This window comes from Brevibacillus centrosporus, from assembly GCF_003710815.1.
Lineage (GTDB): Bacteria > Bacillota > Bacilli > Brevibacillales > Brevibacillaceae > Brevibacillus > Brevibacillus centrosporus.
In genome coordinates, this window is record NZ_RHHP01000013.1 from 55870 (window position 1) to 112653 (window position 56784).

A 56784-nucleotide genomic window follows, 5' to 3' on the forward strand; every position below is an offset into this window, starting at 1 on the left:
TTTGGATCCGCCATTGATTTTCTTAGCTAAATCCTGATACAGCCCCCCCGAACGGACTGAAACCTCCAGCACCTCTTCTACCGCCACTCCTGCTATTACTGCAATGACTTGATCTGCGACTCTGATTTCACCGAGTTTTTCAACCACTGGACGCCCTCCTCCTTGCCCGATTTTTACTCTCTCCCACCCGTTTTATCTGACTTTTCTCTCATTATAAACAAATCATGCTTGGGCTTGGAAGGGGATTTGTTTTTTTCTCTCCGTTAATGTCGGAGAAGTGCATGTCACGTCGAGAAGTGTCAGTACATTGGTCGAAAGAGCTTCACTGATGGCGCTGCTCAAGTCACCGACCGTACGTACATGACGCCCGGAAACGCCACAGGCTTGTGCCCACATGACGAAGTCGGGATTGTGCAGCTTTGTACCAAATGAGCGATAGCCCGCTTGCTTCATTTTGACTTCTTCCAAGCCTAATGACGCGTTATTGACGACGATCAGGAGAAAATCCGTATGCTGCTCCACCGCTGTCATCAGCTCCGCGAGATGTATCTGCAAGCCACCGTCCCCTGTGATGCAGACGACCTGCTGCTTTGGATGAGTAAGCTTGGCGGCGATTGCTGCAGGCAAGCCAAAGCCCATCGTACGCCACTTGCCCGAAAACAAAGGAGTTTGTGCACGCGTACGAAACGCACGGTTAAACCAGAGCGTGTGCTCGCCGGTGTCTAAGGCGATGATCGCGTCATCTTTCACCAGCCTTCCCAAGGTGTGCAGCAAGGTTTCGGGTTTGATCTGCTCACTTCCTCCTTGATTGGTGATGCTTTGCGTCTCTTCCCAAAACCGGGCATGCCATTTTTCTACCTGTTCTTCCCAAGCATGTTCGACTGTACGCATTTCTAAACGTCTCTGCCATAATGGAAGGACATCATCGAGATTCGCGGTCACAGAAACAAGATGTGGATGCGCATGAATGGACTCCGAATGAGAATCCACTTGAATGATGGGAAGGTGCTTGGGAACAAACGATTGAGGAAACCAGCTCGCTCCCAAAATGACCAGCAGATCCGCCTTTGCAAGTGCTTGGAGAGCCGCTTCACTGCCACCTTCCCCGAGTCCCCCTAGCACCAGCGGATGAGAATCCTCTATACTTCCCTTCGCTCCCAGCGACAAGAGAATGCCGGCACCGAGGTTCTCTGCAAACCTGCGGCAGCTCTCTGCATCTGCCCGCCCTCCCGCACCTACCAGAACCAACGGCCTTTTTGCCTGTACCAGCTGCTGTGCAGCATGCTCCATCTCGATCCTATCCGGCCTGACAGCCTGAGAAACCCGCGGCAGTTCAGGAGTAATTTCTGCTGTGGTCATTTCCTCGAAAACATCCTTGCATATCGCTACATGCGCGACTCCTTTTTGCTGGGCAGCTGTAGCAAATGCTTTGTGCAGGACGGATCCAATGGCTTTTGGATGAGTGACGGTCGTCGTGTACTTGCACAAGGGTCGCATCAGGTCTTCTTGGGGAACATACTGCTTGTACGCTCCTCCCATTTTGTACGTTTCGACCTGTCCTGTGATGGCAACGACGGGCACATGATCGGCCCACGCATCTGCGAGACCATTTAAAAGGTTAACGGTTCCCGGGCCTGTTGTGGCGATACAGACAGCGGGACGCCCTGTGAGCTTCGCCTCTGCACTCGCCATCAAGGCTGCTGCCGCCTCGTGCTTGCAAGGTACATAGTGAATCGAATTTTGCTTGCTGAGCGAATCCAAGAAGGCAAAGAGTGCGTCTCCGGTAACACCATAGATTCGTGTAACACCCCAGGCCTGCAACTGCTCCGTAATGAATGAAGCGACTTTCCGCATACGTGCGCCCTCCTTTCTTTGTACAAAGCTAGTGTGTACTTCCTCCAGTATTTTACTAATGGCCCTTTTTCACTTCTTGGAGAACCTAATCTCTATCATCTGGTGTTCAGCACCCTTACGAAGGAGGATTTGCCATGAAACAGCCTTTTAAATGGCTGATGGCCGTAGCGGTACTTGCAATTCTCATCACGACTGCAGTAGTGGTGTACCCTCATCGTTCTGATGCATTCAGCCAACAGATCGTGAAAGTTGGTGCACAAGGCTCCGATGTCCGTGAGATGCAATACCGCCTGAAATTTTTAGGCTTCTACACAGGGAAAGTAGATGGCGTATTCGGATGGCGCTCCTACTGGGCTCTACGCAACTTCCAGTACGAGTTTGGGCTTCCTATCGATGGTGTTCTCGGTGCCAAAACTAAAGTGAAGCTTTATAACGCAACGAAGAACTACAAGCCTACTGCCTCTGATTTGGGCGTACCGCAAACCTCTCAAGGGACGCGAAGCAATACGGGCACACCCAGCAAACAGACGTATCACGCAGCAGGTATTTCCGAGAATGACCTGCGCTTGATGGCGAATGCCGTATACGGAGAGTCTCGTGGAGAACCGTACATCGGCCAAGTGGCCGTAGCAGCCGTCATCCTCAACCGCACGAAAAACCCTGCGTTCCCGAATACGCCGGCTGGAGTCATTTTTGAGCCACGTGCCTTTACCGCTGTTGCAGACGGACAAATCTGGCTAACGCCCAACGAAACCTCCAAGCGCGCTGTTAACGACGCTTTAAAAGGATGGGACCCTACTGGTGGCGCCATTTACTACTTCAACCCGGACACGGCGACTTCCGGATGGATTTGGAGCCGTCCGCAAATCAAGAAGATTGGCCGACACATTTTCTGCCGTTAAATTCCTATACGTTCAAAAAACAGGCACGTGAGCCGTCAGACTCCGTGCCTGTTTTTATCCTGTATCCTTTAGGTGCGTTGATTTTGCATGTGCTGCGCCATTTTGACGAATCTCTCTTCTGGTTCCGTAGTCCCACACACTCCGCATTGAATCATGTATGCGTCACCTTTATAAGGCTTGTGGAACATATCCAGCTGGTCAGCGCTCAACTCGGCTACTACCTCTCCGGATTGCGGGTCAAGGCGCATGTAGCGCGGAGTCTGCTCGATTACCGTAAATCGCATGCGATTCGATTTACACGTTGGACACAAGTAAGGCATGGTCATGCTTTGCCACCTCCCATTCCATATTCATCGTTTAGTTTCTTCCACAAGAGGAACTCTATACCTATAGGCATCTTCATGAAGAATATGGTAATTTTTAGAAGGAATTGAACGTACATAATCGAGGTGACCGTATGAATTTGCGTCTGTTTTTCAGCTTAGTGGGAGGAAGCTTCCTCCTGGCCGCGTTTGCTCACTATTTTACCGAAAGTGAGATGTTCCAGTTTATCACCGCTGCCATCTGCGTCGTATTTCTGGCTGCCTGGCTAGGAAAATCGACGGAGAGTGTGGCCCATTATGCGGGGGATCGAATCGGTGGATTTCTGAACGCTACCTTCGGAAATGCAGCCGAGCTGATCATTGCCTTCTTCCTTGTAAAAGAAGGACTTTTTGAAATGGTGAAGGCTTCCATCACCGGTGCCATCATCGGTAATATGCTGCTGGTACTGGGACTGAGCGTTCTGATGGGCGGGCTCAAATTCAAGGAGCAGAAGTTTAACAGCAAGCTTGCGGGGCACAATGCCTCCCTGATGACCCTGGCGATTGTCGCTTTGTTCATCCCTGCTGTCTTTATGCGTGAGCTGCCCTCTGTCAAGATCGAGACTTTGAGCATCGTCATCGCCGTTCTTTTGATCATCGCGTACATTCTCTGGCTGATTTTCTCGATGATCACGCATAGCGACTTTTTGTCGGATATCGAGGAGCACGATAGCGAAGCCGTGTGGTCCAAAGGCATTTCGATTCTGATGCTCGGTATATCCACGGTCTTCGTGGCGATCGTCTCCGAATGGCTGGTCCACGGTGTCCAGCACGTCTCGGAATCGTTGGGCTGGTCAGAGCTGTTCGTCGGTGCTTTTGTGATCGCCATCATCGGGAATGCAGCGGAACACAGCGCTGCCCTGCTGCTCGCCATGAAAGGCCGTATCGGAGCCGCCGTCGAGATTGCCATCGGCTCCAGCCTGCAAATCGCTCTGTTCGTCGCTCCGACCCTCGTGCTCGTCAGCCTCTTGATCGGAAAACCGATGGATATCGTGTTTACTGCCTATGAACTGGCCGCAATCGGCGTCGCAACCTTTATTACGATTTCGATCACCAAGGACGGGGCCACCAACTGGTTTGAGGGGGTTCTCTTGCTCACGGTCTACATCATCCTGGGCACGGCATTCTTCTTTGCATAAGAGCTTTCCTGGATGCGAAAAAAGGACTGCGCTGGCATTTCCGCCTCGCAGTCCTTTTCGTTTGCTTCCTTACATAAAGCCAACCATATACAAAAATACACACAAAATCGCCACTGGCGCCAAATATTTGAGTAACAACAGCCACAGGACAAACATTTTGCGTCCCGCACCACTCTTCACTTTCAGCTCTTCAAGCAAGGTCTCGCGCTTCATTTTCAAAGGAACAAACACGGCGATCAAAAGCGCCCCAAGCGGCATGAGGATATTGCTTACCAAAAAGTCGAAAGCATCGAAAATCGATTTGCCAAAAATGGTGTACTCGCTCCAGATTCCAAAGGAAAGGGCGGACGGAATCCCGACGATAAAAATCAGCAGGGCTATCACCCAGGAAAGACGCTTGCGCTGCTTCTCCTCTCCTTTCGCCAAAGACGCTACGATGATTTCCAGCATGGAAAACGCTGAGGTTAGCGTAGCAAACAGGAACAAGGCGAGGAAAATCCATAGGAACACACTGCCTAACGCAATTTTTTCAAACACGGAAGGCAGGACAATAAAGAGCAATCCGGGTCCCGCAGTCGGCTCCATCCCAAGGGAAAAAACGGCTGGGAAAATCGCTAGCCCTGCAAACAGGGATACCAGCAAGTTCAGTCCTACAATCGATCCGGCAGAGCGCACGAGGCTTTCATTTTTCGCCAGATAGGAGCTGTAGGTTACCATGACGGATACACCTACACTCAGCGCGAAAAACGATTGGCCCAAAGCGTACAAAATCGAATCTCCATTCAGCCTTGAGAAGTCGGGACTGAGAAAGAATAAAACCCCTTCCATCGCCCCATCCAATGTGAGCGAACGAATCATCAAAATGACAAAAAGGATGAAAAGGCCTGGCATCAAGTATTTGTTCGCAGACTCAATTCCGCTCTGTACCCCTCTGGCTACGACCCAAGCCGTGATGACCATGAACACCAGCTGCGCGAATACCGCACCCAGCGGATCCCCAATGATCGAGCTGAAAAGCTTGTCGTAGGCAGGACCATTGATTTGACCGGTGATGCCCTTTGCCAAATACGTAAGAATCCAGCCGCCCACTACGCTATAGAAGGAAAGCAGGAGAAAACACGTTATGACCCCAAGCCGTCCAACCCAATGCCACAGCGTACCGGGCGCGATCACTTTGTAGGCGCTGACCGCTTCCTTTTGTGTACTTCTTCCAATCACAAATTCGCCCAGCAAGAGCGGCATGCCGATCGCAAGGGTAAAGATCAGGAACAAGAGAAAAAAGGCTCCACCCCCGCTCGTCCCAACGATATAGGGAAACTTCCAAATCGCTCCGAGTCCGATCGCAGAACCGGCTGCGGCCAAAATAAACCCGAGCCGACTCGTCCACTGGTCTGTCTGCTTCATACAGCTTACACTCCTCCATCTGTCTTTCTTGGCTGTCAAAATCGAAAATTGTTGGCTTCGCCGTGATTTGGCAAAGCCTTCGCTGTGCTTGAGCTGGATAGGAATCTGGTAAATTCCTCTTTACACAAAAAAACCCGCCCCCAAAAAGGGACGAGTTCATTTCATTTCTCGCGGTACCACCCTACTTAGACATCAGCTGCTCTAGCTGACGGTCTCGCTCTTACATTGGTAACGGAATGACCCAAATGCTCCAGAGTGAATTCAACAGGACAACCTCAAAGCTGCTCCCAGTCTTAGACAGCTTCTCCCTGACAAGTTGTTAGTCTGCTTACTACTCTCTTTCTACACATTTACCTATTATTAAAAATCATATCTTTTAATTTAATGTACGCACAAAAAATATGCAACCTCTTTTTTCAGGAGGCTGCATAGTGGTCCCAAGCAAAATGAAAAGCGAGGAATATCGCCGTTCTCCTCGCCTTACCTTTGGTTATACAATTCATGCAGATGGGCCAATTTTCGTTCCAGGGAACCCATGATTTCGCGCCCAACCTCATCTTCAATAAGTCCAAGGCGAACCGCATATTCTACTTCGCGGGAAAGCCCGAACATTTGCGTATCCAAAACCTCTTCATACAGCGGGCACTGCGGCATGGTCAGGTTTTCCATCTGTACGTCGATCAGCTTGTAAATTTTGTCCGCGTCTGCTTGAAGCAACGCTAGCGCTTTTTGTTCCAGATCGGGAACCTTAATTTCTGTCAAAACCTATCCCTCCGTTTGCCTCCATCCTTATCATCCATAGTACGCGATTCTGGGCCATTTGAAAAGGGGAGAAGGTACATCAACTGCAAGTATCTAAAAGATACCAAGTTTCCATTCCTTTGATAGAAGCTCAAGCAGCTTGACTCCCGCTACTGAGTTTCCTTTTTCATCCAAGGCTGGGCCAAATACCCCTATGCCCATCTTATTTGGAACTGTGGCTAAAATGCCACCTGCCACGCCACTTTTTGCCGGAATGCCGACGTCGATAGCAAACTCTCCAGAGGCGTTGTACATGCCGCATGTAACCATGAACGTCTTGCAAATCCGCGCTACTTCTGCGGGAAACACTCTCTCTTTGGTCATGATATCCATGCCATCCGCTGCGAGTACCATGCCCAGTCTCGCTACTTCCTTGGCTGTGACCTCAATCGAGCAATGGCGAAAATAAAGATCCAGCGTCTCCTCCACGTCACCGGTCAGCACTCCGCTGTCTTTTAAAAACCAGGCGAGTGCGCGATTTCGGTCTGCCGTTTTCTTTTCAGAGCAATAGACGGCTTCATTTATGCCAATTTGTGGATTCCCGGTCATCTTGCGCAAAAGCTCCAGCACGCTTTGTAACCGCTCTTCCACATCTTTTCCTCGAATCATCCCCGCCACCGCGATCGCCCCTGCATTAATCATCGGGTTTAACGGCCTATGTGGCTTGATTGTCTCTAATTTGATGATCGAGTTGAACGGATCCCCTGTCGGTTCTTTCCCCACCCGCTCAAACACATATGACTGACCATTTTGGCAGAGCGCCACAATCAGGGAAAAGATCTTTGATATGCTTTGAAGCGTAAACGGCTTATCTGCTTCCCCAGCAGAGAGAATGGTCCCATCTGGCAGGCAGACGCTAACGCCAATCTGGCAAGGATCCTCTTTTGCCAGCTCAGGTATATAGGAGGCCACCTTCCCTTTGTCCGTATAGGCGTAGGCTTCTTGGCGCATTTGCTCCAGCTGCTTTGTTGCATGCTCGATGTTCATCCGCTATCCCCTCTTGACAAATTTCTTTTCGCTAATATACCAAATTGTAAAGAGGAATTTTATCCCTGTCAAACTCCCCGCATTCCTACTTCCACGGAGGCTGACCAAAGGGAAGGGCACAGATAAAAATAGAGCCGCACCAAAAGGCACGACTCTAATCGCTTCCTAACGCGGATATACACCCGGCCCGACTGGCAGGTCGAGAAAATACCAGATTGCCATCTGAATGATCCAGATCACGAGGAAGACGAGCGCGTACGGCGTCATCGTGGCGAAAATCGTTCCCATACCCGCATTCTTGTTGTACTTTTGATAGAATGCCAAAATGAGCGGGAGGTATGGATTTACTGGTGAGATCGTATTCGTCGCAGAATCGGCGATCCGATAAGCGACCTGAATAAAAGCAGGGCTGTAGTCCAGCAGCATCAGCATCGGCATAAATACCGGGGCGAGAATCGCCCACAGGGCCGAACCACTCGTAATGAACAAGCTGCATATCCCGGTGAACAGAGTGAAGCCAATCACGATGGGAAGGCCGGTCAATCCGATGCTTTTCATAAACTCAGCACCGTTCACAGCCATCAGGATGCCGATATTGCTCCAGTTGAAAAAGGCGATGAACTGTGCTGCCGTAAAAGCCAACACGATAAAGCCGGACATGTCCTTGATCGCCTCGGACATGTAATGCGGCATGTCTTTTGAGGTTTTGATCAGTCCCATTACCTTCCCGTAAACAAACGAAATAGTCACGAAGAACAAGAGAATGATCGGAATGATGCCTTTCAGAAAAGGCGAGGTCAGAAAGTCGCCTGTTTTCGGGTCGCGAAGCAGTGCTCCTTCTGGGACGACCAGTACAGCGAGAACAGCAATAAATAGCAAGGCGACGAGCCCGGTCACGCGCAGCGCCTTGTTTTCCTGAGGTGTCAGCTCATCAAACTGCACGCTGGTATCACCCTTGAAAGTGCCTAGGCGCGGCTCGATCACCTTGTCCGTAATCCATCCACCGATAAAAGCGAGAATGAAAACCGAGGATGACATGAAAAACCAGTTGTCAACAGGTGTGACATGGGCATTCGCATCAATGGTTTGAGCGACGGAGGTACTGATTCCGGACAAGAGAGCATCCGTACCTGCGATAAACAAGTTTGCTGTAAAACCGGACGATACTCCCGCCATCCCGGCGGCAAACCCGGCAATCGGATGGCGACCCATGGCGAGGAAGACGAGCCCGCCAAGCGGAGGAATGATCACCATAGCTGCATCAGATGCGAGGTTTCCCAAAACTCCTACAAAGACAACCGCGTAACTGACGATCGCAGTGGGTACGTGTGACATCATCTTGCGAAGGACCGTTGTCAAGAGCCCTACTTTTTCCGCCAGACCGATCCCGAGCGTCATCGCCAAGACGAGGCCGAGCGCGGGAAACTCGACGAAGTTTTTGAGCATGCTGGTCAAAATCCAGTGTATGCCCTCGACACTGAGCAGGTTTTTGACCGCGACCGCTTCTCCCTTTCCGGGATGAATGACAGATAGATTCATCGCCGAGAGAATCGCCGAGACGACCATCAATACTCCGCAAAGAATGATGAAGAGCATGAACGGATGGGGAAGCTTGTTCCCAACCGTTTCGATCCATTTTAAGATTCCTTTTTGATTTTGCAGCTCCGTATTCAGTCCTGCTGCGCCATTTGCCATATTCCTCCGCCTCCATTTCACATGTCCTTACGATCCTGGTGTCCCTGCCAAAGTCTTGCAGATGTATCGAACAAACAGCCTTACCCCGTCCTGCAGCGCGTCTTCATCGATCGTAAAACGCGGATGGTGATGCGGATAGACGATGCCCTTCTCTTCATTTCCGGCACCCACGAGGATGAAACAGCTTGGCACCACGTCTGAAAAGGCTGAGAAATCCTCTCCACCCATCATCGGAGGATGCTGCAGAAGCACATCTTCTCCCCACTCCTCCACGATCAGTTCCTCAACCGATCGGGTAACCTCTTCATCATTGATGACGGAGCCGTATCCGTAGCGATAGTCAAAGCTGTAAGTTGCTTCATGCGCGAGTGTGATCCCTTTGATGATCCGCTCCATCCCGTTGACAGCCAGCTCTCTCACCTCTGGGGCAAAGCTGCGTACAGAACCGCTCAGCGTCGCCCGATCCGGGATGACATTGTAGGCTCCTGTGCCACCGTGAAAATTCGTTACGGAGATGACCAGATTCTCCAGTGGGTCCGCGTTTCTGGAAACGATCTGCTGCAAATTCGCAATGACCTGCGCTCCGATGGCCACCGGGTCAACAGAGGAATTCGGTGTGGAGGCATGTCCGCCCTTACCTTGGATGGTGATGTCAAAACGGTCCGAATTGGCCGTGACCGCTCCGTAGGTAAGTCCGATTTTGCCGACAGAAAGATGGGACATCAGATGAATTCCCAGCATCAGGTCGACGCCCTCTGTCACGTTGGCCTGCACCATTTCCCTCGCCCCACCTGGATGCATTTCTTCCGCATGCTGAAAAAGAAAGCGTACTTCTCCTGCGAGATGAGCCCTCAGCTGGGAAAGCACCTTGGCAGCTCCCAAGAGCATCGCCGTATGTCCGTCATGGCCGCAAGCATGCATCACCCCTGGCACTGAAGAGGCAAACTCGAAATCATTTTCTTCCGTGATCGCCAGTGCATCCATGTCGGCACGTAATCCGATGACCTTGCCTGGTCTAGCCCCGATCAGCCTCGCCATGACACTCGTCTTAGTCGGTCGTGTGAGCTCCAGATTTCCAAAGGATTGCAGCTGCTCATAGACGAAGTTGGCCGTCTTTTCCTCTTGAAAGGACAATTCTGGGTTCCTGTGCAAGTAACGACGCCAAATTATCACTTCTTGACGCACGGATTCTAGCAATGAAGAGACAGAACTCGGATTCATCGGGGGAAATCTCCTCTCACAATGGGATATAACGAATGACAAAATCGGACGGATTTTTACACTCCTCTCATATAAGTAATCTATTATTTTATTACAATTATATAAACTCTGAATTGAGTGTCAATAAATTTTGGAATAATTTCTGAAATTTTCGCTATATTGCATTCGTTTGCCGACCTCTGTGAACTTGCAGTAAAATGTAAGATGAGATTGATAGATTACGGAGGAATGCTTCATGTCAGATGTTATCGTGTTTAAAGGGGCAGTTTCCTACCCTATTACATTAGACCCTACTGTCTGGGTGTTTGATGATCGCAAGTTTGACCTGCGTGAGTACGTAGGAGAGCAAGAAGGTGCTGATCACAGGCAGGCGAAATATTTGCAAGGAACTGGTTCCCAATGGGACAAGGAGCTCGCGGAAGGGGCACAGCCCCCATCCGAACGCAAGAAAACTCTCGCGGAGGAACGGAAAGTCCTCGAGGGCGATTACGGCATTCTTCTGGCGCCCTTCATCAACAATGCTGAGCCCTCAGCTGAAGCCACGCGCGTTCGCCTGCACCGCGAAGGTCTCGAGCCGTATGAGCTGACTCTCGCTGATGCGAAACGTGCCATCCTGCAGTTCGCAAAAGACGGCAAGCCGATACGCGAAAACGGTCCTGTCTATTTCTATTTGCCGGAGACTCTGCTCGCCAAGGAAGCACCGATCGATCGCATTTATGCCATGGAATTCATTGTTTGAAAATCCCCATGATGCACAGACACAGAAAAAGCCATCCTCCTAATAGGGGATGGCTTTGCCAATCTTATACTAGCCCGCTTTTTACGCACTTACTTGCGCAATCCGAATTTCTCGATGATCCAATTCAGAACGGAGCAACTCAATAAATGCTGAATCTAGTTGAAGGTCGACAGCTCGATGATATACTTCTATCAACATTTGGTCACTCAAGTATTTCACCTTTGCTCACCTCCACCTTGTTTATGAGCCCATTGTATCAAATGCTTTCAAATCGAACAACCGTTCCGATATCCACACGCCATGTGGAAAAGTTGTGGAAAAGGTGTGAGTAAGATGTGCGCAACTTTCCAAATCCTTGAAGTACCCATGTGGATTTTCTTTCCAACTTTATCCACAACCAGTCGAAAATTGTCGAAAAATTATTCTCGAAATCGAGGCATGTTTTTCTTTTTCCATGACAAAAGACTATCCTCCAAAGAGAATAGCCTTTTGTCAAAGGAATCTTATGCGTTTGCTGTTTCCGTTACATGCAGGACTTGCTTGATTTGCGCGATTGCCCAATCCAAATCTTCCTTGGAAATGACAAGCGGTGGCGCAAAACGGATGGTCGTTTCATGCGTTTCCTTGCAAAGCAAGCCCAATTCTTTCAGCTTCTCGCAGTAAGGGCGAGCAGCTGTTTTCAGTTCCAGTCCGATGAACAACCCGCGTCCACGGATGTCTGCAATCAATGGGTTGTTGATTTCCATGAGCTTCGCCAGGAAGTACTCCCCCATTTCCAAAGAGCGCTGTACGAGGCCTTCATCCTGCAGTACGTCCATTGCCGCTACAGCAACTGCACAACCGAGTGGGTTCCCACCAAAGGTAGAGCCATGGGAGCCTGGTTCAAAAACAGACAGGATTTCTTTGTCAGCCGCTACTGCCGAGATTGGGAACACGCCACCGCCAAGTGCTTTCCCCATGATGTACATATCTGGCTTTACGCCGTCCCAATCGCTCGCAAACAGCTTTCCGGTACGACCGAAGCCTGTTTGGATTTCGTCGCTGACCAAGAGAACGTTGTTTTCTTTACAAATGTCATACGCTTGCTTCAGGAAGCCTTCTGGTGGAATGATAATGCCCGCTTCCCCTTGGATTGGTTCGAGCATGAAAGCAGCTGTGTTTGGCGTGATTGCCTGTTTCAGTGCCTCGATGTCGCCGTAAGGAATGATTTTGAAGCCTGGTGTGAATGGTCCAAATCCGCGTTTGTACTCATCCGCCGAAGAGAAAGAAGTAATGGTAACCGTACGGCCGTGGAAGTTGCCTTCACAAACGATGATCTCCGCTTGGTTTTCAGGTACTTTCTTCACATCGTATGCCCAGCGGCGAACAGCCTTGAGTGCGGTTTCCACAGCTTCAGCACCTGTATTCATCGGCAGGATCATGTCCTTGCCAGTTACCTTCGACAATCTTTCGTAGAATTCACCCAGCTGGTCATTGTAAAATGCACGGGAAGTCAGGGTTACTTTGTCTGCCTGATCCTTCAGAGCTTGAATGATCCGTGGATGACGGTGTCCTTGGTTCAGAGCGGAATAAGCGCTCAGCATATCCATGTACTTGTTGCCTTCTGGATCCTCTACCCATACGCCCTCTGCTTTGGAAATCACGATTGGCAGTGGATGATAGTTGTGTGCACCGTATTTTTCTGTTTGGTCAATGACTTTTTTGGTTTGTTCCATGTTGACGACCTCCTTATTTTCACATACCACCAATACTTGCAAAAATGATGCCAACAGAATTTTCCGTGTAAGCTGCAAAAAATCGAACCCTAAATGCAAAATTCCTTTGCATATTGTTTTAACTTTTTCGGCACCTGCATAATCATTTTGCACTCTTCTCTTCCTGTGATATGATACTTTCACGAGGAAAGGCTGGTGAACAATTGTGTCGTCTCCCCTGCAACATTCTTCACTCGACACTTTTTTACGCATTTACGAACAAATATTGGACAGAATGAATGAAGGTGTCCATGTCATTGACGCGAATGGGACCACGATCGTCTACAATCAGAAGATGACAGAGCTTGAATCCATGACGATTCAGGATGTGCTGCACAAGCCATTGTCTGAGGTCTTTGCTTTTCCGGACGGTCAGGAAAGCACGCTGCTCACCTGCCTTCATACAGGAAAAAGCATTCGAAATACACGCCAGACGTATTTCAATGACAAACAAAAAGAGATCACAACGATCAATAATACGTATCCCATCATGGAAAACGGAAAAATCGTGGGTGCGATGGAAATAGCGGACGACATCACCAAAATGGAACGGCTGATTCGTGAAAATTTGCTCGAGAAAAACGGGTCTCGCTATACCTTTGATCAAATCATCGGGAGCAGCGGGGCGATCCTCGATGTCATCGAAAGCGCCAAACGGGTCGCCCGTACCTCTTCCTCCGTTTTGGTCGTTGGCGAAACGGGAGCTGGCAAAGAGCTGTTTGTACAAAGTATTCACAACGCTAGTTTGCGCGCTTCCGGGCCCCTTATTTCTCAAAACTGTGCGGCTCTTCCTGACAGCTTGATCGAGGGCCTTTTGTTTGGAACGGCACGCGGTGCTTTTACCGGAGCCATCGAGCGCCCAGGGCTGTTTGAGCAAGCTGAAAAAGGAACACTTTTTCTCGATGAAATCAACTCGCTTAGTATGCCTCTGCAGGCAAAATTGTTACGTGCCCTGCAGGAGAAGTCCATTCGCAGGATTGGAGACACCAAAGACCGCTCCATCGATGTGCGCATCATCGCAGCCATCAATGAGGATCCCGTGGAGGCCATTGCGCATTCACATCTGCGAAAAGACTTGTACTATAGACTTGGCGTCGTCACCTTGTTCATTCCTCCGCTTCGGGATCGAAAAGAAGATATCCCCCTGTTAGCCAATCATTTCGTGGAGAAGTACAACCAGCTGTTTCAGATGGAAGTGCGTGGTCTGAGCGACGAGGTTATTAAATTTTTCAACGAGCATGATTGGCCCGGGAATGTGCGTGAGCTGCAGCATTTAATAGAAGGTGCCATGAATTTGATGATCGATGAGACGATCATTGGGTATGAGCACCTGCCCCTGCACTTTCTGCGACGCACACCTGCTGCTGCCATCATTGCCGAGCATGAAAAACAGCCGTTTCTCCCTTTTCCAGAAGAAGGAAAGCCGCTAAAGGAAACGATGCTGGAATTTGAAACTTCCTATATTCACCACGTCGTCGATAAGTACAACGGCAATATTTCACGGGCTGCCAAAGAATTGCAAATCAGCCGACAGAGCCTTCAGTACCGCCTGCGCAAACTGGGAATCAGAGGTTAAAACAGCATAGCGATTGTAAATACGCCAAAAATATTGGCGTATTTTTTAATTATTTTGCACAAAACTGCAAATTATTATTGCACTCCTTCGTTATAAGGTTGACGAAACCATGAATTTTCTGCTTATTTTATTTGGTATCATTCTTGCAGAACATATCAGAATCCTGAAAACGCATTCATCTAGCCTATATTTTGCACGAAGGAGTCGACTACATGACCACACACAACGATCAACAGCACGAACTCAAACGCAGTATGAACAGCCGGCATCTATTCATGATTTCCTTGGGCGGTGTCATTGGTACTGGCCTGTTCCTCGGTTCAGGATATACGCTTAGCCAAGCTGGACCGGTTGGGACGATTCTCTCCTTCTTGGTCGGTGGTTTTATTATGTACTTGACCATGCTCTGCCTCGGTGAGCTTACCGTTGCCATGCCGGTTTCCGGATCCTTTCAGACGTATATGACCCGCTTTGTGAGTCCCTCTCTCGGCTTTGGCGTCGGCTGGCTTTACTGGTTAGGCTGGGCTGTCACAGTTGCTTTGGAGCTTTTGTCATCCGGTCTTCTGATGCAGCGCTGGTTTCCAGACTCCCCTGTCTGGATGTGGTGCGCCCTCTTTGGCGGTGTGTTGTTCCTGCTTAACGCTTTATCTGCCCGTGCTTTTGGCGAAACAGAGTTTTGGTTTTCCAGCATTAAAGTAAGCGCCATCATTCTGTTCATCATTTTGGGTGGCGCGGCGATGTTCGGCCTGATTGACTTGAAAAATGGTCAGCCTGCACCGATGTTTTCCAACTTTGCCACAAGCTCTTTGCTCCCGCACGGAATTACAGGCTTGTTGATGACGATGATTACCGTGAACTTCTCGTTTCAAGGAACGGAGCTGATCGGGATCGCCGCCGGTGAAAGCAAAGAACCGGAAAAAACGATTCCGAAGTCCATTCGCAACACGGTATGGCGCACGCTGGTTTTCTTTGTCCTTGCGATCTTTATCTTGGCAGGAATGATTCCTCACGAGCAAGCAGGAGTCGTGGAGAGCCCCTTTGTCGTCGTCTTTGACAGCATCGGGATTCCGTATGCAGCGGATATTATGAACTTCGTCGTCCTGACTGCCCTCTTGTCCGTTGCCAACTCCGGCTTGTACGCAGCGACTCGCATGCTTTTCGCTTTGTCAAAAGAAGGGATGGCGTCCGAAAAGCTTGCAGCGGTCAACAAAAAAGGCATCCCGATGAACGCCCTGCTCATTACATTCGTCATCGCGCTTCTGTCTCTCTTGTCCGGATTTTTTGCAGAGGACACGGTATTCATGGTTCTGTTGTCCATTGCCGGGCTCGGTGCCCAGGTAGGCTGGATCTCGATCTCTGCTTCTCAGCTCGCTTTCCGACGTCATTACCTGAAAAACGGCGGCCAGCTCGAGGATCTGAAATTCCGCACTCCCCTGTATCCGATCGTTCCGCTCCTGTCGCTGATTCTAAACCTGACCGTACTCGTCAGCTTAGCGTTTGATCCTGAGCAGCGAATCGCTCTTTATTGCGGTGTTCCTTTCATGATCGTCGCGATTATCGTGTACCAGCTGCACTTCAAAAAGAAGCTCGAGCCTTTGCAAAAGAACGCAGCATAGGTTTTCCCGTGGAAAAAGAAAAGCTTGCAGCCCTCTCAATCGGGCATGCAAGCTTTTCGTTCTTTATGACACGTATGTTTGTTTTTAAACTACAAGGAAATGCGTACGATTTCGGTAACGACTACCATTGCAAAGACAGCAAATCCTAGGGAACTCGTGACCAGCAGCATGCGTTTCAGCTTCTTCATATCTTCCATGAAACATTCCCTCACTTTCTAGCTCCAATCATCTCTATCGTTATATACGTACCACGAATGGAAAATGTTTCAAAAAGAGCCCAAATTTTTTTGTGACAGATGTGAATACTGCCTGCCTTCTTATGACCGAGCGATTTTCGCGTAATCTTTGCCAATTTTTCCTGTGCTATGTTCCATTTGATACAGCATCCACGCCACCAGAACCCCAACCAAAAGACAGATTGTCCACGGCAGCCACGTCGCTTCTAGCTGGATAGACTGGTCATAGACCCACCCTCCGGCAATCTGCCCTACAGAGCCGCCGACAGCGATCGAATACCCGTTAAAGCCGTAATAAGCTCCCACCAGGTCTCGCGGGGCAAAACGCGGAACGACATCCACCAGATTGGGTACCGCGATCATGGTTCCGAGCGCATAGAGGAACACATCGAGCAGTAGCATCCACAACGAGCTCGCAAACGTCAGCATGAACAGTCCAGTCCCCATGATCAGCGTGCCAACGCCGATCAGCGTCAATCGCTGAGAAAAACCCTCCATCCACTGACTGACCTTCATCTGCAGCAGGATGACAGATACCGAAACTGCCGATAAGACAATCCCTACGTCCCCTTTGTTGTGCGTTACATTTTCCACCAACAACGGAATCGTCAAGAAAATTTGATTACTTAAATAGTAGTACCCCATCAGAATGGCCGTGAAACGGACAAACTGCCGATCCTTCAAAACGTGAACCATGCTCTCCCACATACTGTGACGCGTACTTGTAGCAGCAATTGGAGGCAAGAGGAAAAAGGACACCAAAGCACAAATTCCAAAGACAGCTCCTGCAAAGAGAGACAAATACGTGAAATCGACAGCAGACAGGGCAGTGCCGATGATTTGTGACCCTACGACGCCAATATTGGTCAAAACATTGCGAAAAGCAAATACTTCTTTACGGATGGCTTCCGGTGTCAGTACGGCAAAAGCAGCAGACCCTGCCGGATCGAACAAGGCTCCCCCCAAGCCGGACAAGATCGCGGCCACAAAAAACTGCCATGTCTCCGTACAAAACGCGAACATGGCAAACCCGATTGCACGCACGGCCATCCCAAGGACCATGGTTCCTTTATATCCAAATGCATCAGCAGCGACTCCGCCAATAAAAGCCAATCCTTGCTGGGCAAATTGTCGGACACTCAAGACCAATCCGGCCATTGCCAACGCCCAACCGATACTGCCAGTCAAATACAGTGTAAGATACGGGATTAATGCATAAAAACCTAGGTTCATCATGAAAGAGGTGGACAACAGCAGCTTTACGCCAAACGGTGTTTCCCTCCAGATTTCCCGCTTCATCGAAATACCCCTCGTTCTTCCCTTTAGAATGCTTGAAATAGGGATATTCTCAGCTTAAAGAACAGGGTATAATTTGAGAAACGAACAATTTTGTATATGGTAATCAAATATTTAGATAAGAGGGTTTTACTTTATGGACTTTGAACAATTACGCGCATTTTACACGCTAGCACAGACAAAAAACTTTACAAAAGCTGCAGAAATGCTCCATCTTGTTCAGTCTACCGTGACCATGCGCATCAAGCAACTGGAAGAAAAAGTAGGAAAACCCCTCTTTATTCGGGATAAACGAAGTGTGGAAATCACACAGGCCGGACTGACGCTGCTGCCGTATGCTGAACGAATCTTGAAGCTTTCCCATGAGGCACTCAATGAGGTCGCCTCCCTGCAGCCTTATGAGGACTATTTATCGATCGGCAGTCTGAACGCAATCTGGACCTCGACTCTAGAGCCGATCCTCAAAGAATATCACTACCGGTACCCGCAAATTGCCATCAGTACAAAAACGGGACACTCCTCGGATGTCATTCAGTATTTACTCGACAACGTGATTCAGATCGGGATTGTATACGTGCCGCCATCTCTGCCGAACTTTGAGGTAATCCCCACCTGGGAGGATGAAGTCGTCCTCGTCAGCCGCCCCGGCTGTACCTACATCACGGCGCCGAAAATCGATTCCCGCGAGCTGCGCCGACTACCGCTCATCCACATGAGCTGGGGCCCACCTTTTAACGAATGGATTCGTCAGACACTCCCTAGGAATTACGTACCGAAGCTGACGGTGGACAAAGCGGAATTGGCCATTGATCTGATCAAGGAAGGCCTGGGAGTGAGTCTGATGACGCGTTCGGCCGTAAAGGCAGATTTGGCAGCTGGCGAGCTGATTGAAATTGAAATCAGCGGCAACAAACCGCCGAAGCGCTCCGCTTACATCGTCCTACCGCGCGAAAAAAAGAACAAACCCAGCGTAGAGAAATGGCTGGGTTTAATGAAAGAATTGGGATATTCCACGTAGCCCTACCTCGTCGGTACAACAGGCTGTACGGTGTCGCGTTTTCTCTCCAGATGCCGCTCATAGCCGTAGCGAACAAAGCAATAGCCACACATGGCCAGACAAAAGCCCGTCACGACGTCACTTAGAAAATGCACGCCCAAATATACCCGGCTAACGGACAACAGGACAACCAGCGCAAGCATCAGCGGCTGTACGAAAACAGCCCAGCCCTTTTTCTCTTGCCAGCGACTGATGAAGAAAGCGAGCATGCAGTAAAAGGCGGGAGCAATCATGGCATGCCCACTCGGAAACGAAAAAGACTCAGGCAGTGGAATTAAGTGAAAGTCTGTCGGGCGCGGTCTGGCAAAAATGGCCTTCATGATTTCGTTCAGAAGCTCGCCGCCCCCGAGCACCAGCAGTAGGACTATGGCTTCCGCCTTCCACCTTTTTACAAAGAGGAATACGATAAAAGTGACCCCTAAAGGAGCGAGTACTACTGCACTTCCCAAATAAGTGAAAACGTGAAAAAAAGAAGTCCATTCCTCTGTGCGCACAAAGGCTGCTGCAGCAAAGCCTGAATCGTCCATTCCCCTTACTCTTCCTGTCAGGAACAGACCAATCATCGCTGCGGAAATGGCTGCAAAAACGACCGCAATGGCGATTAGCCCTGCCCCTCTCTTCGACTGGATCAATCCGATTCCCCCTCCCTTTTTTTCATTAAGAAACGCAACGCCTCTTCAAATTTCTGGTCGTCTTCACGAGTGCGAGCCGCAGGTCCCCTTGTCCGGCCACCTCCGCGGCGAAAACGGGCTTTTTCATTTCGTTCCTCCAAGTGAAACGCGATGCGTTCCGGATCAAAGATCGTTCCGTGCGGTGTCAGCGATGCAGCCTTCTTTCCCAGAATCAAGGCTGCCAGCCCTATGTCCTGTGTGACGACAATATCTCCTGCTCGTGTATCATTTGCCAGCTTCATGTCCACCGCTTGTGGTCCCGCATCAACGGTGATATGGTTTTCTCCACGCAGCTGGTGGTTGAAGCTCGCGTATGTAAAACAGTTCCAGCCAAACTCCCTGCACAGGCCCTGCGCGATCGCCAAGGCTTGGCGTGGACAGGCATCTGCATCAATCAGCACGCGCAACTCATGCATGGACATCCACCCTTTCGTGAGCTTTTTTCTCCCCGTTCCGAGCCAAATTTGGTATGATGGTCTTGGAGAGGAGTGAACGAATCTTTGCGCAATCATTTTATCCTAGACGAACGACTTGGTATTCGACTCCCCGCTTTGGATATGGAGTGGGAGTCGTACTCGACAGAAGAGCGAGCCGACATTTTGTTGGAGTGGGAGGAAATCCGCGCTACGATTCCCGACCAAATTATCCGGATCGAAACGGTCATCATCGAAAAGACAAAACAGATGTCCGAAGAAGAAAACTTCATTCGATCATGCGAGCTGAACAGCGAAATTCACGAATTAGCCAGTGTCATTAATGATCTTAATATATGGTTCCGTGTCCAGCAAGATCATGACACCAAAGTCCATCAATAATGTCGTGAAAGCACCTAACAGCAAAGCCCCGGGAGATCATCCCAGGGCTTTTTCATGCTTGTTTTTTGGGAAATGCTGTGCAATATGTACACAGCTCTTTTGCTTACACCTGTTGCTTTCGCCTTTTCGAACGCGAAAGCTCGAGTGCTTTGAGGCCAGTAACGTGGGGTGCCGCCATGGAAGTCCCGTTCAACGTTTTGAATTGATTTCCCGGCCACGTCGATAAGATGTCTACACCAGGTGCCTTCGTGTTTGCTCCTTTGCCACGCGAGCTAAAATCGGCCAGCTTTCCGTTTTGATCAATTGCACTTACGCCGACGACTCCTTTGTACCTCGCCGGATACTCCACTTCACCCCCGTTGTTGCCTGCCGAAGCCACCATGATGATGCCCTGCTTGTTTGCCCGCTCGACTGCCCTGGCCAAGGCTTCACTGTATTGCGGCATGCCAAAGCTCATATTGATGATGTCCATTTTGTTTTCAATGGACCAGTTGATCGCCCGCAGGATCGTCCCCAACGATGATTTTCCGTCCTCGCCAAAAGCGCGCACATCATACAGATGTGCTTCTGGCGATACACCGACGATACCACGCTGATTCATTTCCGCCACGATAATGCCTGCCACGTGCGTTCCATGACCGTTTTGCCTTCCCGTCACGAAGTTGATTCCGCCCTTGATCTGATCCTTCAATTCAAAATGATCCCGGGAGATTCCCGTATCGATGACGGCAATTTTGACCCCCGTTCCTTTTCCTCTCCGCCATAGCCGCTCTGCTCCGACATAGCGGACGCCCCACGGAATTTCCTCCTCGGAATGGACGCTTACGATCACATCTTCCTCGACTGTGGCGGGATAGCGGCTAAAATGCGCTTTGTGCCTCTGGTAGATCTGCTCTGTCACGCACAGGCAGGACAAATCATCAAAGCAGCGCCAAACCTGCCTTTCCTTCTGCTCGGTGACGTGTGCCTGTAGGTCTTCCAAAATATCACGGAATGGCGTCTTCCGGTGAAAGCTGATAATTTTCACACTTCTAGCCTCCTGTCATGCATGCCCTGACAACATCCTATGATCGCTTGTGGTGGGTGGGTTTGGGCATACACACAGGCTTGCTAAAATAGGCGATTGGTCTAGTCCATCTGTCCAAGCAGACTATCCGCTTTTCCCATATAACTGCATAGGACGAAATTGTTCTATCCTGGAGAGGAGCGATGACGCGATGGCCAAAAAGAAAATCAAAGTCAGCAAGCTCAAAGGAAAACCAAACGATATCCTGAAAAAGATCAACAAAAAGAGCAAGAAAAAATGGAAGATGAGCGACATCAAAGCACTCGCGAAAGATTACTCGAAAAAAGACTTGAAGGACGACGAAAAGCTGAAAAAGTTGATCAAGAAAGTCAGCAAAGCCGTAGGAATCCAGCTGAGTGACAAACAGATTTCCAGCGTAAAAAAACAGGTACACGACGCCTTGGGATAAACGAGCGAGCTTGGCTGCGCCGAAAGCAGGCGTAGCCTTGTGTAGGGGTGGACGAGCTAATCGATCCGAATTGGGCTATCGCCAGCAAAAATCTACCAGGAAAGCTGCTCGTTCCCTTGGTATTACCCACTCGATGCTTGTCCGTCGCCTAGCCAAATATCACATTCAAAAAGAGGCCGATGTCGAGTAGGACTTTCCCGAAAAAGCAAAAGGGAGAGCCTCTCAGCTCTCCCTCTTGCTATCCAAGAATCAGATCACGCGAACTTAATCGCAGGCACACGCAACGATCGTCAGCAGTACGAATAACACCAATACCAAAGCAAAGTCGTCGAAGCCAAATCCGTTGAATCCGCTCATTCGCTTTCCCTCCTTCATCGGCAACTAATCATAGGGTATGTGCGAGAGGCTAGCGTTGATTGGACCATGGCCCATTTTTGACTATATTTCTCAAAAACGTTTTTCGAACCTCGATTTCTCTAGCTTGCTTGGCGTTTGACAGGCTCTGGCAAATTGTACTGCTTCTTCATGACCATTTCCCAAAACGGAATGGTGCGCTGGATCATCGGGCCTGTGAGCAATGCGATCAGTACGGTTCCGATTGATACCGGACCACCCAGTGCGGCACCTGCGATGAGTACAGTGACTTCAATAATCAGTCTGACTTTTTGAATGCTCCACCCCATCCGCTCGTTCATGGCAAGCATGAAGCTATCCCGTGGACCCGCTCCCAGCCGTGGAGAGATATACATCCCTATCCCGATCGCCATTACGATGACGCCCAGCAAAAACATCAGCAGCCTCGTGACAAAAGCCTGAGGCTCGGGAACGATATCCATCCACAAGATCCAGTCCAGAAAACTCCCGAAGCAAATCATATTTAAAAACATGGCAAAGTTCGGTCTGATTTTAGCCACTACATACGAGGATAAAATGACGATGACTCCCACAATTTGCGACCAAATGCCGATGGTAAGCCCGAACGTCCTCTGCAGCCCAATGTGAAAGGTATCCCAGGGGGCAACACCCATATTTGCCTTAATCGTCAAGACACATCCAAAGGCCCCGATAAACAGACCCAAAATAAACATGACATAGCGCATGGTAATCGGCCTGCTGATCCGTAAACCCGCCACTGCCACTCACCTATCCTCTCCTGCTTTTGCCAATTCGGCTCTCTCTATCGTTTGTCTTACGGCTTCCAGCTGGCCACTACTTCATAGAACACGCCGTCTTTTCGGTAGTACGCCTCCGCCTTTGGAGATTCGATGTACGTTTTCGCTTCGGGCAGCCGCTCCCCTGCCAGGACAACCTGACGCTGTTTGCCCGCTTCATCCCGGTACTCCACGACGAGACTAACTTGTTCGTTTTCACAATGCTGAATCAACTCTTCGGGTGTCGCAAAGACGATCCGTTTCATGCTCTCCCTCTTTTCGTACGCAATTGATCACTCATTATAACAAGGATCTGTCGATTCTCCCATCGTTTTTCGCACCCGTTTGACCGGTACATCCATGAAGTCCGCAGCCAATACAGTACTCGGATGGATGGCTTGTGCTTCTGCCAAGAGATCCTCCATGGTGAAATCGCCCTCCTCATCCTCATAGCGCGGACTGAAGTGGGTCAGACAAAGCTGGTTCACAGAAGCTTGCCTCGCGAGCTCAGCAGCTTCCTGCGCCGTCGAATGGCCGCTGCGTACTGCCAGCTCCTTGTCCCGCTGTGCATACGTCGCCTCGTGCACCAGCAAATCCGCGCCTTCTGCCAGCTCCCGTACCGCTGTACAAGGCTCGGTATCACCGCTAAACACAATCTTTCGCCCTGGCTGCGGCTCTCCTACAAAATCCTTTCCAGCCAAAATGGTGCCATCCGCAAGCGTCACTTCCTCTCCTCGCTTCAGAGCACCATACAACGGCCCAAATGGCACACCTGCCTCTTTGGCTCGCTCGACCTGGAACGCGCCCGGTTTGTCCTTTTCTTGGATGGCATACGCAAATGAAGGAACGCGATGCTTGGCCAAACGGCACGTGACGATGACCTCCTCATCCTCGTAAACCACGCCATCCCTCACAATCTTGAGCTCCAGCGGGTATTGCAGATGAACCGGACTTGTGTCCATCACCGCACGAAAATAACGATCCAGTCCCGGCGGACCGTATAGCTCCAAAGGGGCGGCTTCGCCATTTCGCAGCGACCGGCTCGCCAACAGCCCGATCAAACCGTACAAATGATCTCCGTGCAAATGCGTAATAAAAATTTTATCCAGCTGACTGATTTTCATAGGGGATCGGAGGAGCTGATGCTGGGTCCCTTCTCCGCAGTCGAATAGCCACCACTTGCCCGCTTGCAAAAAACGAAGCCCAATACCACTGACATTGCGGCGTGTGGTAGGTGCGCCCGAACCTGTTCCCAAAAATGTTACGATCACGTCCTGTGCATCTCCTTTTTGGCTCTACTTCCACTCCTGCCTCTTGGGCGTGCCTGTCAGTCTCTATGGGCATTCACCCTTTTTTCCATGGGCGCATACGCTACATCAAACAACAGCCTAGCAAGGAGGGACTCCTGATAATGAAACGACTCATCTCTATGGGTCTTGCCGCCGGCCTGGCCGTCATGGCTCTATTGGCCGGATGCTCGAGTGCCCCGGAAAAAATACGGATTGGCGAAGTGACGCGTTCGCTCTTTTACGCGCCTCAGTACGTCGCCATCGAAAAAGGATTTTTCAAAGAGGAAGGACTCGACGTCGAGCTGTCTACGATTCCTGGCGGGGACAAAGTCATGTCTGCACTTCTCTCTGGCGGAATCGAAGTCGCACTCGTGGGATCTGAAACCAGCATCTACGTAGCCCAGCAGGGCGCTGCAGATCCGGTTGTGAATTTCGCCCAGCTCACACAGACAGACGGCACTTTCCTCGTCGCTCGCAACAAAGTGGACAATTTCTCCTTTGACCAGTTGAAAGGGAAAGTCTTCCTGGGTCAACGCAAAGGCGGCATGCCGCAAATGGTTGGCGAGTACGTGCTCAAGCAGCACAATATCAATCCACAGAGCGACCTTGAGCTCATCCAAAACATTGAATTCAAAAATATAGCTGCCTCTTTCGCTTCCGGGACTGGCGAGTATGTACAGCTGTTTGAGCCAGAAGCCTCCCGCTTTGAACAAGAAGGGATCGGTCACGTCGTCGCTTCGTTCGGAAAAGAAAGCGGGACGGTTCCGTACACAGTCTTCATGACGAAGCAAAGCTATATCGACAGCAATTCCGCTACTATCCAAAAGTTTACCAATGCCGTCTACAAAGGGCAACAATGGGTTGCCAGCCACACACCTCAGGAAACGGCTGCCGTGATCGCCAAATACTTTGACACCATCCAGCCCGATATTCTGGAGAGCGCCGTCAAACGTTACCTGGAGCAGGGCTCCTACGCCACAGACCCCATCCTGGATGAAGCAGAGTGGAACCAGCTCCAGGACATCATGGACAAAGCAGGAGAACTAAAGCAGCGCGCGGATTACACCAAACTGGTCAACACCACCTTTGCCAAAGCTGCTAAAGAAGGGAAGTAGGCGAGGATGAACCAGACTCCTTCAACGCCGGCCAAAATAGAACTCGGCCACGTGACCCATCTCTACCTATCCGCTACCCGGGCATTCATGGCGGTCAGGGATATCAACCTGCGCGTGGAGGAAGGCGAGTTCATCTGCTTGGTTGGCCCGAGCGGCTGTGGAAAGACGACATTGCTTTCCATCATGGCCGGACTGGAGCGGCCTACGGCAGGAAAGGTCCTGATCGACGGAAATCCGGTTTCAGGCACCTCCCGGCAGGTCGGCTACATGCTCCAGCAGGATTACCTTTTCAACTGGCGCAGCATCGAAGACAATGTCTTTCTCGGACTGGATATTCAAGGGCTGCGGACCAAAGAAAACGAAGCATACGCCCTCCATTTGCTCGAGGAGATGGAGCTGATCGACGTACGTAAATCGTCTCCGATGCAGCTGTCTGGCGGGATGAGACAGCGGGTTGCTCTCGTGCGTACGCTGGCCTGTCAGCCAGACGTCCTGCTCCTGGATGAACCCTTCTCTGCCCTGGATTATCAAACCAAGCTCAAGCTCGAGGACCTGATATTCACAACTCTTCGCAGGCACAAAAAGACCGCCGTACTCGTCACACACGACCTCTCCGAATCTATCGCGATGGGTGACCGGGTTTATGTCCTCTCCCGCAATCCAGGCCGGATCAACAGCGAGGTCCATATACCCGCGCACATCCGCAATGCAATCCCGTTTGACGCACGAAATCAGGACGGATTCCAGGATCTGTTCCACCATGTCTGGAAAGAGATGGAGGTGGTTTCTGATGCAGCAAAAGGACATTGAATCCGCCCATCGAAAGTTCTTAAAGCAAGAAGCCCGCTCACGATCCTGGGTGCTTTCCACACAGCTTCTGCTGTTCATCGCTTTCATCGGATTATGGGAGCTGCTCGCACGGACGAATACGATCAACTCGCTCATTTTCAGCTACCCATCCAAAGTCGTGACAGAATTCTGGTCGAGACTCATGGATGGCAGCCTTCTCCCCCACGTAGGCATGACGGTCTGGGAGACGATCGTAGGCTTTCTGCTCGGCACTCTGCTCGGGACCTTGATCGCCGCCGTTATTTGGTGGTCGCCTTTCCTCTCCCGCGTACTGGAGCCGTACCTCGTCATCGCCAATAGCATGCCAAAGGTTGCGCTGGGCCCGGTTTTTATTGTCAGCTTCGGGCCGGGACTGTTCTCTGTGATTGCCATGGGCTGCGCAATCTCCGTGATCATTACCACCATCAACATCTACACCAGCTTCAAAGAAGTGAATCCGAATTATGTGAAAGTCGTGCAAACCTTGGGTGGGAGCAAGCGGCAAATTTTCTCGATGGTTATCCTCCCCTCCACCATCCCTACGATCCTCGCTACACTGAAGGTAAACGTCGGCCTCTCTTGGGTAGGGGTCATCGTGGGAGAATTCCTCGTCTCTCAGCAGGGGCTGGGATACCTGATCATTTACGGCTTCCAAGTCTTTAATTTCACCCTGGTCATGATGAGCCTCGCCATCATTGCAGTCGTCGCAACCTTGATGTACCAAGGCGTCGCGTACCTGGAAAGGCGGCTCACCAGCCAGTTTAAATAGATGGCAACACCAAACAGCGGCGCTGGTTCTTCCGGGATGAGAGCCAGCCCGCTTTTTTCTTATTCCAGTACGATTGGCAAACGTTTCTCCTGCATCTAACACACCTGCATCCCGAAAACAAAAAACGCCCGGACACATGGCGCGGGCGTTCTGATTGCTTTTTGCTATTTCCAGATTTTCCACCAGCTTTTTTTGGTGCCGGCATCAGCAGGTTGGCTTTGTGCCACTTTTGCTGCCGCCGCTGCTTCCACTTCCTGGGCGCCAGGTACGCGCAAGAGGAAATGATCGACCATTGGCTTGTAGTTGTCTGCCAGCTTCTCCTGCATGTTGCGGAGAATGGCGATAGCCTTTTCCTTCTGGTCCGTTGCAATGAGCGCATTGGCATAGTTGAATCCAGCATACGGGAACGGGAAATCCGGAGTCCAAAACTTTTCGCAAATCTGGATCAGCTGATAGACGTAGCCAGCTTGTCCGAGCTCACCGGTCACAGTCATTACGACTTCAAATCGATCCTTGGCACCTTCAATGGCCAGCGTATACCAATGCATGGCTTTCAAAAGGTTCTCTTCGGTCAATGCCAATCTCGCCAGGTGCAACTGTGGACGCCAGGCGCCTTCTTTGCCAGATAGCGTCTCGAGCTGCTGTCTCAGCTCTTCTTTTCGGCCCGATTGCAGGAAGCTTTCCACATACATATTCAAGCCGTTTTCCTGATTCGGGTCTTTATGCAGACCTGTATTCAGCGTTTCAAACGCTTTGGCTTCATCGCCTTCATAGGCATAGATTTTTGCCAGGTTCGTACAAGCTGTGCCGGACGAAGGAAAGCGCTCGAGGCAATCACTCAAGATCGCTTTTGCCCGATCAAACTCCCTCGCCTGCATATGGACGACTGCACGAAAAATGAGCGCAGACTCAATCGGACCGTACAATTCCAAAAGTCGGTTGGCCGCAACGGCTGCCTGCTCATGAAATTGCTCCTTCACCAATTCCATCGCAAAATCGCGAAGCTTTTCTTTATTGTCCCAGTACATGTCCAAGTTATGGGGGATCACTTTTTTCTGGTAGTCCTCTCGGGACATATCGATGGTTTGACCAAACTCATTGGTAAACGACACAAATTCAGACATGTAACGGCCTCGCTTTCATTTCCTCTGCAATTGTTTCAAGAAGCTGTCGCTCCCTGGTTTTAAATCCAAGCCTTCATATTTACTTTACGAATAAAATCCTCTACTGATTCCTTTACAGGTTCGTCATTTGCCTCTTCTTCATCCTGCAAGCCCACCAGTTGACGGAAAAGGGCCTCGTTGCGCGTAGCCAGAGCAAAGTCGAGCAGCGCTTCTCGTGAGATCCTCTCTGCCTCTTCTTCAAGCAGCTTCGCCTCGAGGGCGATGTCCTCTTCAACAACGGGGTACTGCTTATCTATTTTTGGTATGCGAACCACCCAAGCAAACGCACTGTCAGGATTCCGGTCGCGTGCGATCAAGTAACCGTATTCGCCCAATGGCAAGCCTTGCTCAAAGGAGTCGGCAACAATGACGACGCGTTGTCCTAGCTTGAACATGAGCGTCAACTCCCTAAAAAGATTAATTCTAATCATACTAAATTGTATGTGTTCTTGGGAAGAGCAAACCGGCAGGATGGGCATTTGCATAAAAAGTTTGTTGCCGTGCCAAAAATACGGTAAACTTCTATTAGCAAACATTTTCCTGTAAAAAGTACGCTTAACGAGGTGCCGAAGCATGTCACAAATGTCTACAGGGTTTTCCCTGTTTATCGTCGGCTGGTCCGTTCTTCTCGTGGGTTTAATGGGGATCGGCGGCTATTTCATGTTCCGCAAATTTTTAAAATCAATGCCGAAAAAAGACGGCAAATCCGATCTGGACTGGCAAGACTATTACATCGATCAGACTCGCTCTCTCTGGACAGAGGATGGACTCACCCTGCTCAACGAACTAGTCGATCCTGTCCCTCAGTTATTCCGTGACGTGGCTAGACGCACGATCGCGGGAAAAATCGGCCAGCTCGCTTTGGAGGAAAAAGCTTCTTCTATCAACATCGACCTGATTGTCAAAGGTTATATCCTAGCAACGCCAAAACGAGACCATAAATTTCTGATCTTGCACTTGAAGGACAAGCAGATCGACTACAAGCGCTATGAACATTACCTGAACGTCGAGAGCTGATCGTTTTTGAAACCACTCACCCACTCATCCGTATTACATGGTAGATTCATCGCCAAGGAGAAGATGCGGATGACAGTCATTCTTACAATATTGGGTATCGGGCTGGTGCTTTTCATTATCGCTGCCGTTATTGTCGTAGTTCTACTGAAAAAAGGGGCAAGCTTCCTCTGGAACATGGGTGGGAGACACTACCGGCACTACAGCAGCAGTGATTACAAGCGCCGCGGCCCATTTTGGTCACATGGACATAAATCATATGGGCATCATCATTACCGCAGAAAGCATAGCAGTCACAGTGGATTTTTCAGCAGCTGATCTAAGAAGGCTGTCCTTTGAAGAGTGAAATCTCTTTGAGGGGCAGCTTTTTTCATGCTCCACATAAAATTGGGCTACCTCATGCCAAAATATTAAGTTATTGCCTATTCATCGAGATGGGTAAACACATAGAAATACAGAGTATCCCGCGTGGAAGAAGCGTCATCCAAAATAAACATCCAATAATTCTTAAACGAGCTTTGGATAAAATACAATAGGAGGTATGTATGGCTGACCAATTTGTCGTGAGGTCTTTAGAAGAGATACGTTTCTGGTCGCGAATCATGAAAGAGCATTCTCTCTTTCTGAAATTAGGATTTAATTGCGACGATACACAATTGATAAACGAGGCTGATCGGTTTTACAGGGTCTTTGAGGATATTGAAAACCGCTCCCATTCCTACTCCGCTGATTCTGATCCACAAACGATCTACGAATTTAACAATATCGTTCATCAGGCAGTATGCCATATTTGGGCCTTTAAACGAAAGGTACTCGGCCTCATCCTTCACTGCAAAATACTGGGCAATAATTTTCCGTTGCTTGTCGATCATGTAAGCAGGGAAGCGAACTATTTCATGAAACGTCTGGAGCAGCTCAATACAGGAACGCTTGACGCTTTGCCAGACGCCGTTATTAATGAAAACGTGTTCTTCCTGCGAATCATGGCCGATCATGCTAAGTTTATTAACCATCTCCTTGACCCCTCGGAAAGAAAGCTGGTAGAGCAGGCACGAGATTTCAGTCATGACTTTGACCAGCTGCTGTTCCAAGCCATAGATCTCGACTCAATGCGACCTCAATCCCAAACTCAGCCACTCCTCGACCAGTTTGTTGATCAAAACCGCGTTTCTGTTCGCCAGCTACGCGATTTCAAGAAGACTGCCCACGAATTAATCGAGGCATGCAGAATCAAAAGCATCATCCCTCCTCTATTGGCTGACCACGTGTTCCGTGAAGCATCCCATTTCTTAGAGATACTAGATTCGTTCGATCATGCTTTAACAAAGGCTCGTTAGCAAAGATCGGACGCACATGCTAACCCACAAGTAAGCACTCCCGCACATTTTCAATCGAAATCGAGCCTGCACGGGATCATAAAAACGAGTTCGACGGGGAAACGAATAAAAGCCGATGCTCCTTATTTTAGGAGATCGGCTTTTTCGCTGCATTCTCTGCCTTTCCTGAAACCCCGCCCGACACGAGAAACGCCATCGCTTCCGAGCTTTCTACATCGAGCGGCTGAACCTGCTCGCTCGGAAACAGCAAAAGATTCCCCGCAAAATTGTACGACTGCGGCAGATAGACGGCTACATGGTCTTCCAAGCCGTATGCTTCCATGCTTTCCTTTGTGATAAAACCGATTGCTTTCGCACTGCCCTCCTTGGAGAGCGTGACCAAGACCGGCTTGTCAAAGCTTTTCTTCTCGCCCACGAATGCCCCGATCAGATCCTTGATGGATGTGTAGATCAATTTGATGAAAGGGACTTTCTCAAATACTTTGGATACGAGTGACAACACCCCTCGTGTCAGCACGTTAGATGCGAGAAAACCGATGACAGTAATACCTACGATGGTCAGAACAAACCCCACACCAGGGATTCCCAGGCCAAGCCAGCTATCTACCGTGACAAAAATCGTATACAAAATATAGATCGTGACGGCTAGCGGAATGACGTACAGCAAGCCCTCCAGGAAATATCGAATAAAACGTCTCATGACTTGGCTCCTTCCCCACAAACTAACCAGAATATTGTACCCTATCTAGTTGCTCTTCTGCTATGATGAAGGGAAAAAAGTGAAAGTAGGGAGATTCATGCAAGCACTCGTCTCACCGCAATGGCTGCACGAGCATCTTCACGACGACCAGATCGTCATCGTAGACTGCCGTTTCAATCTGAGCCTCGCAGAAGCAGGTTCTGAAAGCTTTGAGCAGGATCATATTCCAGGCGCTCTCTACTTCCATCTAAACCGCGATCTTTCCGGCCCGAAAGCGGAGCATGGCGGTCGCCATCCCCTGCCTGAACCTGAAACATTTGCTGCGTTCCTCTCTCAAAACGGCATTGATGAACAGACAACGGTAATCGCCTACGACGATCAGGAAATGGCGATGGCGGGTCGCCTCTGGTGGCTCCTGCGTTATTTGGGGCACGATAAAACCGCTGTTCTCAACGGTGGCTATGCCGCTTGGAAAAACGCAGGCTATGCGGTTACGGCAGAGGTTCGCACACCGACTCCGCGCACCTTCACGCCACATGTACGCTCCGAAATGCTCGTCGATATCAGTGGCGTTCGCGAAAGAAATCCGGAAACCATCCTGCTCGACTCCCGCGCCGGTGAACGCTATCGAGGCGAAGTGGAGCCACTCGACCCGAAAGCAGGCCATATCCCGGGCGCTCGTCATTTCTTCTACAAGGACAACCTTGGTTCGGATATGACCATGCTGCCGATTGACAAACTGCAGGAGCGAGTCGCTCCCTTTGCCGATCAGGAAGTCATCGTCTACTGCGGATCCGGTGTGACCGCATGCACGAACCTGCTCGCCCTGCATGCTGCTGGTCGCACAGATGTGAAGCTTTACGCAGGCAGCTGGAGCGATTGGAGCTCCTACGATTTGCCTGTTGCAGTCGGCCCTACTCCAGCTGACGAGATCAAAGAGTGATTCGTGCCTTTCGCCTCCTGCTGCACTTTGGCTACCAGGAGGCTATGTCCTGTCTGTTTCCAGTATTTATCTTCGCGTCACTCGCCTTGTCCATGTTCGTGACGATACCCGGTCTGGGCAGATACGATCTTTTGCTTATCCTTTGCCTGCTGTTTCAGGTCGTCATGGTGAAAAGCGGTCTGGAAACCAAAGACGAGCTAAAAGTGATTACCGTTTTTCACCTGATCGGCTTGGCATTGGAAATATTCAAAGTGCATATGGGCTCGTGGGGTTACCCTGAAGAGGCTTACAGCAAAATATTCGGCGTTCCGCTGTACAGCGGTTTTATGTATGCGAGTGTCGCGAGCTATTTATGCCAGGCTTGGCGTCGTCTGGACGTATCCCTGACAGCATGGCCTGCTCCTTGGTTAGCTGTTCTACTCGGAGCCGCGATTTATCTCAATTTCTTTGTCCATCACTTCTGGGTGGATATTCGCTGGTACCTGATGGCTGCGATCTTCGTCGTCTTTTGGCGCTCGCGAGTCCATTTTCGCGTCGCGGAGGAGCGGCTGTGGATGCCTCTTCCCCTCGCTTATTTTCTGATCGGGTTCTTCATCTGGATCGCCGAAAATATCGCTACGTTTTTTGGCGCCTGGTACTACCCGAACCAGCGAAATGGTTGGGAAATCGTCCACCTCAGCAAGATCAGCTCGTGGTTTTTGCTGGTCATTGTCAGCTTCATTATCGTGGCCCAGCTCAAGCATGTGAAAAGCCGGATTACGCAAGGCAACCCCAAATCGAAGCAGCGTTAGCCATCGAACTGCATGGCAAAGGCATTCCCCGTCTGACCTGGGAATGCCTTTTCTTTTTATGCAGTGCTATCGGGTGACTCCACTGAGAATGAGCCGGTGAATCCCTCCAGCCAAGCATACCCCTGCCGTCACGAAAAAGGCGATGAAATACGAGTGGTGCCAGTTGCCAATCAAACCAGCAATAATGGGACTCAGCACCGCTCCCATGGAGAGGATCGCCGAATAGATGCTAAATACACTGCCGTACAGCTCTCGCGGAGAATGTACGGTAAGCATCGTCGCAAATGCCGGGAACAGCATTCCAAAGCAGGCTCCCAGCAAAAACATCATGATCTGGAGTGGGATGGCTACCCCGATCGCCATCGTGTACAGCAGCAGACTCAATACGGCTAGTCCTGCAAACGCACGTTGCTCAATGGATACCTTGTACAACCAGAATTGTACGAGGATGGCCAGTGCCCCCAGCCCTTTCAGGCTGAAGAGAACTCCAGTGACAGCAGGTGAAAGTCCTTGCTTCTGGATCAATAGCGGAACCTCATAAATAATCGTCCCTTGCGCGTAGATGATCGCAAAGCCACCTAGAAATGCGGGATACAGTAACCGATTTTCCAGGACATGCGTTAAAGTCCCTTTCCCACCCGGCTTCTTTTTAGCGGCAGCGGCGGAACTGCTTGGCTCAATTAGACTGCCGGGTACCCTGGCTGGCAAAACCAATCCGGCAAATACACCTGCGATCAGCATGATATAGCCCAAGATGATGAAGGATTGACTATAGCCAAATTGGACAGCCAAAAAACTGCCCACCGCAGGCGATACAATCCCTGCCGACGTAAGCACCAGTCCTTTGTTGCCCATGATTTTTCCTTGCTCGACAGCAGTCTTGCCTGTCTCACCAAGCAATGCCGAGCAGGCCGGGGAAACGAAGGCCATCAAAAAGCCGAGCATGAGACGAAAGGCAAAAAATCCTCCTGTGTGCTGTACGACCCCTTGACCAATCAGCATGACCCCTGCTAGCATCAATCCCCCAGAGATGAACCACTTTTTCGGGTATCGATCCAAAAAGGGTCCAGCCAGCAGATTTCCGGTCAGATTGCTGATGGCATATCCCCCCAGAACAAAGCCAATCATGGCTGCTGAGACTCCCAGGATGTTTAAGTACGGCGCCAATAGCGGCGTCTGTGCGTGCATGTCAAATGAAACGAGGAACAACACGACAAACAGGAGAACCCTCAAGGCATTCTCCTCCTCTCCTTGGGTGTTACAGACCTTTGTCCCAGTATATGAGGGGAGTCGTCCAAATAGGATAACGGGGTTGATATTTTAACATGTGACCAAAAAAAGAAATGATGGAACGATAAAGGAATTTCTGCCAGGTATGTCAAAGACATCAACTTCTGCATTTCTGAAAGGATGTGATCTGCTTGATCGTACTGGAAACCGAACGCCTCCATCTTCGCTACCAGACACTGGACGATGCCCCCTTTATACTCGAGCTGGTAAACGACCCAGCCTGGCTGCAGTTTATCGGCGATCGTGGTGTTCGGACACTCGATGATGCGCGCTCCTACATTGCCAATGGCGCTATCAAATCATATGAAAGAGACGGATTTGGCTTTTATCTTGTGGAACGCAAAGAAGACCACACTCTGCTAGGCATGTGTGGCCTGGTCAAAAGAGAGGGGCTGGAGGATGTCGATATCGGCTTCGCTTTCCTTCCTGACTATCGCTCCAAAGGCTATGCGTACGAAGCAGCATCCGCCGTCATGCAATACGCGAAGGAAACTCTCGGTCTAACCAGAGTGGTCGCTATTACGACGCAAGACAACCACTCGTCTGGCCGTTTGCTGGAAAAGCTCGGCCTGCGGTTTGAACGTCTGATCCAAATGCCGAATGATACTGAACTGTTAAGGCTGTTCGTCTACGACGCTTCTCCTGCCAGCACCACTGTCTAGAAAGTATCATGCTAGGTGATTTGTGCTGTTAGTGAAGCGGATGAGCCTGCCTCGTTCTGTATTATTCGAGCAAGTGAATGTCGGGCAGCTTTTTGCATAGGCTCCTCCCTGGTTTCGTGAAAAAAAGGGTCTCACCTGTACTGGGAGCCCCTTTTCGCTTTATTTGATAGTCTTGCCTTGCCCTTATGACAGAACGGATTTCAAGCCCAGCGAGCTCTCGTGGAACTTGATCGACGAATGCTTATCCATCGCTACCCGCAGCTGGTATTCGCTTTCGAACAGCATGACCGGACGACCGTAGCGATCTGTTACAATCTTGTTTTTGAGTGCGTCAATCGCAGCCTTGTCGCCTTCCAGCCAACGAGCGATCTGGTAAGGCATGCGAGTCAGCATGATGTCGACTCCATACTCAGCTTTGAGACGGTACTCCAATACCTCGAACTGGAGAACCCCGACCACGCCCAGGATCAGCTCTTCCATCGGATGCGTACGGAACAGCTGGACTGTCCCCTCTTCCGTCAGCTGCATGATTCCTTTTTGGAACTGCTTGTGCTTCATCGCATCTTTTACCATGACTTTGGAGAAAAACTCTGGCGAGAAGTGCGGCATTTCTTCATATTCGAATGACTGCCCCACGCAGAGCGTATCGCCGATCTGGAAAATGCCCGGGTCAAACAAACCGATCACATCGCCCGCGAATGACTCATCGACAATCTCGCGGTCCTGCGCCATGAACTGCACAGGCTGCGCCAGCTTGATATCTTTGCCCAGACGCACGTGCTTCACAGACATGCCGCGTTCGAATTTGCCGGAGCAAATGCGCAGGAATGCAATGCGGTCGCGGTGAGCCGGGTTCATGTTTGCCTGGATTTTAAAGATGAAGCCCGAGAACGCATTCGAATACGGATCGATCAATCCGGCGTTGCTTTTCTTAGGCGACGGCGGCGGTGCCATTTGCAGGAAGTTGTCCAGGAAAGTCTGTACCCCGAAGTTGTTGATCGCACTTCCGAAAAAGACAGGAGTCAGCTCTCCTTTTGCAATCAGCTCTTCGTCGTAATCGTCCCCAGCCACATCCAGCAAGGAAACCTCATCTTGCAGCTGCTGCCACAGCTCCTGCCCGACACGATCTCCGATGAGCGGATCTTCGGCGCCTTCTACAGGGAAAAAAGAGATCTCCTCGTGCTGCGAGCCCGTTTGGTACAGCTCTACGCGGGATTTCATCCGGTCGTATACCCCGCTAAAGTAGCTGCCCATTCCGATCGGCCAGTTCATCGGATACGAACGAATCCCCAGCACACGCTCGATTTCTTCCAGCAGCTCGAAAGGATCTTTCCCGTGACGGTCCAGCTTGTTGACAAAGGTAAAGATCGGGATCCCGCGCATGCGACAGACCTTGAACAGCTTGATCGTCTGGGCCTCGACCCCTTTGGCGACGTCGATAATCATCACGGCCGCGTCTGCAGCCGTCAAAGTCCGATACGTATCTTCACTGAAGTCCTGGTGACCAGGTGTATCCAAAATGTTGATATGATGCCCTTTGTATTCAAAGTCCATCGCGGAGGACGTCACGGAAATTCCGCGCTTTTTCTCGATCTCCATCCAGTCGGAGGTCGCATGCTTGGAGTTTTTCCGTCCTTTGACCATCCCCGCTTCACGGATGGCTCCGCCGTAATAGAGCAGTTTTTCCGTCATCGTTGTTTTACCCGCATCCGGGTGGGAGATGATGGCAAAGGTGCGTCTTTTCGCTATTTCCTTCTCCCATTGGGGATTGATTTGACTCATCTTCATTCTCCTGTCATGACAAGTAAGTAGCCTCATTCTTTTCCTTACGATTATACCGACATTTTCGTGCTGCATCCACCTAGTATTTTTCCGCAAAACCATTATAATGTGTAGTAGTAAAAATTTTTTGACTGCATTCAAGAAAGTACATACGAAAACGATATCAGGAGGGACCTCATGTCGACCAATCTGGAAGCACGTTCAACCGCTTTTCGAGCGTATGTGAAAAAGCTGTCGAGCTACAATCAGGCTATCGCCGTCCTTCATTGGGACAAGGCTACCCAAGCTCCCCGCAAAGGAATGGAAGCGCGTTCCGAGGTCATTGGTACATTGGCTGGCGAACAGTTCAAGCTAGCGACCTCAAAAGAAATGGAAGAGTTTCTGGAGACGCTGAGTGAGCCCGCAGCTCTGGAAGCTCTTGACGAAGTAACCCGTCATACGGTTCTCGAATGCAAAAAGGAATATGACCGCAACAAGCAAATTCCCGCAGCCAGATACCAAGAGTACGTCATTCTGACTTCACAGGCAGAGACCATCTGGGAAGAAGCACGGGAAAAAGATGATTTCTCCCTGTTCCAGCCTTACCTCGAAAAAATCGTCGACTTCCAGCTTGCGTTCATCGACTACTGGGGGCACGACGGAAAAAACAAGTATAACACACTTCTCGATCTCTACGAACCCGGCATGACCGTCGATCAGCTAGACCCGATCTTCACTACCTTGCGTGAGAAAACGGTGAAGCTGGTGGCCGCGATTGCGGAGTCACCGAATAAGCCTGACACCTCTTCCTTGAAAAGACACTTTCCAGTAGCAGAACAGGAAGCCTTCAGCCGCTTCGTTTTGGAACGCATTGGCTACGACTTCCAAGCAGGTCGCATGGACCGCAGCGCCCATCCTTTCTGTACTTCATTCAACCCAGGAGATGTGCGCATCACGACCCGCTATGATGCCAATGAATTCAATACAGCTCTGTTTGGCTCCATCCATGAAGCAGGGCATGCCATGTACGAGCAAAATATCAATCCGAGTCTGTTGTTTACCCCATTGTGCGATGGTACTTCCATGGGTATTCACGAATCTCAATCCCGCTTCTGGGAAAACATGATCGGCCGCAGCCTGCCTTTCTGGAACGGCTTGTACAGCGATCTGCAAAAAGCATTCCCTGCCCAATTCGACGGGGTCAGTGTAGACGGGTTCTATCGCGCGATCAACGAAGTCACTCCGTCTTTCATCCGTATCGAAGCGGATGAGTTGACGTACAATCTCCATATCATGATTCGTTATGAGATCGAGAAAGGCTTGATCAACGGTACGCTGAAAGTCGCTGATCTGCCTACAATATGGAACGAAAGAATGCAAGAATACCTGGGGGTTACTCCTCCGACAAATGCACTCGGCGTGCTGCAAGACATCCACTGGTCTGGTGGGAGCTTCGGCTATTTCCCTACGTACTCCTTGGGGAACGTCTATGCTGCTCAGTTTGCCCACGTGATGGAGCAGCAAATCAGCGGCTATCACGACTTGATTGCCAAAGGAGATTTTGCTCCCATTCGCGAGTGGCTGAAAACAAACATTCACCAGTACGGAAAAATGAAGAGCCCTCAAGAGCTTGTTCAAGCCATTACCGGTGAAGGTACCAATGCCACCTACCTGATGGATTATCTGGAGAAGAAGTTCTCTGCCATCTATCAGCTATAAGGAATCCTCGTTGATTAGAAAACTTGGCTCCGCCAAAGCTTTGTGACGGAGCCTTAGTTGCACTTATACTGGCTAAGAATCTTATAAATTCTTACTGTACATGAAAAAAGCGTTCCTCTTTGGAGGAGCGCTTCTTGTTTGTAGAAGCAGGAGGTCGTCCCGCTATTTCTCGCAGCTCAGCTGGGAGCTTTTTCAAAGGCAAGCTTGATTCCAAATGCGACGAGAACAAATCCGGAGATCCCCTGTATGGCCCGCTGTGTGGACGGTTTCTTCATCCAGTTGCGAATGTAGTTGATGAACGACACGTACAGGATGAACCACAGAATCGTAAGCATGGTGTACGTCGCGCCCATCAGCAAGAATTGCAGAAACGGCTTGGTCCCCGCCGATAAAAATTGCGGAAGAAACGTCAGAAAAAAAACCGCAACCTTTGGGTTCAGCAGATTCGTCAGCAGCCCCTGACGAAACGGAGATTTATGCTTGTATTTGCCCTGCTGCTCCTCCTGCTCCGTTCCTTTGTTCTTTTTCAACGCCCAGATGGAGGTTAGGCCGAGGTAAATCAAATACACGGCACCGACGTATTTAAAAACAGAAAACAGGACTGCCGATTTGACCAGGATCGCCGAAAGCCCAAACACCGCCGCCAAAGTATGGAAGACCAAGCCAGTCGTGATGCCGAAGACCGTTTGAAACCCACCCTTTTTTCCGTGCGCAATCGTGTTTTGCGTGGCGAGTCCAGTATCGGGACCAGGAAGAATAATCAGTAATATAGACATGACGACGAACAACCAAAAGTTTCCCATCTTCCATTCCTTCCCCTCTTCATGAAAATGATGTGAATCACTTTAACACAAATGGAAAATGGTTAAAATACTTGATTTGTGATTTCCACGCACTAGACTCAGGGCTAAATGGACGAGGATGCAGGGAGTGTCTATAAACGATCCTTGCTACATCCTCGCGTCATTCTATAAAAAAGGCAGTTCAATCCCGGCTGCCTTCATGCATAGTTCTCCGTTTTTACAACTTGTTATATTCCTCTTCTGAAACTGGCTCCAACCATTCCGGTACCTCCAATAAATAGCACGACAATTTCATTAAGAAAACCTCTACCGAGGCTTGTTCATGGAGGAGCGACCGCGTTTTAGCGGAAAGTTTTACCGAAGTGATGCCAGAAGCTGACGCTGAGGCACTTCGTCATGCGTTCCAGAATTCATAAGCATGCTTATAAATTCTTATACGTTAAAATAAATGGAAACCATTGCTTTCGCTCCAATCAACTGTCATGCTTAAGTAAAATAAGAGACAACGTGTTCTCGACAAAGAATGTGCAGGTGATTGAAATGCTTACCGTAAAAACTTCCTCCCTCAGTAATGGCGATCTCAATCGGGGGGTATTTGCCACAAAAGATATTCGCAAAGGCGAACTGATTCACGAAGCACCCGTTCTCCCCTATCCCAATGCGGAGCATGAGCATATTGAGAAAACCATGATTGCCGACTACGCTTTTGAATATGGGGCTAACCACACTTGTATCCTTCTGGGCTACGGCATGCTGTTCAATCATTCCTATGAGCCGAATGCTGTATACGAAATCAATTTTGACAACCACACCTTTGATTTCTACGCCTATACGGACATCAAGGCGGGAGAAGAAGTGCTGATCAACTACAACGGTGATGTCGATAACAAAGATCCCCTCTGGTTCTACGAAGAGGAGTAATCGTTTGCCGTATCCCTAAATTTTCGTACTAAATTTATGCTGGCCGTTCGTTGAGACGGCCTTTTTTCATTGGACCTTTAACGGATTTGCTCCAAACGATCTCCCCTTCCCTTTTCGCATAGATCAGGTAGTATGCTACGATGAAGGGGACAGGAGGGATCGTGTGTTGGTTGACTTTACGGAAAAATGGCTGCCTACTTATATTCGGCGTGATCTGGCTGTTTTGTTTTGCGGGATCAACCCGGGACGCGTCTCGGCAACAGCCGGATATCATTATGCCAACCCCGCCAATCTGTTCTGGCGAGGCTTGTATGAGGGAGGATTGACTTCTAAACGATTTGCTCCCGAAGAGACCGCCTGTCTGCTCGACTTAAACTATGGCATTACTGACCTGGTCTCACGTCCGACTCGCTCTTCTACCGATCTTCGCGAGGATGACTATGCGACGGGAGCGGAGCAGTTCGTGCAAATGATTCAGACCTATCGTCCCCGCGTTATTTGCTTTAACGGTATCACTGCTTTCCGCCACGCCACCGGACAGAAAAAAACGAAGATTGCGCTCGGACTCCAATCCAAGCTCGAATTCGGCACAGACGATTGGCCTGGCAGCTATGTGTTTGTCATTCCCTCGACAAGCGGTGCGAACGCCTCCTTTTCCCGGGAAGAACGGCTGGCCATGTTCAGTGAGCTGAGCCAGTTTCTGCGGGAAAAAGGATGGCATCCCCTCTCTTGAGTATCACATTTCCTTTGTTCGCAGTACGATAAAGGATAGTCGCTTACTCGCTTTTCGTAGGAGGGTAGAGATGGAAGCACTAATCCGACTTATTGAAGAGGAGTACGGCCTCGGTATTCTCAGCTACGAGATTATGCGAAACTCTAATAAATCATTGGTGATTATCTTGCGGACACGCAAGGGCAAATTCCTAGGCAAAAGCCTGTTCACTACTGAAGAGCGGCAAAACTTCATCCTGGATGCAGAAGAGCATCTGCGAAAAAAAGGGATTCACATACCCAAATTGCAAAAAACGAAGTCCAATCAACGCTTTATTTATTGGAACGGGTATCCCTTTCTCATCCAGCATTGGGCATCCGGTCCCATGCTCGCTCTCAATCTTCCGGCACGCATCAGGCGAACCGGATCCACCCTCGGGCGAATTCACGCCGCATCTGTCGGCTTTTCCTCTGCATACAGTCACCTGTACAACGCCGCAAGCACGTGGGACGAGGAATATCGAAATGATTTTACTGCCCTGCAGCGCTGGAATCAGCAATATGAGTCAAGCAAAGAACCGAAGCATCAGATCATCTTTTTGCATCTTCCGTTCTTTCTGATCGCCGGTAAAATCGCCATGGAGAGCCTGGAAAAATCATCGTACTATCAGAATTGGAGGGCGCTCCCTACCTCCCGACATTTCTTGTGTCACGGCGATTTCAACAACGGAAACTTGCTCTCGGAAAAGCAGAAAATTACCGTCATTGATTGGGAGGACGTTCGCTTTGATTTTCCTTCCAAAGATATCAGCCGTGTGCTCTCCTTATTAATGCGAAAGAACAAAAAGTGGAATCCCAAAGCCTTCCACTACCTTCTCGACGGGTATCTCCGCGAGAATCCACTGTCCCGGCGACAGCGGCATCTTCTGTATACCGACCTTGCCTATCCCCATATTACCGAACGGTTTTTACGCCAGCAGCAATACCTCGAGATGTCGGAGCGGGATATCGAAAAATTCCTGAAACAGGAAATCAGGAAAACGGCTTATATGCTCGAAGAAATGAAAGCCCTTGAGTAAAGAGCGGCAATTTGCCTGTCTCTTCACACAAGGGCCTCTGTTCTGTCGATTGTATAGGCTAGTGGGTTGCTGTCTTCACGAGCGCACTTTGCTGTCGTACGTACTGCACCAGCTCAGCTACCATCGAGGAGTAATGGAATGGCGTGATCAGGTAAATGCCTTTGAAATACTGAATGGCGGTATCGAGCAGCTCCTTCGCCATTTTGATCCCCTCTTGCCTTGCCGCTTCCCCTTGCTCCACCGCTCTCATCCGTTCCAGTGCTTCAGGAGAAAGCTTGATACCAGGCACTTCATTGTGCAGGAACTCCGCATTTCGCAAGCTGGTCAACGGCATGATCCCGATGAAGACCGGTATGCCGATATGCTTGGTGGCCTCATACACTTGCTTGATCGATTCCGCATCGTATACGGGCTGGGTCATGATATAGTCCGCTCCGGCCTCTACCTTCTTTTCCAGACGAGCAATCGCCGCATCCATCTGTCTTACGTTTGGATTAAAAGCCGCACCTACGATGAACTGCGCTTTTTGCTTCAAAGGACGACCTGCAAAAGAGACACCCTCGTTCAACTGCTTCACCATGCGGATCAAATCAAAAGAGGTCACGTCAAACACAGAGGTAGCACCTGGCAAATCGCCGAAACGGGACGGGTCGCCGGTAATGACAAGGATTTGATCGATACCGAGGGCGTGCAAGCCCATCAGATGGGATTGCTGTCCGATCAAGTTGCGGTCGCGGCAGGCGATATGCAGCAGCGGATCGATACCGTGTCTGCTTTTCATCAAAGCGCCCAGCGCCATGTTGCTCATCCGTACGGTAGCCAGCGAGTTGTCGGCCAAAGTAATGGCATCAGCCCCTGCGCGGTGAAGCTCGCAGCAGCCATCCAGGAAGGACTCCGCATCCAGATCGCGCGGCGGGTCGAATTCTACGATAACCGTTGTCTCTGTTTTGACTCTTTCTACGATACTCGGCTTCGACTGATCGCGGATGCTCTGTACCGTCACCTGTGGACGATCACCAGGCACGATCGCCGGATTGATTCTCTCCTGTGGCTCAAGCGACTCCAGTGCATCTGCCATCGCTTTGACGTGCTCAGGTGTCGTTCCGCAGCATCCGCCGATCAAACGGATGCCCTGCTCCCGCAAACGCAAGGCACTCTGGCCGAAATAGTCAGGCGTCGACTTGTAGGCGTACTCCCCGTCTGTAAGACCGAGACGGCCCGCATTCGGGAAAGCAGACAAGAGTGCACCATGCGGAACCTGCGTATTTTCAAACGATCGCAAAATTTCCGCTGGACCGAGGCGGCAGTTGAGACCCACGATGTCCGCTCCTGCCTGCTTCAGCTGCCCAAACGCATCTGTCAGCGAGTATCCATCCCGCGTGCGTCCTACCTCGAGCGTAGCCAGCTGGGCGATCAGGGGAGCATCCGTCAGGGGACGAATGACCTCCAGCGCCATAAGCAGCTCCTCCAGGTCGAGAAACGTCTCCAAAATAATTCCGTCCACACCCGCGTGAAGCAGGGCAATGGCTTGCTCCTCATACTGGTCCCGGTATTCATCCAGCACTTTTTTACGCACGCGACCTGCCAGAATGGAGCCAATGCTCCCTGCGACATACGCATCGTCTCTTGCGGATTCCCGGGCAATTTTTACGGCTAAGCGATTGATCCTCGCCACGCGATGCTCCAGACCATAGCGGGACAAGGAATCCCGATTGGCTGAATACGTATTGGTCTCCAAAAGTCTGGCTCCAGCCGCATAATACGAATCATGAACCTCTTGGACAAGCTTCGGATTCGACAGCGACAGCTCTTCGAAGCTCACTCCGAGCGGGACGCCCAGCCTGTGCAGCTGGGTCGCCATCGCTCCATCTCCTACCAGCAGGTGATCCTGCAAATACTCCCGTAAATCTTTCTTGCCTGTGGTCAACTCAATCACTTCTCTCCTTTTGATTCCGTTTATACTTCAAACACCGACGGTCCGGCGTTAAAATAGCGAGCCTCTGGGTGTGCGAATACCATCGCAGATACGGACGCTTCCGGCTCCATCATAAAGCCTTCTGTCAGTTGAATGCCGATATTTTCCGGCTGCAGCAAGCGGAACAGCTGCGCCTGATCCTCCAATTTCGGGCAAGCAGGATAGCCAAACGATACGCGGATCCCTTGGTAGCGGGCACCGAATCGCTCCAGCATGGTCATCTCTGCCGGGTCAGGAATCCCCCAACCATCACGCATGATGTGGTGAATCCGCTCAGCGAACGCCTCTGCCAGCTCCAGCGCGAGTGCCTGCAGAACATGGGAGCGCAAATAGTCTCCGCGTTCCTTTAGCTCGGTAGAACGCTCGCGAATGCCTCCACCCGCTGTTACTGTCAGGAAGCCGACGTAATCCATTTCTCCACTCTCCACAGGTCGAAGGAAATCCGAGAGGCACAGATGCGGTTCTTCCGGCTGACGCGGGAACTCAAATCGCTCCAGCACCTTGCTGTGATCATTCGGATCGTAGACCAAAATCTCATTTCCCTGGGATTGCGCCGGGAAGAATTGGTACACCCCGTGTGCGGAAATCGTGCCCTGCTGTTTGGCGTCATTCAGCAAATCCTCCACCAGTCCGTACAGCTCCAGCGTTTTCTCATCTCCGGATTCAATCAGCTTATCTACGTTTCCACGTACCCCAAGATGCTTGCCGAGCAGCATCCGCAGATTCAAGTACGGCTGCAAATGCGTGATCGGATATTGGCGCAAAATGTGGCGCTCGCAATCTGGGGGAACATGGACAGGGACGGTTTTACTCACGGCCGAGCGTGCGGGGAGAGCTGTTTTTTTCTCCTCGACGACAGGTTGCGCGGTGGCGACTGCTTCTAGCAGATTTTGCTGCTCCTCCACCAAGCGTTCACGCTCTTCCGGATTTTGCAGTCGGTTCACGAGGTCCAGACCATCCATTGCATCTTTTGCATAGAGCACGATCCCGCGGTATTCTGGCGCGATCCGGTTGGATGTGAACTTCCGAGTCAGCGCGGCGCCGCCTACCATCATCGGTACGTCAATTCCTGCATCGCGCAAATCCTGCGCCGTAATGACCATCTGCTGTGCGGATTTCACCAAGAGACCGGACAGACCGATCGCATCCGGCTTCTGTTCCCGGCACGCTGCGATTAACTGCTCAGGTGGAACTTTGATCCCGAGGTTCACCACATCGTAGCCGTTATTCGCCAAAATGATTTCCACCAGGTTTTTGCCGATGTCATGCACATCGCCTTTTACCGTCGCCAGCAGGATCTTGCCCTTCGCTGCCGCATCGGATTTCTCCATATATGGTTCGAGATACGATACCGATGCCTTCATAACCTCGGCACTCTGCAGCACCTCTGCCACGATCAGCTGGTTGCCGTTGAAAAGCCGACCGACCTCTTCCATTCCCGTCATCAACGGTCCGTTGATAATTTCCAGCGGTGCATATTTTTCCAAAGCAAGCTTCAAGTCTTCCGTCAGACCATCCTTGGAACCCTCGACAACATAGCGTGCCAAGCGTTCTTCCAGCGTCAGCTTGGAGACCTCTACACTCACTTCTTTCTTCTTTTGACGATAAAACTCAGTAAAGGCGGCCAGCGTTTCGTCATTCGTTTCGAACAACAGCGCTTCGGCCAGCTTCCGCTCATTTTCCGGTATCGAAGCATAGCGCTCCAGCTTTTCCGTGTTGACGATCGCGTAGTCCAGACCGGCTACTGTCGTGTGATACAGGAACACGGCATTCAGCACTTCCCGACCTGCTGCCGGCAAGCCAAAGGATACGTTGCTGACTCCCAGAATGGTTTTGCACTCCGGCATTGCTTGTTTGATCAAACGAATCCCTTCCACCGTTTCCTTGGCAGAACCGATGTACTGCTCATCGCCTGTTCCAACAGGGAATACCAATGGGTCAAAAATGATATCCTGCGGCTTTACTCCGTATTGATTTACCAATATATCGTAGGAACGCTTGGCAACCTCGAGCTTTTTCTCACGAGTTACAGCCATCCCGGCTTCTTCAATCGTCCCGACAACGACTGCTGCACCGTATTTGTGAATGAGCGGTGCGACTTCCTCAAAACGCTCCAGCCCATCCTCGAGGTTAATCGAGTTGAGAATGGCCTTCCCTTGGGAGTAACGAAGACCCAGCTCCATCACTTTTGCATCGGTGGAGTCGATCATCAGCGGCGCCTTCACCTTTTTCACGATGAATTGCAGGAATTTTTCCATATCCTCGTATTCATCTCGGTCCGGGTCAGCCAAGCAGATGTCGATTACGTGGGCTCCACGCTTTACCTGTGCTCTGGCAATGTCGGATGCTTCCTCGTACTGACCTGCCGCGATCAAGTCACGGAATTTTTTCGAGCCGATGACGTTGGTACGCTCTCCTACGAGCAACGGACGATTGTCGTCTTCCACGTAAACCACTTCGATACCAGAGACGGCACTGACCGGCTCCTTCACTTGCCCACGCGGCTTGCAATCCTTTAGCGCCTCTGCCATTGCCCGGATATGCTCTGGCGTCGTACCGCAACAGCCCCCCGCTACGTTCAGCCAACCTTGCTCGGCGAACGCGCGCATTTTGGCTGCTAAGCCTTGGGGAGTTTCGTGATAATGACCGTTTTCATCCGGAAGCCCAGCGTTCGGGTAACAGCTGACGCCGCATTCCGCCAAACCGGACAGCGTACGCAGATGGTCACGCATGAATTCTGGGCCTGTCGCGCAGTTCAAACCGACCGAAACCGGCTTTAAGTGCTCCAGGGAAAAATAGAAAGCTTCAATGTTTTGACCGGCGAGGGTGGTTCCCATCGGCTCGATCGTCCCGGAGAGCATGATCGGCAGCTCGGTTTGCAGTTCTTCAAACGCTTTGCGGATCCCGATGCCCCCCGCTTTCACGTTCAGCGTGTCTTGGGAGGTCTCTAAAAGAAGCACATCGGCTCCCCCGAGAATCATCCCTTTAGCTTGGCGATAGTAGGACTCCACCAGTTCTTCAAAGGTGACGCCGCCTGTCAGAGACAGCGTTTTGGTTGTCGGCCCCATGGAACCTGCCACGTAGCGAGGCCATTCCGGAGTCGAATAGGCATCCACCGCTTCCTTCGCCAGCCGGGTTGCCGCTATATTGATTTCGAGGTCTTTATCGGCTACGTCGTACTCAGCCAATACCACAGAAGTCGCACCAAAGGTATTGGTCTCGACGATGTCTGCGCCTGCCTCCAAATACTTTTCATGGATGGAACGAATCACATCCGGTCTTGTCAAATTCAACAGCTCGTTACAGCCATCGTACTCCTCACCGCCAAAATCCTCGGCTGTCAGGTTTGCCTGTTGCAGCATGGTTCCCATTGCGCCATCTAAAATCAGAATTTTTCGGGAAAGCTGCTCGCGAAAAGTTGGTTTCATCAGCTTGCTCCTTTTCGGCCTCTTCTCAGCCGTTTCATACACTGCTCTGTTGTAGTTGCAAGTCTTCCTGTCTCACTTTGTTGTGCGTATACCGGATAAATCCTTATCCATGCTTATCTGCACAAAAAAATCCCCTTCTTAAGTAGAAGAGGATTTGTCCGCGAAATACAGAAGCGCCTGAGTCATCCTCTCATCTTTCAAAGCCGTAGCTTTGCTGGAATTGGCACCGGATTGCTACCGGTTGCCGAGGCTTCATCAGGCCAGTCCCTCTGCCTCTCTGGATAAGAGTCGTACATGGTTATGGAGTTGAAATGTCAAACTTCATGAATGTTTGCAAGTATCTTATCACCCCCCTGTCTCTTCGTCAATTAAGAATTTGTCTAATATTTACTCTTGTCTCAAAAGATTGTGCCCATTTTTCGTTGATCTAGACATCCGCCCACGCCAATCTGTGTGTTCGTGTATAGACTAGAGCATAACGGAAAGGAGGGGAAACAAACATGAGTACATCTTTCTGCGGCGGATTCTTTGGTGACAACTTCGCATTGGTGCTCGTACTGTTTATCCTGCTGGTAATTGTTGGGTGCTCCGAAGACTGCTAGTCATAGCGTATGAAAAGGGCCTAGATCCTCTAGGCTCTTTTTGCGTTTGCCTGGCTCGAAAAAACCTCCGTTCATTGTCACTCTAAAGCGCTTTTGCTATACTGAATACAAAAATGAATTGTATCGCGGCTTGGCAATACAAAGGAGCGAAACGCTGTGGACACACTAGATGCCCGTGAAAAAGACGAATTTTTATCGTCTCTCGAAAAAATCAAGGAACTGGAGCAAAGTGAATTCGAGACTTACTCCATCGTGAAAAATCGGGAGACGGGTGACCATTATCTGCATTACTTCCTTTCCCATCTCAATTTATCCGCGGGCGGACGTCGAGATGATTACGACTATTTTCTGCCCCTCGATTCGGATGAAGTACTCGGACTGATGTTTGGCGAGCAGCCTTACCATTTTCCCGATCATTGGCGCAATCCATACCTGCGCAGCGGAAACGACAATCGGCTGATCCCCTTCGATCCATCCGAGAACTACGATCTGGAAGAAGATGCTGCAGCCGAGCTGGCTATGCTGGCACAGCTCGAGCAATTCAAAGAGCAATGGATGAATGCAGAAAACATGAGTGCCGAGGAAAAGGAAAAGCTGACGAGAGAATACTTCGCACAGCTGGACAAGATTTTAAATAAACCGGAAGAGTGAGTTGCGCGAGTGCAGCCTCACCAGTTATAATGCTAGAGATATCGTTGAATCGTTGAAGAGGAAAGTACCTCATGTAAATGACGCTAGCGAGTCGGGGATGGTGGAAGCCCGATGCAGAGCATGAGAGGAAACGCACCTCGGAGATGCGTCCTGAACATTTGCGATTTGCAAATCGTGTAGGGAAACGCCGGGACTGCCCGATACAGCAGGTCAAGCGGTTTTTGCTTTCAAGCAAAAACAACAGGAGTGGCACCGCGGGAGCACAACCTCTCGTCTCTTTCTTATAGGAGACGTAGAGGTTTTTTTATTTGGAGCACCCACCCTCTTTCCAATCAGAAAGGAGATTCACATGAGCTACAAACACCAAGTGGCGGAAAAAATCGCCGACGCCCTCGCACAGCAAGGGGTAGAAAACTATCCAAAAGAAACCGTATACGGCATGCTGGAGACACCACCAAACCCTGCCATGGGAGATATCGCGTTCCCTTGCTTTCAATTAGCAAAAGCATTGCGTAAAGCTCCTCCGATGATTGCAGCAGAGCTGGCAGAGAAAATCAGTGGAGACCCTTTGCGTGAATCGACTGCAGTCGGTCCCTACATCAACTTTTTCCTTGATCAAGCAGCTGTTGCCAAGCAAGTGATTGGCACCATCCTCGCTCAAGGAAGTGCCTATGGAGACAGCCATATCGGACAAGGACGCAAGGTCCCGATCGACCTCTCCTCCCCGAACATCGCGAAGCCATTCTCCATGGGCCACCTGCGTTCGACCGTCATCGGAAACGCGATCGCCAACATCATGGAAAAGCAAGGCTACCAGCCCGTTCGCATCAACCATTTGGGCGACTGGGGCACGCAGTTTGGCAAGCTCATCGTAGCGTACCGTCTGTGGGGAGACGAAGCAAAAGTGAAAGCGGAGCCGATCAAGGAGCTGCTGACGCTCTACGTTCGCTTCCACGATGAAGCCAAGGACAACCCTTCCCTGGAAGACCAAGGACGCGAATGGTTCAAAAAGCTCGAGGACGGCGATGAAGAAGCGCTGCACCTGTGGAAATGGTTCCGCGATGAATCCTTGAAGGAATTCATGAAGATCTACGACCTGATGAATGTCTCCTTCGACTCCACCAACGGAGAAGCTTTCTACAATGACAAGATGGATCGTGTCGTCACCTTGCTCGAGGAAAAAGGTCTCTTGACTGAATCCGACGGCGCGCTTGTCGTCAGCCTGGACGAGTACGACATGCCGCCTTCCCTGATCAAAAAATCCGATGGCGCAACCCTGTATGCGACACGCGACTTGGCTGCTGCCCTCTACCGCCACGAGAGCTACGATTTTGCAAAAGCCGTATACGTCGTAGGAAACGAGCAGCGCCTCCACTTCCAGCAGCTGTATAAGGTACTGGAAAAAATGGGCTATGCGTGGGCGCGCGACATGCATCACGTGCCATTCGGGATGATGCTCAAGGACGGTAAAAAAATGTCCACCCGGAAAGGGAAGGTTGTCTTGCTGGAGGAAGTGCTCTCCCAAGCAATCGCGGATGTGCAGAAAGTGATCGAGGAGAAAAACCCTTCTCTGGCAAACAAAGAAGAAGTCGCTCGTCAAGTGGGCGTCGGCGCGGTCATTTTCCACGACCTGAAAAACTACCGCCTGAACGACATCAACTTCTCTCTGGAAGAAATGCTGACCTTTGAAGGCGAGACCGGCCCATATGTGCAATACACCCATGCGCGCGCCTGCTCCCTACTGCGCAGAGGCAACTTCCAGCCTGCATCTGCTCCATTGGCAGAGGGTGCGCTGGATAGCAAAGAGGCTTGGGCAGTCATTACACTGCTGAACGGATTCCCGGAAGTCATCGAACGCGCCGCTGACAACTTCGATCCTTCCCAAATCGGGAAATACGTGATCGACCTCGCTCAATCGTTCAATAAGTTCTATGCCAATGTCCGCATCTTGGCGGAGGAAGAAGACATCAAGGCTTCCCGCCTCCAGCTCGTTGCTGCAGTAGTAGCCGTACTCAAGGAAGGTTTGCGCCTGCTCGGTCTGGCTGCTCCGGAAGAAATGTAAGTGCTAAATACTGGAAAATAGAAAAACCGCTGCTCCTCACTTGCTGAGAGCGGCGGTTTTTCACGTTACAGGAAACCATTTTTTCATACCTAACAACAATTCACAGGTTTCTGCGTCAAACAGATAACAACGAAATCGAGGTGAATCCCTGTGTGGATGAAGCTATCTGCTGTTGCGTTGAATATTCTCTTTGGGATCGCAGGCTTTTACGTTTTTATTTTTGTCCTCATGACGGGTGGTGCGCTTAGTGGTAGTCAGGCTCCTAGTCCCAGTCCTTTGGGTTATTTGGTCATCGTGCTTTACTTCCTCATTTGTTTCGGAACCAATTTTCTTTTCGCCCGTAAAGCCTCGAGTACCTGGAGATACTGTCTAGTGAGCGTTTCCGTATGGATCGTTTCTTTTGTCATAACGATTCTATTATAGGTGCTACATTTTTTCACCCATGGTTCTCGCTTTCCCTAGGTTCGCTCATCCAGCTCGCATGAAAAAGAGGCTACCGAATTTTTTCAGTAGCCTCTGTCTCAGGAAAAGAATCCTCTTTTCTTTCATACCATTCATTTATGTGAAACGCTGTGGCACGATCACGAAACCATTTGCCCGACGTGATTTCAGCAGTTTGATCAACGACTCCTGCATAGCAGCAGGACATGTTACCTCTAGAAGAACCTCCCTACTAAACCAAGCAGCCCCCAAATAATGGGTCCCCAGTACAAGACAAATCCATAGATGGCTCCAAGCACCCCAAAGCTCGTTGCCCCCATCATGGCTCCATCCAACACTTTTCCCATCCACCCGATGGATAGAGTCGATAATATGGGTTTGAGACTCAAGATTTTCCAGAGGTAGAGCAACGATATTTTGCGAAGGTACTCCCAGCTTCTCCATATCGTGGATAACGATTTCCACAAATGGCGAATGCTCAAATGTGGCGATTACTTGTTCAACGGAATCGTTTTCTGCTTTGTGTAGGTGTGCCAACTTTTCAGCCCTCGCTCTGAGAAATCGGATTTGTTCAATATCGTATAGCTTTCATTTACCGAAGTATACGCCTGATAGATTGCAAAAGCATACATCGAAGGTAAAAAAAGAAACCACTGCCAATCCACCATTTCAGTCACGCTGCTAAAATCTCCGAGAAACGAATGAAGCCAGGCACGTATCGCCTCGGACTTATAGCAAACATAGATCCACCAGGCAAAATGAATGTGCCCACTACCGTACTGCCTCCATATAGTTGGCCCAATCCAGGTGATAAGGCGGACCAAACCAATCCTACCCATGGATGCTTCTTCTCGAGAATCATCACGTCGAAAAAAGTAAACAGCTGATGGAGTAATCGGTGCATCCTCGATTTCAGCCAAAGAATGGTTTTTATTGATTTCAACCGCGCAACGGTAACTGTCCCAGATGCTATACACAAATACTGCCACATAAAGAAGACCCCAGCTCTGGTTGATCTGAGCCTTTGCTTCGTCAAACCTGCCAAGAAACGATAAGGCAATGGCCATGTTGATATGAGCCTGGTTGTTGACCACCAGCTCCCAGATAGAGGCAGCAGACCACCAAGCTGCAATCCAAGGAGTACGGGGATGGATCGAGTTGATTCCAAATACGGATATCTGCCCTTTGGAATAACGAGGTTTACTATCAGCTGACTGGAACCTTTGATATGGCATCGTTTTTTCTCCTGCAGCATGAGGTCTCCCTATAATGTAACCAGCAACTTCCATACCTATCCCGACCGCCACCTCGCTGAGCGGCCTGCTGCGAAGCTTCATCTCTTTATTGAATTTCCAGAATATTACAAACGGAATGAAGTATCGGAAAAAAAGGAGGCGTTCCTATGGCGACACTTGTTTATCACGTAGCTGTTTCACTTGACTACTTCATTGCTGTGAGGCGGCGTAGAGCTCGCAGGCGCTTTGCTGGAAAAGAAGCTTGATTCAGGAGTACTGAAAACGACGTACGATATCCACTATCGCTAGCCTTCTCCCCCGCAATCAAGTGCCAGACAGATAGAAAAGGAGCGACCATAATGATCGCTCCTTTCCTCGTTAGCGTTTGAATGAAATGCTTTACGCATCCACATCCGCTTTTTGTTTCTTCCCAAACCACGTCTTGCTAACCTGCTCCACGACTTGCTTGGGCAGCGAAACCGGTGCCTTCGTTTCATTCCCAGCCTCATCTAACATGCGATAGAGCAGCGCTTTGTCATCTGCCGGATCGGACTTGGTTTGCAGCGTCAAATCTCCTATTTTTCCTGCATTTGTCCATTCCTCGATCATGAGCTGGTATTCCGTTGGAGCCAGTTCGAGATAGTTATCTTCCGAAAGGTCCACTACCGCATACCCGTCATGCTCGATTTCGGCGTCATATGTATTTCCATTGGCAGCTTCGTAAAGAGACAGCTCCTCAGGATCGTTCAGGTTTTGTTTGATCGGCTCAAAATCCGTGATCGTGACCTTAATCCGTTTCTTCATCAGTACTCCTCCTCTTGGACCGCATTCCAACTCACACTGTACCACATGTCGGTCATCCCTGCCACTGATCGATTAATGCTTGGACATGTTTGATCTCCTCGCGATGACTGTCCTCCCCTTGCTTCGGTGTTTCAAGCACGAGGGGCAAGTCATGCAATTCGGGTGTCCGCAAAAAAGCAGCAAAGGCAGCGTCCCCGATCTCGCCATGTCCGATATTCGCATGACGGTCGCGGAAGGAACCCGTTGGATATAGCGAATCGTTCAAATGTACAGCGCACAGGCTTGCAAAGAAGTCGAGCTCCCGCATTCTTTCTGCCACTTCTCCCCAGTCATTTCCTTTCCACATACCACTTGCAAATGCATGGCAAGTGTCCAGACAAAACCCCACTTTCTCCGGTTCTTCTACCAACAGTCTTACTTGCGTCAGCTCTTCCAGAGTCGTTCCCATCCGATTTCCTTGGCCAGCATTGTTCTCTACCAGGAGTCGCGCTTGCCCCTGCCAGCCAGTCAGGATCCGGTTGATCATCGTAATCATTCGTTTGTAGCCTTCCAATATATCGCTGCCTTTATAGTGGCCGAAGTGAACGACGACACCCATCGCACCACAGGCCTCAGCGATCTGCAAATCATTTTGCACCGAAGCGATCGTGACCTCAAACAGATCTGGATCCTCTGCACATAGATTGACCGTGTACGGGGTGTGTGCGATCGAGGATATCCCTTTCTGCCTGCAAAAGCTGCGGCAAGCCTCGGCATCTCGTTCATCGTACGCCTTTACACCTAAGCTTCGCGGGTTTTTCGGAAAGAATTGAAACGCCTTCGCTCCCAGTTTATTCGCTGTGATGGCAGCACCTTCATAACCGTTTCGTATGCTCACATGACTTCCAATCTTCATCCGATCACCCTCGCTTTCTCTTCTCCATTTTCCCCAGTCCTGTCAAGCGCTAGAAGTGCGGTAACATAAAAAAGCTGCCCTACTGAAGGACAGCACTTTTATCCGATCTGATTAGGATTTTACAATAAGCAAAGGCGTTTGCGCACGGTGAATGGTTTTGAAGGTTACACTGCCCACCAGTGTTCCAGCAATTCCACCCAAGCCATGATGCCCCAGAACAATGAGACCTGCTTGTTCTGCTTTGGCTGTTTCCCGAATTAGGGTAGCTGGATCACCGATCAGCACTTTGCTTTCAAATGGAACCTGCTTCGCCTCAAGGAATTCCTCGTAAGATCGATTCGTCTCTTTTCCCCAGCCCTCGAGTGTGGCCGTATCCTCCCATCCTGCGCCATACATGCCTGTATACGCTACAGGGGGAGTAACAACGGTTAGCAGCGTATAAGTGACGTCCATTCCCTCACTCAGCTGCAAGGCTGTCTGTAGGGCAGCCATAGCCGGTTCGGAGCCATCCACGGTAATGAGGACTTTACTCCACGGGAATGCATCCGCATTTGTCTCTTCCGATATGAGAAAGACAGGAATTTTCGAATCATGAATCGTAGGGTAGCTGACACTTTGCTTCAGATAGCCCGTCATTCGGCCATACCCATGTGTGCCCATGACGACTGCACGATAATCCGCCGTCGCGTGCTTGGCGATTTCCTCGTGAGGGATTCCAAAGACGATTTCGAGCTGATAGGAAGTACCTGCTTCCTCCAAAATCGCTATCATTGGCTGCAAATCTTCTTTTGCTTCTTCCAATTGAAACTTTTCGATATTTTGTTTTCCCAGCTTATTTACCACGTTGCGCGAAGGAAACGACTGTATGACATGCAAAATCGTCAGTTCATGACGATCCGCTGCATAGGCGACAGCAAAGCGGACAGCTTGCAAGGATTGTGCAGAAAAATCTACGGGTACCAGAATACGGGACATAAAAACACGTCCTTTCCTCTAATCATGGTCAAGGGCCAGCCCCTTGCCTGTTTTCATTGTAGATCAGACAATTTCCCCTGTATGTAGGGACTATCCCTGATCTTGGAAGAAAAAAACCCTGACTTTTGCCTTACTCCATAACCCCGGAAATGAACACCGTCACCTCTTCACCCAGATCAATGTCGCGGATTTCGTGTTCCTCGGCCATGTGCCTGCTCGCTTGCTGGTCTCGACGGATCACCCTCACCACTGGCCGCGCTGGCAATCCGCGATTCTGGTCAATGACGACCCCGATTTCCCCTGTGCTCAGCTTTAGCGATGTCCCTGTCGGATACAAGGCAATCGAGCGTAAAAAGTGAATCACCATCTTGTGATCAAAACGCTTTTCTGCAAGTCCCATGATTTTCTCGCAGGCCTCGTACGGTGCCAATGTCTCCTCTTCCTCGGAAAGAGGGGAAATCAGATTATCGTAGTAGTTGCAGATCGCCACAATCTTGCCAAAATCATGGATTTCATCCCCGACTAGTCCCCGTGGAATACCGCTCCCATCCACCCACTCATGATGTTGAAGAGGTATATGCGCGGAGACGATGCTCATCTCATGCTTTTTTCGCAACAGATGAAAGCCCAGCCAGGTGTGGTGATTCTCCATGCTTTTGGCCTTATAGGCAGGGGCGTCCTTGTCCACGCTGAGCTTGCCCACATCATGCAAAAGAGCCCCGATCGACAGCTCTTTTAATTGGGCCGTGTTATAGCCAAGACCTACTCCCATCACAGTCGCCATCATGCAGACGTTCAACGCATGGATGTACATGGCGTTGTCCGTCGTCCGGATCTCTCCCAGATTTAACAGCACGCGGCGATTGCGCAGTGTCTCGTCGACGATACTGTTCACCGACTTGTGAATCCCGCGCACATCCATATGCTTGCCAGTCTGCACGCATTGGAGTGCTGCAGAAAGATTGCGAATCGCATCTTTACGTGTTGCCTCTGTGATGACATCCTCTTCCTTTACTTCATCCAGCAACGGATCTTTCACACTCAGCATCGTCACACCAAAACGGCGCAACTTATGAATCATTCCGACAGTTAACTGAACGCCAGCATGCAATAAGGTCAAGCCTTCGCTCGTATAAATACTGCGGGCCAGCACGTCACCCGGTTCCACTTGCTCCACATTTACGTATTTCATGGGGTCTTCCTCCTGGTTGCTTCCTCCCCTCTGATACTTCCCTAGTTTACCACTGTGAAAACCTCTTTCGTAGTTCAATATGCTCAGACCATTCCTGCTCTTTCAATGGGAATACACATTTTTCCGGGGAGCAAAGTCTAGGGTGAAACGAAAAAAACGACCTTGATGGGTCGCTTTCATTCTTCCTTTTTCATCACGCTGTATTCGTCACGCACCATGGAAACATTGTCTCCTTGCTGGGTCATTTCCAGCTTGTGCAAAATATCTTGCAAAACCGAGGCAAAGATCAAGGTCAAATCCCCTGTATTGACAGGCTTGCGGAAATACTGACCCACCATTTCATAGCCTTGCCGCGTAAATTTCTCCGTATCCTCTTCATCCAGCGCTTCCTGCAGCTCATCGATCAGATCGACAAGAGCAAAACGCGCTCGCTCGTATACATCCATTTCCGCTTGCGAGGATTTGCTCGACTCTTTCTTCGTTCCCATGCCATTCCCCTCCCTCTTCGATAGGGTGGAACAGGCAGGTCTTCTTTATGCGCCTTCTCTCTCCACTTTTTGCCCTTTCCACTGCCGAATTCCCGTGTGCGCCTGGAAAAGCACTCGCTCAAACTGTTCATCTGCCAAAGCATCAGTCTTGCTGAGCCAGGTTCCAACCAACGCGCCCAAAAAGCCGAGGGGAATAGAAATCAGACCGGGATTCGTCAAAGGAAAGATTGGCGCACGATGAATCAAGCCATGGTCCAGATCCATGACAGCGGGCCCCAAAATGACGAGGACGACGGAGGAAATCAGACCCGTCAGCACGCCGGCAATTGCTCCTTGGACCGTGAATCTGCGCCAGTACAACGTGCAAAGCAGTAAAGGCAGATTGGAAGA

The 56784-nt window shown here is 50.2% G+C and carries 58 protein-coding genes, 1 riboswitch and 1 other annotated feature (2 of these 60 cut by a window edge); of the genes, 25 read left to right on the forward strand and 33 right to left on the reverse strand.

The genetic code is table 11. From position 1 onward, the window contains the following. Positions 1-147, reverse strand: the start of a protein-coding gene (locus EDM55_RS12880; RefSeq protein ID WP_092268059.1) for an Asp23/Gls24 family envelope stress response protein. 186 nt of this gene lie to the left of the window's left edge; only the first 147 of its 333 coding nucleotides appear in the window; its start codon is at positions 145-147; its stop codon lies beyond the left edge, outside the window. A gap of 75 nt (positions 148-222) precedes the next feature. After that, positions 223-1854, reverse strand: coding sequence for a thiamine pyrophosphate-binding protein (locus tag EDM55_RS12885; protein WP_092268058.1), 1632 nt, complete (start codon positions 1852-1854; stop codon positions 223-225). A gap of 134 nt (positions 1855-1988) precedes the next feature. Here EDM55_RS12885 and sleB point away from each other — a divergent pair, with 134 nt between their 5' ends. Beyond that, entirely contained in the window at positions 1989-2756 is a 768-nt protein-coding gene (gene sleB, locus EDM55_RS12890) for a spore cortex-lytic enzyme (protein ID WP_092268057.1), read from the forward strand. A 68-nt stretch (positions 2757-2824) separates the two neighbouring features. On the opposite strand, the gene EDM55_RS12895 is transcribed toward sleB, so the two are convergent. After that, on the reverse strand, positions 2825-3082 hold the full coding sequence (locus EDM55_RS12895) for a hypothetical protein (RefSeq protein ID WP_092268056.1): 258 nt from the start codon (positions 3080-3082) through the stop codon (positions 2825-2827). A 131-nt stretch (positions 3083-3213) separates the two neighbouring features. Here EDM55_RS12895 and cax point away from each other — a divergent pair, with 131 nt between their 5' ends. Further along, complete coding sequence (cax, locus tag EDM55_RS12900) at positions 3214-4257, forward strand: calcium/proton exchanger (RefSeq protein ID WP_092268055.1); 1044 nt, start codon at positions 3214-3216, stop codon at positions 4255-4257. A 69-nt stretch (positions 4258-4326) separates the two neighbouring features. Here the strand turns inward: cax and EDM55_RS12905 are convergent, their stop codons facing one another. From EDM55_RS12905 to EDM55_RS12925, 5 genes are all read right to left on the reverse strand, one after another. Continuing rightward, positions 4327-5661 (reverse strand): sodium-dependent transporter, encoded by a 1335-nt coding sequence (locus EDM55_RS12905; RefSeq protein WP_122960504.1) that lies wholly within the window; start codon positions 5659-5661, stop codon positions 4327-4329. A 480-nt stretch (positions 5662-6141) separates the two neighbouring features. Continuing rightward, positions 6142-6423 carry an Fpa/YlaN family protein gene (locus EDM55_RS12910; RefSeq protein WP_092268053.1) on the reverse strand — a complete coding sequence of 94 codons (282 nt, stop codon included), beginning with the start codon at positions 6421-6423 and terminating at the stop codon, positions 6142-6144. A gap of 93 nt (positions 6424-6516) precedes the next feature. Next, positions 6517-7449 carry a glutaminase A gene (gene glsA / locus EDM55_RS12915; RefSeq protein ID WP_122960505.1) on the reverse strand — a complete coding sequence of 311 codons (933 nt, stop codon included), beginning with the start codon at positions 7447-7449 and terminating at the stop codon, positions 6517-6519. A gap of 165 nt (positions 7450-7614) precedes the next feature. Beyond that, positions 7615-9144: an AbgT family transporter gene (locus tag EDM55_RS12920; RefSeq protein ID WP_092268051.1), complete on the reverse strand. Its 1530-nt coding sequence runs from the start codon at positions 9142-9144 to the stop codon at positions 7615-7617. 27 nt (positions 9145-9171) lie between these two features. Next, the gene (locus EDM55_RS12925) at positions 9172-10365 is read right to left on the reverse strand and encodes an amidohydrolase (RefSeq protein WP_092268050.1); all 1194 of its coding nucleotides are present in this window, start codon (positions 10363-10365) and stop codon (positions 9172-9174) included. Between the two features lie 235 nt (positions 10366-10600). Between EDM55_RS12925 and EDM55_RS12930 the strand changes: the two genes are divergently transcribed. Then, complete coding sequence (locus tag EDM55_RS12930) at positions 10601-11104, forward strand: hypothetical protein (RefSeq protein WP_092268049.1); 504 nt, start codon at positions 10601-10603, stop codon at positions 11102-11104. An 81-nt stretch (positions 11105-11185) separates the two neighbouring features. On the opposite strand, the gene EDM55_RS12935 is transcribed toward EDM55_RS12930, so the two are convergent. Beyond that, positions 11186-11323, reverse strand: coding sequence for a sporulation histidine kinase inhibitor Sda (locus EDM55_RS12935; protein ID WP_092268048.1), 138 nt, complete (start codon positions 11321-11323; stop codon positions 11186-11188). 284 nt (positions 11324-11607) lie between these two features. Continuing rightward, positions 11608-12819, reverse strand: coding sequence for an ornithine--oxo-acid transaminase (locus EDM55_RS12940; protein ID WP_092268211.1), 1212 nt, complete (start codon positions 12817-12819; stop codon positions 11608-11610). 274 nt (positions 12820-13093) lie between these two features. Here EDM55_RS12940 and EDM55_RS12945 point away from each other — a divergent pair, with 274 nt between their 5' ends. Together EDM55_RS12945 and EDM55_RS12950 are read left to right on the forward strand one after the other, a co-directional pair. Next, positions 13094-14434, forward strand: a complete 1341-nt coding sequence (locus EDM55_RS12945; protein WP_246070816.1) for a sigma-54 interaction domain-containing protein — start codon at positions 13094-13096, stop codon at positions 14432-14434. Positions 14435-14646: 212 nt separating this feature from the next. Beyond that, positions 14647-16050 (forward strand): amino acid permease, encoded by a 1404-nt coding sequence (locus tag EDM55_RS12950; RefSeq protein ID WP_122960507.1) that lies wholly within the window; start codon positions 14647-14649, stop codon positions 16048-16050. Between the two features lie 317 nt (positions 16051-16367). Here EDM55_RS12950 and EDM55_RS12955 read toward each other — a convergent pair whose 3' ends face one another. After that, a complete protein-coding gene (locus EDM55_RS12955; RefSeq protein WP_174769255.1) occupies positions 16368-17585 on the reverse strand; it encodes an MDR family MFS transporter in 1218 nt (405 codons plus the stop codon). A 133-nt stretch (positions 17586-17718) separates the two neighbouring features. Between EDM55_RS12955 and EDM55_RS12960 the strand changes: the two genes are divergently transcribed. Further along, positions 17719-18600 (forward strand): LysR family transcriptional regulator, encoded by an 882-nt coding sequence (locus tag EDM55_RS12960; RefSeq protein WP_092268044.1) that lies wholly within the window; start codon positions 17719-17721, stop codon positions 18598-18600. Positions 18601-18602: 2 nt separating this feature from the next. Here the strand turns inward: EDM55_RS12960 and EDM55_RS12965 are convergent, their stop codons facing one another. Further along, the gene (locus EDM55_RS12965) at positions 18603-19271 is read right to left on the reverse strand and encodes a phosphatase PAP2 family protein (RefSeq protein ID WP_122960509.1); all 669 of its coding nucleotides are present in this window, start codon (positions 19269-19271) and stop codon (positions 18603-18605) included. Then, the gene (locus tag EDM55_RS12970) at positions 19268-19726 is read right to left on the reverse strand and encodes a DUF188 domain-containing protein (protein ID WP_092268042.1); all 459 of its coding nucleotides are present in this window, start codon (positions 19724-19726) and stop codon (positions 19268-19270) included. Before EDM55_RS12970 ends, EDM55_RS12965 begins: the two co-directional genes overlap by 4 nt. 141 nt (positions 19727-19867) lie before the next feature. Here EDM55_RS12970 and EDM55_RS12975 point away from each other — a divergent pair, with 141 nt between their 5' ends. Next, complete coding sequence (locus EDM55_RS12975) at positions 19868-20125, forward strand: hypothetical protein (RefSeq protein ID WP_373863265.1); 258 nt, start codon at positions 19868-19870, stop codon at positions 20123-20125. A gap of 103 nt (positions 20126-20228) precedes the next feature. On the opposite strand, the gene EDM55_RS12980 is transcribed toward EDM55_RS12975, so the two are convergent. After that, a complete protein-coding gene (locus tag EDM55_RS12980) occupies positions 20229-21152 on the reverse strand; it encodes a S8 family peptidase (protein WP_092268040.1) in 924 nt (307 codons plus the stop codon). A gap of 190 nt (positions 21153-21342) precedes the next feature. On the opposite strand from EDM55_RS12980, the gene EDM55_RS12985 reads away from it, so the two are divergent. Together EDM55_RS12985 and EDM55_RS31445 are read left to right on the forward strand one after the other, a co-directional pair. After that, positions 21343-21600: a stage VI sporulation protein F gene (locus tag EDM55_RS12985; protein ID WP_092268039.1), complete on the forward strand. Its 258-nt coding sequence runs from the start codon at positions 21343-21345 to the stop codon at positions 21598-21600. A 70-nt stretch (positions 21601-21670) separates the two neighbouring features. Then, positions 21671-21790, forward strand: a complete 120-nt coding sequence (locus EDM55_RS31445) for a hypothetical protein (protein ID WP_373863266.1) — start codon at positions 21671-21673, stop codon at positions 21788-21790. Between the two features lie 74 nt (positions 21791-21864). Here the strand turns inward: EDM55_RS31445 and EDM55_RS12990 are convergent, their stop codons facing one another. From EDM55_RS12990 to rnz, 4 genes are all read right to left on the reverse strand, one after another. Beyond that, a complete protein-coding gene (locus tag EDM55_RS12990) occupies positions 21865-21957 on the reverse strand; it encodes a sporulation protein YjcZ (RefSeq protein ID WP_236707873.1) in 93 nt (30 codons plus the stop codon). Positions 21958-22076: 119 nt separating this feature from the next. Beyond that, complete coding sequence (locus EDM55_RS12995; protein ID WP_092268210.1) at positions 22077-22700, reverse strand: YczE/YyaS/YitT family protein; 624 nt, start codon at positions 22698-22700, stop codon at positions 22077-22079. 89 nt (positions 22701-22789) lie between these two features. Continuing rightward, complete coding sequence (locus EDM55_RS13000) at positions 22790-23017, reverse strand: hypothetical protein (protein WP_092268037.1); 228 nt, start codon at positions 23015-23017, stop codon at positions 22790-22792. Between the two features lie 27 nt (positions 23018-23044). Further along, complete coding sequence (rnz, locus tag EDM55_RS13005) at positions 23045-24022, reverse strand: ribonuclease Z (RefSeq protein WP_122960510.1); 978 nt, start codon at positions 24020-24022, stop codon at positions 23045-23047. Positions 24023-24162: 140 nt separating this feature from the next. Between rnz and EDM55_RS13010 the strand changes: the two genes are divergently transcribed. Genes EDM55_RS13010 through EDM55_RS13020 form a run of 3 tightly spaced genes read left to right on the forward strand, consistent with a single transcriptional unit; the run spans position 24163 to position 26752 of the window. Beyond that, positions 24163-25155, forward strand: coding sequence for an ABC transporter substrate-binding protein (locus tag EDM55_RS13010; protein WP_122960511.1), 993 nt, complete (start codon positions 24163-24165; stop codon positions 25153-25155). A gap of 6 nt (positions 25156-25161) precedes the next feature. Beyond that, a complete protein-coding gene (locus EDM55_RS13015; protein WP_092268034.1) occupies positions 25162-25965 on the forward strand; it encodes an ABC transporter ATP-binding protein in 804 nt (267 codons plus the stop codon). Then, a complete protein-coding gene (locus EDM55_RS13020; protein ID WP_092268033.1) occupies positions 25946-26752 on the forward strand; it encodes an ABC transporter permease in 807 nt (268 codons plus the stop codon). The genes EDM55_RS13015 and EDM55_RS13020 overlap by 20 nt, the downstream gene beginning before the upstream one ends. Before the next feature lie 164 nt (positions 26753-26916). Here the strand turns inward: EDM55_RS13020 and EDM55_RS13025 are convergent, their stop codons facing one another. Together EDM55_RS13025 and EDM55_RS13030 are read right to left on the reverse strand one after the other, a co-directional pair. Beyond that, a complete protein-coding gene (locus EDM55_RS13025; protein ID WP_122960512.1) occupies positions 26917-27876 on the reverse strand; it encodes a tetratricopeptide repeat protein in 960 nt (319 codons plus the stop codon). Positions 27877-27935: 59 nt separating this feature from the next. Beyond that, positions 27936-28310, reverse strand: coding sequence for an ATPase (locus EDM55_RS13030; RefSeq protein WP_092268031.1), 375 nt, complete (start codon positions 28308-28310; stop codon positions 27936-27938). A 178-nt stretch (positions 28311-28488) separates the two neighbouring features. Here EDM55_RS13030 and EDM55_RS13035 point away from each other — a divergent pair, with 178 nt between their 5' ends. The 3 genes from EDM55_RS13035 to EDM55_RS13050 all read left to right on the forward strand — a co-directional run bounded on the left by EDM55_RS13035 (position 28489) and on the right by EDM55_RS13050 (position 30266). Next, positions 28489-28932, forward strand: a complete 444-nt coding sequence (locus EDM55_RS13035) for a DUF2621 domain-containing protein (protein ID WP_122960513.1) — start codon at positions 28489-28491, stop codon at positions 28930-28932. A 69-nt stretch (positions 28933-29001) separates the two neighbouring features. Then, positions 29002-29247, forward strand: a complete 246-nt coding sequence (locus EDM55_RS13040; RefSeq protein WP_092268029.1) for a hypothetical protein — start codon at positions 29002-29004, stop codon at positions 29245-29247. A 227-nt stretch (positions 29248-29474) separates the two neighbouring features. Next, the gene (locus tag EDM55_RS13050) at positions 29475-30266 is read left to right on the forward strand and encodes a DUF2935 domain-containing protein (RefSeq protein ID WP_092268028.1); all 792 of its coding nucleotides are present in this window, start codon (positions 29475-29477) and stop codon (positions 30264-30266) included. A 127-nt stretch (positions 30267-30393) separates the two neighbouring features. Here the strand turns inward: EDM55_RS13050 and EDM55_RS13055 are convergent, their stop codons facing one another. After that, positions 30394-30966, reverse strand: coding sequence for a DUF502 domain-containing protein (locus EDM55_RS13055; RefSeq protein ID WP_092268027.1), 573 nt, complete (start codon positions 30964-30966; stop codon positions 30394-30396). 97 nt (positions 30967-31063) lie between these two features. On the opposite strand from EDM55_RS13055, the gene EDM55_RS13060 reads away from it, so the two are divergent. Continuing rightward, positions 31064-31909, forward strand: a complete 846-nt coding sequence (locus EDM55_RS13060; RefSeq protein ID WP_092268026.1) for a sulfurtransferase — start codon at positions 31064-31066, stop codon at positions 31907-31909. Then, on the forward strand, positions 31906-32700 hold the full coding sequence (locus EDM55_RS13065; RefSeq protein WP_092268025.1) for a DUF817 domain-containing protein: 795 nt from the start codon (positions 31906-31908) through the stop codon (positions 32698-32700). Before EDM55_RS13060 ends, EDM55_RS13065 begins: the two co-directional genes overlap by 4 nt. A 66-nt stretch (positions 32701-32766) precedes the next feature. On the opposite strand, the gene EDM55_RS13070 is transcribed toward EDM55_RS13065, so the two are convergent. Further along, positions 32767-33933, reverse strand: coding sequence for an MFS transporter (locus EDM55_RS13070; RefSeq protein WP_092268024.1), 1167 nt, complete (start codon positions 33931-33933; stop codon positions 32767-32769). Positions 33934-34121: 188 nt separating this feature from the next. Here EDM55_RS13070 and EDM55_RS13075 point away from each other — a divergent pair, with 188 nt between their 5' ends. Continuing rightward, positions 34122-34652 (forward strand): GNAT family N-acetyltransferase, encoded by a 531-nt coding sequence (locus EDM55_RS13075; protein WP_122960515.1) that lies wholly within the window; start codon positions 34122-34124, stop codon positions 34650-34652. A 183-nt stretch (positions 34653-34835) separates the two neighbouring features. Here the strand turns inward: EDM55_RS13075 and EDM55_RS13080 are convergent, their stop codons facing one another. Then, positions 34836-36434 carry a peptide chain release factor 3 gene (locus EDM55_RS13080; RefSeq protein ID WP_092268022.1) on the reverse strand — a complete coding sequence of 533 codons (1599 nt, stop codon included), beginning with the start codon at positions 36432-36434 and terminating at the stop codon, positions 34836-34838. Between the two features lie 177 nt (positions 36435-36611). On the opposite strand from EDM55_RS13080, the gene EDM55_RS13085 reads away from it, so the two are divergent. After that, the gene (locus tag EDM55_RS13085) at positions 36612-38132 is read left to right on the forward strand and encodes a carboxypeptidase M32 (protein WP_092268021.1); all 1521 of its coding nucleotides are present in this window, start codon (positions 36612-36614) and stop codon (positions 38130-38132) included. A gap of 176 nt (positions 38133-38308) precedes the next feature. Here the strand turns inward: EDM55_RS13085 and EDM55_RS13090 are convergent, their stop codons facing one another. Then, positions 38309-38935 carry a LysE family translocator gene (locus EDM55_RS13090; protein WP_092268020.1) on the reverse strand — a complete coding sequence of 209 codons (627 nt, stop codon included), beginning with the start codon at positions 38933-38935 and terminating at the stop codon, positions 38309-38311. A 540-nt stretch (positions 38936-39475) separates the two neighbouring features. On the opposite strand from EDM55_RS13090, the gene EDM55_RS13095 reads away from it, so the two are divergent. From EDM55_RS13095 to EDM55_RS13105, 3 genes are all read left to right on the forward strand, one after another. Continuing rightward, on the forward strand, positions 39476-39856 hold the full coding sequence (locus EDM55_RS13095) for an SET domain-containing protein (RefSeq protein ID WP_122960539.1): 381 nt from the start codon (positions 39476-39478) through the stop codon (positions 39854-39856). Between the two features lie 163 nt (positions 39857-40019). After that, positions 40020-40589 carry a mismatch-specific DNA-glycosylase gene (locus tag EDM55_RS13100; RefSeq protein ID WP_259676083.1) on the forward strand — a complete coding sequence of 190 codons (570 nt, stop codon included), beginning with the start codon at positions 40020-40022 and terminating at the stop codon, positions 40587-40589. Positions 40590-40659: 70 nt separating this feature from the next. Beyond that, complete coding sequence (locus tag EDM55_RS13105; RefSeq protein ID WP_122960516.1) at positions 40660-41646, forward strand: YutH/CotS family kinase-like spore coat protein; 987 nt, start codon at positions 40660-40662, stop codon at positions 41644-41646. A gap of 58 nt (positions 41647-41704) precedes the next feature. Here the strand turns inward: EDM55_RS13105 and EDM55_RS13110 are convergent, their stop codons facing one another. After that, complete coding sequence (locus tag EDM55_RS13110; protein ID WP_122960541.1) at positions 41705-43573, reverse strand: bifunctional homocysteine S-methyltransferase/methylenetetrahydrofolate reductase; 1869 nt, start codon at positions 43571-43573, stop codon at positions 41705-41707. Between the two features lie 29 nt (positions 43574-43602). Beyond that, positions 43603-47049, reverse strand: a complete 3447-nt coding sequence (metH, locus tag EDM55_RS13115; protein ID WP_122960517.1) for a methionine synthase — start codon at positions 47047-47049, stop codon at positions 43603-43605. A gap of 187 nt (positions 47050-47236) precedes the next feature. Next, a riboswitch (SAM riboswitch) is annotated at positions 47237-47337 on the reverse strand. A gap of 212 nt (positions 47338-47549) precedes the next feature. Between metH and EDM55_RS13120 the strand changes: the two genes are divergently transcribed. From EDM55_RS13120 to argS, 3 genes are all read left to right on the forward strand, one after another. Next, positions 47550-47651: a YjcZ family sporulation protein gene (locus EDM55_RS13120; protein WP_092268017.1), complete on the forward strand. Its 102-nt coding sequence runs from the start codon at positions 47550-47552 to the stop codon at positions 47649-47651. A gap of 156 nt (positions 47652-47807) precedes the next feature. Beyond that, a complete protein-coding gene (locus EDM55_RS13125) occupies positions 47808-48302 on the forward strand; it encodes a hypothetical protein (protein WP_092268016.1) in 495 nt (164 codons plus the stop codon). 43 nt (positions 48303-48345) lie between these two features. After that, positions 48346-48583, forward strand: a binding site (T-box leader). Between the two features lie 68 nt (positions 48584-48651). Next, positions 48652-50364, forward strand: coding sequence for an arginine--tRNA ligase (gene argS, locus EDM55_RS13130; RefSeq protein WP_092268015.1), 1713 nt, complete (start codon positions 48652-48654; stop codon positions 50362-50364). 932 nt (positions 50365-51296) lie between these two features. Here the strand turns inward: argS and EDM55_RS13140 are convergent. The 7 genes from EDM55_RS13140 to EDM55_RS13170 form a co-directional block, all read right to left on the reverse strand. Next, positions 51297-52142 (reverse strand): hypothetical protein, encoded by an 846-nt coding sequence (locus tag EDM55_RS13140; RefSeq protein WP_246070818.1) that lies wholly within the window; start codon positions 52140-52142, stop codon positions 51297-51299. Positions 52143-52439: 297 nt separating this feature from the next. Beyond that, a complete protein-coding gene (locus EDM55_RS13145) occupies positions 52440-52844 on the reverse strand; it encodes a hypothetical protein (protein ID WP_092268012.1) in 405 nt (134 codons plus the stop codon). 52 nt (positions 52845-52896) lie between these two features. Next, positions 52897-53739 (reverse strand): deoxyribonuclease IV, encoded by an 843-nt coding sequence (locus EDM55_RS13150; protein WP_092268011.1) that lies wholly within the window; start codon positions 53737-53739, stop codon positions 52897-52899. Between the two features lie 111 nt (positions 53740-53850). Then, positions 53851-54714 carry a universal stress protein gene (locus tag EDM55_RS13155; protein ID WP_092268010.1) on the reverse strand — a complete coding sequence of 288 codons (864 nt, stop codon included), beginning with the start codon at positions 54712-54714 and terminating at the stop codon, positions 53851-53853. Positions 54715-54844: 130 nt separating this feature from the next. Then, positions 54845-55906: an HD-GYP domain-containing protein gene (locus tag EDM55_RS13160; RefSeq protein WP_092268009.1), complete on the reverse strand. Its 1062-nt coding sequence runs from the start codon at positions 55904-55906 to the stop codon at positions 54845-54847. Positions 55907-56082: 176 nt separating this feature from the next. Then, entirely contained in the window at positions 56083-56394 is a 312-nt protein-coding gene (locus tag EDM55_RS13165; RefSeq protein WP_092268008.1) for a hypothetical protein, read from the reverse strand. A 45-nt stretch (positions 56395-56439) separates the two neighbouring features. Then, a protein-coding gene (locus tag EDM55_RS13170; RefSeq protein WP_373863264.1) for a solute symporter family protein crosses the window boundary here: on the reverse strand, positions 56440-56784 show its end. Its footprint extends 1245 nt past the window's final position; only the last 345 of its 1590 coding nucleotides appear in the window; the start codon falls outside the window, past its right edge — the gene reads right to left on this strand; it ends in the stop codon at positions 56440-56442.

What these genes read in the sequence shown, in the direction of transcription:
- EDM55_RS12975 (WP_373863265.1), top strand. Translation starts at nt 19,868, where the DNA reads ATGGAGTGGGAGTCGTACTCGACAGAAGAGCGAGCCGACATTTTGTTG.
- EDM55_RS12905 (WP_122960504.1), bottom strand. Translation starts at nt 5,661, where the DNA reads ATGAAGCAGACAGACCAGTGGACGAGTCGGCTCGGGTTTATTTTGGCC.
- EDM55_RS12920 (WP_092268051.1), bottom strand. Translation starts at nt 9,144, where the DNA reads ATGGCAAATGGCGCAGCAGGACTGAATACGGAGCTGCAAAATCAAAAA.
- EDM55_RS13080 (WP_092268022.1), bottom strand. Translation starts at nt 36,434, where the DNA reads ATGAGTCAAATCAATCCCCAATGGGAGAAGGAAATAGCGAAAAGACGC.
- EDM55_RS12925 (WP_092268050.1), bottom strand. Translation starts at nt 10,365, where the DNA reads ATGAATCCGAGTTCTGTCTCTTCATTGCTAGAATCCGTGCGTCAAGAA.
- glsA (WP_122960505.1), bottom strand. Translation starts at nt 7,449, where the DNA reads ATGAACATCGAGCATGCAACAAAGCAGCTGGAGCAAATGCGCCAAGAA.
- EDM55_RS13155 (WP_092268010.1), bottom strand. Translation starts at nt 54,714, where the DNA reads ATGTCCCGTATTCTGGTACCCGTAGATTTTTCTGCACAATCCTTGCAA.
- EDM55_RS12930 (WP_092268049.1), top strand. Translation starts at nt 10,601, where the DNA reads ATGTCAGATGTTATCGTGTTTAAAGGGGCAGTTTCCTACCCTATTACA.
- EDM55_RS12955 (WP_174769255.1), bottom strand. Translation starts at nt 17,585, where the DNA reads ATGAAGCGGGAAATCTGGAGGGAAACACCGTTTGGCGTAAAGCTGCTG.
- cax (WP_092268055.1), top strand. Translation starts at nt 3,214, where the DNA reads ATGAATTTGCGTCTGTTTTTCAGCTTAGTGGGAGGAAGCTTCCTCCTG.
- EDM55_RS13050 (WP_092268028.1), top strand. Translation starts at nt 29,475, where the DNA reads ATGGCTGACCAATTTGTCGTGAGGTCTTTAGAAGAGATACGTTTCTGG.
- EDM55_RS13035 (WP_122960513.1), top strand. Translation starts at nt 28,489, where the DNA reads ATGTCACAAATGTCTACAGGGTTTTCCCTGTTTATCGTCGGCTGGTCC.
- EDM55_RS12945 (WP_246070816.1), top strand. Translation starts at nt 13,094, where the DNA reads ATGAATGAAGGTGTCCATGTCATTGACGCGAATGGGACCACGATCGTC.
- metH (WP_122960517.1), bottom strand. Translation starts at nt 47,049, where the DNA reads ATGAAACCAACTTTTCGCGAGCAGCTTTCCCGAAAAATTCTGATTTTA.
- EDM55_RS12895 (WP_092268056.1), bottom strand. Translation starts at nt 3,082, where the DNA reads ATGACCATGCCTTACTTGTGTCCAACGTGTAAATCGAATCGCATGCGA.
- sleB (WP_092268057.1), top strand. Translation starts at nt 1,989, where the DNA reads ATGAAACAGCCTTTTAAATGGCTGATGGCCGTAGCGGTACTTGCAATT.
- EDM55_RS13020 (WP_092268033.1), top strand. Translation starts at nt 25,946, where the DNA reads ATGCAGCAAAAGGACATTGAATCCGCCCATCGAAAGTTCTTAAAGCAA.
- EDM55_RS13025 (WP_122960512.1), bottom strand. Translation starts at nt 27,876, where the DNA reads ATGTCTGAATTTGTGTCGTTTACCAATGAGTTTGGTCAAACCATCGAT.
- EDM55_RS13030 (WP_092268031.1), bottom strand. Translation starts at nt 28,310, where the DNA reads ATGTTCAAGCTAGGACAACGCGTCGTCATTGTTGCCGACTCCTTTGAG.
- EDM55_RS13060 (WP_092268026.1), top strand. Translation starts at nt 31,064, where the DNA reads ATGCAAGCACTCGTCTCACCGCAATGGCTGCACGAGCATCTTCACGAC.
- EDM55_RS12995 (WP_092268210.1), bottom strand. Translation starts at nt 22,700, where the DNA reads ATGCGCTATGTCATGTTTATTTTGGGTCTGTTTATCGGGGCCTTTGGA.
- EDM55_RS12990 (WP_236707873.1), bottom strand. Translation starts at nt 21,957, where the DNA reads ATGAGCGGATTCAACGGATTTGGCTTCGACGACTTTGCTTTGGTATTG.
- EDM55_RS13140 (WP_246070818.1), bottom strand. Translation starts at nt 52,142, where the DNA reads ATGAAGCTTCGCAGCAGGCCGCTCAGCGAGGTGGCGGTCGGGATAGGT.
- EDM55_RS12885 (WP_092268058.1), bottom strand. Translation starts at nt 1,854, where the DNA reads ATGCGGAAAGTCGCTTCATTCATTACGGAGCAGTTGCAGGCCTGGGGT.
- EDM55_RS12985 (WP_092268039.1), top strand. Translation starts at nt 21,343, where the DNA reads ATGGCCAAAAAGAAAATCAAAGTCAGCAAGCTCAAAGGAAAACCAAAC.
- EDM55_RS12970 (WP_092268042.1), bottom strand. Translation starts at nt 19,726, where the DNA reads ATGCATGAGTTGCGCGTGCTGATTGATGCAGATGCCTGTCCACGCCAA.
- EDM55_RS13105 (WP_122960516.1), top strand. Translation starts at nt 40,660, where the DNA reads ATGGAAGCACTAATCCGACTTATTGAAGAGGAGTACGGCCTCGGTATT.
- EDM55_RS13165 (WP_092268008.1), bottom strand. Translation starts at nt 56,394, where the DNA reads ATGGGAACGAAGAAAGAGTCGAGCAAATCCTCGCAAGCGGAAATGGAT.
- EDM55_RS13150 (WP_092268011.1), bottom strand. Translation starts at nt 53,739, where the DNA reads ATGAAGATTGGAAGTCATGTGAGCATACGAAACGGTTATGAAGGTGCT.
- EDM55_RS13090 (WP_092268020.1), bottom strand. Translation starts at nt 38,935, where the DNA reads ATGGGAAACTTTTGGTTGTTCGTCGTCATGTCTATATTACTGATTATT.
- EDM55_RS13160 (WP_092268009.1), bottom strand. Translation starts at nt 55,906, where the DNA reads ATGAAATACGTAAATGTGGAGCAAGTGGAACCGGGTGACGTGCTGGCC.
- EDM55_RS13085 (WP_092268021.1), top strand. Translation starts at nt 36,612, where the DNA reads ATGTCGACCAATCTGGAAGCACGTTCAACCGCTTTTCGAGCGTATGTG.
- EDM55_RS13055 (WP_092268027.1), bottom strand. Translation starts at nt 30,966, where the DNA reads ATGAGACGTTTTATTCGATATTTCCTGGAGGGCTTGCTGTACGTCATT.
- EDM55_RS12950 (WP_122960507.1), top strand. Translation starts at nt 14,647, where the DNA reads ATGACCACACACAACGATCAACAGCACGAACTCAAACGCAGTATGAAC.
- EDM55_RS13000 (WP_092268037.1), bottom strand. Translation starts at nt 23,017, where the DNA reads ATGAAACGGATCGTCTTTGCGACACCCGAAGAGTTGATTCAGCATTGT.
- argS (WP_092268015.1), top strand. Translation starts at nt 48,652, where the DNA reads ATGAGCTACAAACACCAAGTGGCGGAAAAAATCGCCGACGCCCTCGCA.
- EDM55_RS13015 (WP_092268034.1), top strand. Translation starts at nt 25,162, where the DNA reads ATGAACCAGACTCCTTCAACGCCGGCCAAAATAGAACTCGGCCACGTG.
- EDM55_RS13145 (WP_092268012.1), bottom strand. Translation starts at nt 52,844, where the DNA reads ATGAAGAAACGGATTAAGGTCACGATCACGGATTTTGAGCCGATCAAA.
- EDM55_RS13010 (WP_122960511.1), top strand. Translation starts at nt 24,163, where the DNA reads ATGAAACGACTCATCTCTATGGGTCTTGCCGCCGGCCTGGCCGTCATG.
- EDM55_RS13120 (WP_092268017.1), top strand. Translation starts at nt 47,550, where the DNA reads ATGAGTACATCTTTCTGCGGCGGATTCTTTGGTGACAACTTCGCATTG.
- EDM55_RS13095 (WP_122960539.1), top strand. Translation starts at nt 39,476, where the DNA reads ATGCTTACCGTAAAAACTTCCTCCCTCAGTAATGGCGATCTCAATCGG.
- EDM55_RS13040 (WP_092268029.1), top strand. Translation starts at nt 29,002, where the DNA reads ATGACAGTCATTCTTACAATATTGGGTATCGGGCTGGTGCTTTTCATT.
- EDM55_RS12960 (WP_092268044.1), top strand. Translation starts at nt 17,719, where the DNA reads ATGGACTTTGAACAATTACGCGCATTTTACACGCTAGCACAGACAAAA.
- EDM55_RS12940 (WP_092268211.1), bottom strand. Translation starts at nt 12,819, where the DNA reads ATGGAACAAACCAAAAAAGTCATTGACCAAACAGAAAAATACGGTGCA.